Raw genomic sequence first — 52,810 nt, 5'->3', positions numbered from 1 at the left:
GCGAGCATGGGGGCACCCGAGATCAGCTCACAAAAAACCCGGCCAAGGCCGGGTTTCGGGTCATTGCATCCAGGGCGGAGGCGGTTCTTCGGTTTTGCCCGGGGGAGCGTCGTCCGCCGCGCGTACGGCCTGGCGACGTTCCTCGTCGAGGCGAGCAGCCTCGATCTCGCGCATGATCCCGCCGACATCCGCCAGTTCTTCCGGCTCGTCGAACTCGCCGGTCAATACGCTGCCCGGATGCAAGGTGCCCGACTCATACAGCGCCCACATCTCCTTCGCATACCGAGTGCGCTTGAGCTCCGGTGCAAAGCGGCCGAAGTAGGAGGCCATGTTGCCCACGTCCCGCTCCAGCATGCTGAAGGCATGGTTGTTACCGGCCGCATCCACGGCCTGTGGCAGGTCGATGATGACCGGCCCTGTCGGTGTGAGCAGCACGTTGAACTCCGACAGGTCTCCGTGCACCAGACCGGTACACAACATCAGCACGATCTGGGAGATCAGGAACGCGTGGTATTCACGGGCCTGGTCCGGCTCCAGCACCACATCGTTCAGGCGCGGCGCCGCATCGCCATATTCGTCGGCGACCAGTTCCATCAGCAGCACTCCTTCGAGGAAGTCGTACGGCTTGGGCACCCGCACACCGGCGTTGGCCAGGCGGAACAGCGCCGCCACTTCGGCGTTCTGCCAGGCATCCTCGGCTTCCTTGCGCCCGAATTTCGAGCCTTTCGCCATGGCGCGGGCCTGGCGACTGTTGCGGACCTTGCGGCCTTCCTGATACTCGGCCGCCTGACGAAAACTTCGCTTGTTCGCCTCCTTGTAGACCTTGGCGCAACGCAGCTCATTGCCGCTGCGCACCACATAAACAGCTGCTTCTTTACCACTCATGAGAGGGCGCAGCACTTCGTCGACCAGACCGTCTTCGATCAGGGGTTCAATGCGTTTTGGAGTCTTCATCAGCTTTTATTCTGGGTCCTTTATGACCAAACACGCGAATGACAGCCGTTATACGGCAATCCTTCCTCCACGGGGAGGGGTTACCGACCTATGAACCTTCGATGCACACACTGTGCCGATAATCGACCAAGCCGAATCATAGCTGACAGCCGCAACGCCGTCGGCGTTCGGATGCCTTTGCATTTGCGACAAAATTTACGTCGGAGTGAAATCCGGTGGGCGGGTTCAGGGCTTGAACAACTCTCCAGGCGTACACCCGAACATCCCCTTGAACGCCGCAATGAAAGCAGACGTGGAATCGTACCCACACGACAACGCCGCAGCGGTCACGCTCTCGCCGTCCTCCAGCAATCTCAATGATGACAGCAACCGCATGCGCTGACGCCAGGCACGAAAGCTCAGGCCGGTTTCGCGCTGGAACAGGCGCATCAGGGTTTTTTCCGATGTGCCCATTCGTTCGGCCCACATTTGCAAGGTAACGTTGCGCTCAGGTTGTTCGATCAGCTCGTTACACAACCCCAGCAGCCGGTCATGGCGTGGCAACGGCAGGGAGAAGCCGACTTCCGGCAGCACCGCCAACTGATCCAGCAATACCTGCACCAGCCGTGCCTCCTGCGTATCGCCCTGTGGATAATCGGCCGGCCACTGACAAAATACCTTGATCAACTCCCGGGCCAGCGGCGTGACCTCCAGCACCCGACAGCGATCATCAGCCCATGGGCAGCTGTCGCGGTGGATATAGAGGCTGCGCATTTCCGCTCGCATCGACGTCACGACCTGATGCTCCAGGTCGGCCGGGATCCAGATCCCCCACTGCGGCGGTGCGAAGAAACTGCCGGCGGCGGTGTGCACGCCGAGAACGCCGCTGATGGCGTAGGAAAACTGTACCCAGTCATGCCGATGGGCCTGGGTCCAAGAACCGGCGCTCAAGCTTTCGACACGGGCATACAGCGGCCTGGGCAATTGCGTCAGGTCGGGAATACGACGTTCGAGCTGTTGTTGTCCGTTAGTCGGCATTGATTGGCCTTATGTCGCAAGACGACTGTCAGGACCGACGTTAGGCTAACTCATCTTCCCTGACAACCTGCGGTGCCCTATGGCTATTTTCAGACACCTCAAGCGCATGGTGACCGACTGGTTCCTGTGCGGCATGTTGCTCGCCACGTTGCTGGCATATTTCTTCCCGGGCTTTGGCGCCACCGGCGGCGCGATGCATGCCGAGTGGGTCGTCAATATCGGCATCTTCGTGGTGTTTTTCCTGCACGGGGTCAACCTGTCCGGTGAGCAGATCCGGCACGGCCTGAAGAACACCCGGCTGCATTTGATGGTGCAGGTGTTTACCTTCGGCGTGTTCCCCCTGATCTGGCTCGCCAGCAACAAGCTGCTGGGCAGTCATGTGCCGTCTCTGCTGATGCTGGGGTTCTTTTACCTGTGCGCCCTGCCCTCGACCATTTCCTCCTCGGTAGCCCTCACCGGCAGTGCAGGGGGTAACGTGCCGGCGGCGATTCTCAACGCCAGCCTGTCCAGCGTGCTGGGGGTTTTCCTGACGCCGCTGCTGGTCAGTCTGGTAGTCGGTCGCGGCGATGGCGGTATCGACCTGGGCTCGACCCTGCTCGACCTGTGCCTGATGTTGCTGCTGCCGCTGGTACTCGGGCAGTTCCTGCGGCGCTGGCTGGCCGGTTTTTTCGGCCGCTACAAGCGCTACACCAGCATCATCGACAAGCTGGTGATCCTGCTGCTGGTCTACGCAGCGTTCTGCAATTCCATGGTGTCCGGCATCTGGCAACAGCAAGGCAACGGCGTGCTGCTCAGCGCGGTGTTCGGCAGTGCCGTGCTGCTGGCGATCATCCTCTGGCTGACCACCCGCACCGCCCGAACCCTGCGTTTCAACAACGCCGATGAAATCGCCGCGGTGTTCTGCGCCAGCAAGAAATCCCTGGCCGCCGGGGTGCCGATGGCGGCGCTGATCTTCGGCAACAACCCAGGCCTGGGGCTGATCCTGCTGCCGATCATGATCTACCACCCGATGCAGTTGATCGTCTGCTCGATCCTGGCCGAGCGTTACGCCAGCCGTCAGCGGGCATTGGTCAACCGGCAGAACGAGACGCTGCTCAACGCTCGATAATCGCCGTCACGCCCTGGCCGGCGGCCGCGCAGATGGAGATCAGCCCCCGGCCCCGCCCTGCGGCATCGAGCAACTTGGCGAGGTTGGCAACAATGCGTCCGCCCGTGGCGGCAAACGGGTGGCCGGCGGCCAGGGAGCTGCCCTTCACGTTCAATCGACTGCGATCTATGGCGCCCAGTGGCGCGTCGAGGCCCAGGCGGGTCTTGCAGTAGTCCGCATCCTCCCAGGCCTTGAGCGTGCATAGCACCTGGGCGGCAAATGCCTCGTGAATCTCGTAGTAATCGAAGTCCTGCAGCGTCAGCCCGTTGCGCGCCAGCAGCCGGGGCACGGCATAGACCGGCGCCATCAACAACCCTTCGGCGCCATTGACGAAATCCACCGCCGCGGTCTGGCCGTCGCGCAGGTACGCCAGGATCGGCAAACCCCGCGCCTTGGCCCACTCCTCACTGCCCAGCAACACCAACGAAGCGCCGTCGGTCAGTGGCGTGGAGTTGCCGGCGGTCATCGTGCCCTTGGCGCTTTTTTCGAAAGCCGGTTTGAGCGAGGCGAGCTTTTCCAGGGTCAGGTCCGGGCGCAGGTTGTTGTCCCGGGTCAGGCCGAGAAACGGGGTCATCAGATCGTTCTGCCAGCCTTCGGCGTAGGACGCTGCCATTTTCTGATGGCTTTCCAGGGCCAGTTGGTCCTGTTCCGCCCGGGGAATCTGCCAGGTCTGGGCCATCAACTCGCAGTGCTGCCCCATGTTCAGGCCAGTGCGCGGCTCGTTGATGCGCGGCAGTTCGGGGACCAGGTGTTGGGGGCGCAGTTGCAGGAATACCTTGAGTTTTTCGACGGTGGTCTTGGCACGATTGGCTTGCAGCAGGATCCGGCGCAGTCCTTCGTTGACGGCGATGGGCGCGTCCGAGGTGGTGTCCACGCCACCGGCAATCGCGCTGTCGATCTGGCCCAGGGCAATCTTGTTGGCCACCAGCAGCACGGTTTCCAACCCCGTGCCGCAGGCCTGTTGCACGTCATAGGCCGGGGTGGTGGGCGACAGCCGCGAGCCGAGCACGCACTCACGGCTCAGGTTCATCTCCCGGGAATGCTTGAGCACCGCGCCGGCGGCCACCTCGCCGATGTGCAGGCCATGCAGGTTGTAGCGCTCGATCAGGCCCTCGAGGGCAGCCGTCAGCATCGCCTGGTTGCTGGCGGTGGCATAAGGCCCGTTGGAGCGGGCGAAGGGAATGCGGTTACCACCGATGATCGCGACGCGGCGTAGCTGTGTCATGAAGAACTCCCCGAGTAGATTCGAATGCGCTGACGGACCCGAAAATAAATGCTGCTTGCGCACAAGCTTAGGCTTTATCTCGCCAATCGAACGACTGATTGCCGATCATGGTCCACACTTGGGAGCTCATCAGCCGGAGTACGTTCCATGTCTGACCGTTATATCGACTTCGCCAATTCGCCCATTGGCCTGCGCCTGGTCGGGGCCCTTGGCCTGCCCTCGCCGGTACGTCTGGAACGCTGGCAGGCCGGGCGGCTGCGGCCTATCGAGGGTGCGCTGCTGCTGGGCGGCGGGCCGCTGATCGAAGCGATCGGCACGTTCGCCAAACGTCTGACCGATGGGATTTTCGTCTATGGCGCCGAACCGACCCTGGCCACCGAGTGGATCCCCGGCCACGGCCCGAAAATCAAGGCCGTGGTGTATGACGCCAGCCATCTGGCCCAGGCCGACCAGCTCAAGCAACTGCGGGAGTTTTTCCAGCCACTGATGAAGAATCTCGACCGCAGCGCCCATGTGGTCATCCTCGGTCGCGCCCCGGAAAGCCTCAGCGATCCCTTCGCCGCCAGTGCCCAGCGAGCGTTGGAGGGGTTCAGTCGCTCGCTGGCCAAGGAACTGCGCCACGGCGGCACGCTGCAACTGTTGTATGTCGGTGACGGCGCCGAAACCCAGTTGGAAGGCCCGCTGCGGTTTTTCCTGTCGCCCAAGAGCGCGTTCATTTCCGGGCAGGTCATTCGCCTGAACGCCTGCCAGACCCAGGTCCAGGACTGGACGCGACCGCTCACCGGCCTCAAGGCGCTGGTCACCGGCGCGGCCCGCGGAATTGGCGCGTCCATCGCCGAAACCCTGGCCCGTGACGGCGCCAACGTGATCCTGCTGGACGTGCCCCAGGCCAAGGCCGATCTCGACGCCCTCGCCGCACGCCTGGGCGGGCGCGCCGTGACCCTGGACATCTGCGCCGAAGACGCCGCGAGCCAGTTGATCGAACACCTGCCAGACGGCGTCGACATCGTCGTGCATAACGCTGGCATCACCCGGGACAAGACCCTCGCCAACATGACACCGGAGTTCTGGGACGCGGTGCTGGCGGTCAACCTCAACGCACCGCAAGTGCTGACCAAGGCCCTGCTCGACAGCGGCACCCTGCGGGACAATGGCCGGGTGGTTCTATTGGCTTCGATCAGCGGCATCGCCGGCAATCGCGGCCAGACCAACTATGCCGCGAGCAAGGCCGGGTTGATCGGCCTGGCCCAGGCCTGGGCGCCGCTGTTGCAGGCGCGAGGCATCAGCATCAACGCCGTGGCCCCAGGCTTCATCGAGACCCGCATGACCGCCGAAATCCCCTTCGCCCTGCGCGAAGCCGGACGGCGCATGAGCTCCCTGGGCCAGGGCGGCTTGCCCCAGGACGTCGCCGAAGCCGTGGCCTGGCTCGCGCAGCCGGGCACGGGGGCGGTCACCGGGCAAGCGCTGCGGGTCTGCGGACAAAGCCTTCTGGGAGCCTGAGCATGACGATCCAATGGCATGAAGTCAGTAGCGCGCCGGGCATGTCCGGGCTCTATGCGAAGGCCGCGACGCGTCGCAAGATCACCGGCAAGACCTTGCCGGAGACCGGGTTGCGCCAGGTGCTCCAAGTGGATCAGCAGCGCCTGGCGGCTTATCGCAAGGTCTGTGGTTTTGTCGACAACGGCCTGCTGCCACCGACTTATCCCCACGTGCTGGCGTTCGCCCTGCAGATGCAATTGCTCACCGCCCGGGACTTCCCATTTCCGCTGCTGGGGTTGATCCACCTGAGCAACCGCATCCGTGTGCTCCGTCCCATGGGCGGCGTCAGCCAGGTACGGGCCAGTGTCAATGTCGAACAGCTGCAGGCCCACCCCAAGGGGGCGGTGTTCAACCTCGTGACCCGCATCGAGGATCAACTGGGACCGCTGTGGGAGGCCGAGAGCGAGATGCTTTGCAAGGGCGTGCAGCTTGACGGTGCGCTGGTGGAGCCGCCACCCCGGACCACTCCGGCGCTGACCGAAGTGACGCGCTGGACAGCCCCTGCCGACATCGGCCGGCAATACGCCAAGGTGTCCGGCGACTACAACCCGATCCACCTCAGTGCCATCAGTGCGCGAATGTTCGGCTTCCCCACTGCCATTGCCCATGGCCTGTGGAACAAAGCCCGGACCCTGGCCGCACTGGATGATCACCTGCCCGAAGCCAACCTCGAAATCGAGGTGGCCTTCAAGAAGCCGGTGCGCCTGCCCAGCGAAGTGACGCTGCTGGCGAGCGCGGCGGGGTCCAGTGGGGATTTGCAGTTGGTGGGATCGGGCGATCTGGAGCACATGACAGGGAGCTGGCGTCCGATTGCCTGAGCCAGGCGGTGGGTCAGCCTGCATCCATGTTTAATGGACTGCCGTCATCGCGAGCAAGCTCGCTCCCACATTGGATCTTCAGTGAACAACTCTCCGCGACTGGCACACCCCCCCTGTGGGAGCGAGCCTGCTCGCGATAGCGGCCTGTCAGTTACCCCGATACCGACAGGTGACGCACAGCCACTTCCCCCGGCTGGACGTCCCGAATTCCCCTGTCTAGAGTGAAATATCCGCGCCGGATACATTGGGAGGGATTCCTGTGAATCAGCTTAATGATTACACCAGCCTGACTGATCCATTGAATGTAAAAATCATGGAGCTGGCTCCCAAGGAAAAGCGCGATGGCAGGAAAACCAACCTGTTCTTCACCCCCGACACCGTATTCGACTCCAAGCCACTGACCCTGACGACCGGCAGCTATCCCTTCACGCCCATTGGCAGCCTGGGCATCACCCAGGTGGATACCGCCGGAAAAGAATGGAGGCATGTCGTCAATCAAATCGTCAACAGGCATGGCCTCACTTCGGATTACGGCAATCCTGACCGAGCCGACCAACTGGTCCTGCTGGACACCCTGGACGCCGTGAAGATCAAGGAGGCTGTCGCACGGGACAAGCAATTCACCAAAGGCAGCTACTATCACCCCGACGTCGAGCAGGTATTCGGGACAAGCAACCCTGTCACCACCTATGCCGCCCAACAGGTCGTCGAGCGCCGAGCCGCCCTGTGTCAGCCCGTGCCCGATCCGATTGCGCTCAATTACTGGAACCTGCTCAGCTCGGACCCCTCCGCGCAGGCGAAGTTATATAGCTGGTTGCTTACCCATGGTGGGATTTCCCACAAGTTCTCGGTCAATGACAGAAAATCAGGCAACAGAATCCAGAACCACTTCCAGAACCTGGAGAACTCCAACGCCATTCATTTCGCCAGCGAAACCCGTGGGGAATATGCCGCCGCCAAACTGCTGATTACCGTTCTCGGCAACGAGTACCAGATGAAGATCGGCAAAGCCTCTTCAGGCCGCACCAATGGGATCGACCAGATATGGGTCAAGCGCAACCTGATCAGTGGCGTGGTGGATGAGTACATCATCGTCGAGTGCAAAGGCAGCGTGGATGCGTCGCTCAACGAAGCCAAGTATGGCTGGCAAATGTCGCCGTGCTGGGTCTTCTACTGCCTGGTCGGTTTGCTGGGCACCAACGGCAATCTCGCCAGCACTTCGACCACGGACGTGTTCGCCAAGACCACCATGGTCAGGAAAATCCTGAACGCCTTGATCAACCCAGGCCCGCCTGTGGTGAGAGGCCTGGTCATCCAGCCCATGACCAAATCCATCACGGCGCCCAATAACATCGAAATGGTCGACTTGGGCACCTATGACCTGGTCGAGCAATACACGAATGCGGTGGCTGGACACTCGAAGTTCCACAACGCCCAGGTGTTTACCGGCACCTGGTTCTAGGACGCTAACACCATGAAAAAACAAGAACAGGACAACCTCCTGCACACCCTGCAATCCCGTTTCGAACAAAACCCTCATCGCCACCCGGATCTTCAATGGCCTGACGTCCAGGCCCGGCTCGAAAGCGACCCCGCGGCGCTGAAAGCCCTGCAAGCCATGGAAACCACCGGAGGCGAGCCGGACGTGATCGGCTACGACAAGCACACCGAGCGCGTGACCTTCTGCGATTGCGCCAGGGAAACCCCGACCGGCCGCAGAAGCCTCTGCTACGACCGTGCCGCCCTCGATGCACGCAAGGAAAACAAGCCTCGGGGCAGTGCGCTTGAGCTGGCCGCAGAGATGGGCGTCGCCCTGTTGACGGAAGAGCAGTACCGTGAGTTGCAGGCGCTGGAGGCGTTTGATCTGAAGACGTCCAGCTGGCTGGCAACACCCGCCGACGTTCGCTCGCTGGAGGGGGCGATCTTTGGTGATCGGCGTTATGGCCGGGTGTTCGTGTACCACAACGGCGTGCAGTCGTATTACGCGGCGAGAGGGTTTCGTGGGGTGCTGGAGGTGTGATGGGGCAAATGTGGGTTCACCTTATTCGCGGCGCGATAGCGATCTGGTTAGATACATCGAGGTAGAGACGCTTGTAAGCTGATGATCCAACTAACAGCCGCACCCCTGAGCCACGACACGCCGGCAATTGATGGACTCCCACATGCCCCAAGCAACCCTGAACTTGATCCTGAATACCTTGAACGAAACCGGACTGGGCCCTCTTGCCTCACGCCCATACGACTGCGCGTTCAACGTACTGGCAGCGCCGCCAGAGCAGAAAAGGCTGATCGTGATGGGGTTCAATGGCTCTGAGGCCGACAAGGGCTTCACCAATGTTTCCGCCATCGAAGGGGACTTCCAACAGCCCGAGGTCTGTAATGTAGGGCTTGGCGTAGAGGGGAAATGGGGAAGTACTCGCCTGGCGAACCAGCTCAGCACTCTGCCGGACAAACTGGGATTCACCAAGGCCGAGACCCTCTACACCAACGCCTTGCTGCTGTGCTCCAAGGATGCCGCCTCAATCGGCAGGGCGGCGAGGGCATCGGCGCTTGGCAGTCACCAGATGCTTGCCGAGCGATCCATGCGTTTTTTTGCCGAGGCGACCATGAGGCTGAGTCGCCCGGAGTTGATTGTTGCCTACAGCAACTCACTCCTGGCGCCTTCTGCTGCCAGCATTCTTTATGCAGCATTTGGCCAAGGCGAGGTCATCGACCACATCTGCACCGGCTCGCATACCGCAACGTTCGGCTTCACCGCGACCATTGCCGGTGTTCGAGTGCCGGTGGTTGGCATACGTCACATGTCACGCTTTACCGCCAGGCCGGAGCTCATTCATGAAGCCTGGAAGCGGCAGTTGGTCAGGGTGCAGGTTCATCCGTGGCGAGGGGCAAGCTCCCTCGTCACGGATTGAGAGTATCGGGGAACACCATAAATAGCGTGTTACCCGATGGCAGTTGAATACGACAGGATCAGAAGCTTATTAAGATGGATCTGTCGTTTCCAATTGGAATACCCAAAGTTGATCCTGGAAGTTTCCAGAATACAAACCAAATACTCCACCAGTGTCATAGTAAAGGTTGGGCATGCCTTTCTGGATACCCAGTTTGTTCTTGATATACACGCCGGCGAGCTCTGGGTCAGTGCTGAACTCCCATACCTGATCCGGGCTATGTTCGTAGGCGTTGTAGCTCATCGAGCAAGTGCCCAATCCGCTGCTGTTTTCAGTCCAGTAGAAGGTGAGGTACGAGTTGTACGCCACGTTGCATATCTTCAAGTCGCCATCAAGATTTTTTATATAGAACAGTTGGTTGTTTGCGTCGGTGTCGTCGAGTCGGGCGGTCCCTGCTTCAGTGATGGTGATGTACTTTCCTGTTTGTGCATGCATGATCCTGAAGGTCACACCATCAGGGATGTTTTCGGTGTGGACAGTGAATGTCTGTATGGTGAAGTGCTGATCGGCATAGTCCGGGTTGTAGACACCGATGCCTCCACTGCTATTGATAAACAGGTTCAGTCCGGTGGCGCTGTTTCTGATCGTGACCACTTCCGGATTCTTACCGATTTCCGTAATGTCCCAATGCTGATCCTCATAGTCCGCATAGCCCACCGGGTACAGACCGACCTTATTGTTGGCGGTCGAGTAGTCGGTCAGCCATTTTTGTGCGTAGACGTTAAGTATCTTGATTTCTCTGGTGTCGTTGCCGTGTTCTGGCTGGATTGACCAATAGGAAGGGTACTCCAATGGGTTATAGGGTTCGGAGTGGTCTAATACTTCTACGCCTTCTTTGTCGCGAGTCGCCGCCAGATACCCGGACGCATTGCAGGCACGAACAAACATGGTGTCTGCGTAGGCTGACAGATTCGGCTTGATATACATGGGTTCGGAATTATACGGAGGGGTGACTTGGCCTGTGTCATGCTCAAGGTGCAGGTACCAGATCTTATGGCTCTGATCCAATTTGTAGATTGGATCGAGGGTGGCATAGACAACCAGATTGGAACTGCCGTAGACCCCTTCTTTTTTAGCACCGAAATAGGCGTCGACATCGGGTTGCGTGTTCTTCACCTTGAAGATCCCCGATAACTGGGAAACGGCCCAGCCTAGAATCGAGCCTGCCGCAGCTCCGCTTCCTCCGTCCTCCCAATCCGAGGGGTCGATTCCATCGCCTTCGAGTTGTTGGATGTATTGGCCGGAAAACTGCTCCCAATCGCTGAGATTGATAGCATCGCCGGGACCTTTGACTCTCGTGGAAAACCAGATCAAACAAGCATGGGCCGTTTGTGTGTCATTGGCGGCCAGTTCAAGCGTAGGACCGGCAAGCGCATAAAAGGTTACCGGGAATGGACAGGCATTACGGACTTTCATTCTTCCCCAGGTCATCTTAACTACTCCATGTTGTGAAAAATTCCATGCAACCAGATTTACACCTACCCGTTCCTTTGGATAATGCGGCGCTATCTAACCCAGTGAGCTGTTGCGCGATGCCTGATCTAGATAAGCCTCGGGGTAAATGAATTGCTGTTCGGAGCGAATGATTTCTTCGATTTGAAACGTAGTTGAGGAGGCTTGTTTACGCAAATTCAACCTACGTTTGAATCCGCTTACCCTTCGGTCATGTGGCTCCAATCGAGGCGCACGGATTGAAGCGTTCCAGCCTCGCAGCTTTCGACTGCGCTTTCATGGCGCCGAGGCGGGCCCTCGTCTACTTTTGACAGAACCTTGTCGCCTTCCCCGGAGAAGCCCATGTTCACGTTCCCTCGAGCGCACCAGAGCACAAGATGGCAAGGGCAGGGTGCGCTGTTCGGCGGGGCGATCCCCTGGTTTGGTGGCGACGGCCTGGGCGTGTGCTTCGGTTTCAGTACGCTCTGGGTCAAGATCGGTGCGCCGTTTGACTGTTTCCAATCATTGCAGTCAAGGAAGGCCGCTATTGCCGAGACTCAGGAAGCACTGAGCGGTGCGATGCATATGTATGAGGTACGCATGGCGTTGGCTACCACCGCCGAGGACATTATCGGAAGCAATACTGTCAGCGAGACCGCCTACGTCGACGGCGTTGCCAGTCACATCGTCCTCGACATCCTCCAGAGAGCTGGCGCCCGCCACTTCGTCGTCTCGTTCTACTTCTCCGGGGGCCCGGAAGGCGCCGGTGGTCATGCGATTGGGGTGTCCTTCGACGCGGGCCAGACGGGGAGGCTTTTCGATCCCAATTACGGTATCGGCGCCTATCAGTCGAGAACCGACCTGTGCAACGACCTGCATGGGTTGTTGGCGAGCTACGTCGTGCCTAACGGGCATGTCAGTGCGAGCTACCTTCTGGAATTTGCGGTCGTCGACGATGACGATGGGTTTGGTGATTTCATGGGGGCAGCTGATTTTCACTGATTGGAAATGGACGAGAGTTGAGCTCAGGCGCGTGAGGCTTCAAGTCCTCAATCCAAGGACACACCTTCCAGCAACACCTGCTCCAACATCTCGAAGAAACATTTGATATGCGCCTGCTTCAGCGCCTGGGGCCGGCTCACCAGATAGACCTCCAAGTCTGGAATAGGCAGCTCTGGAAAGACCTCGATCAGATCCTGCGCCAACACCCGAGGCAATACCGCCACCCCCATGCCTCGCCGCACCGCCTCGAGCTGTGCGGTGAACGAGTTCACGCTGATCGGCACGCGCTCCAGGCCGCCGGCCTTTGCCGCGCGCAGTTGCGGCAACATGTCCAACGGGGGAAGCAAGGTGATATGGGCCGCCGTGGCCGGGGTGAGCGCCGGAGAGCGATTCAAATAGTCCGCATCGGCGAAGACGCCATAAGCGACTCGGCCTATGTGCTTGTAAATCAGTGATGGTTCACCCAGATGGGCGGTGCGCACCGCAATGTCTGCCACGCCCCGGACGACCTTGTGGAACTCGGCGGTGACCAGCAATTCCACCGAACAATTGGGGTGCAGGGCAGTGAAGCGGCTCGCGGCCTCCAATACGGAGGAGGAGAAGCCTTCCCCAGCACTGACCAGCACGCTGCCGCTGAGCACGGCTTGGCGCCCGGATGGGCCCGCAACGGTTTGTCGGCGCAAACCGGTTTCCGCGGCCAGGGCGACTTCCACCAGCGACTGGCCCCGCGAGGTCAGCCAACAGCCTTCGACGCCCCGCTCGACGAGGGGCTCGCCCAAGGCGCTTTCCAATTGCGTCAGGCGACGGGACACCGTGGACGCCGCGATTCCCAACAGTTGCCCCGCCTGAAGAAAACTGCCCCGCCGGGAAACGGCCAACAACAGTCGAAGATCGTCCCAATTTGCTTGCAATGCCATGCGTCCTGTCTTCCCTGGTTTGCATATGTGCAAAACCATTATGCAGCAGTCGCTGTTTTTCAAAAGTGGCGCCAACGGTATATCTACGGCCCTTCGAAACCCACGGAGTGGACTGTATGACCACCGGCCCCAACGACTACGCGGAACGCGCCTCAAGAGCCTTCAATTGCCGTGATGTGGAGGCGATGCTTGCATTGGTGAGTGAGGACTTCATCTTCCTCGATGGTTCGGGCGTTCAGATTGGTCGCGAGGCCATGCGCAAACGGGAAGTCGCGTTGTTCGAAGCGCTGCCCGACGCCGAAATAACCTTCAGCCCCTTCCTGGTCGCCGAGGACCGACTGGCGCTGGTCGCCGTACTGTCCGGCACCTTCACCGCCCCCCTGGTGCTGCCGGAACGGGTGATACCGCCCCATGGTCGGCACATCACTGTGCACTTTGCGGCGCACTTCATCTTCAAGGATGGGCTGGCCACCCATGAAGAAGTGTTCTTCGACAGCGCGGTGCTGCTGCCGTCCGCCGAACAGGCAGAGGGGTGAACCATGCGTAACGTGTTTGTAACCGGCGCAACCGGCTTGCTAGGCAACAACCTGGTACGTGAGCTGGTTGCGCGTGGCTACGCCGTCAAAGCCCTGGTGCGCTGCAGAAGCAAAGGCGAACGACAGTTCCGCGACCTGCCCGATGTGGACCTGATTGTCGGCGACATGGCCAATGTCGACACCTTCGCCGCCTCTCTGCAAGGCTGCGATACGGTGTTCCACACGGCGGCATTTTTTCGCGATAACTACAAAGGCGGCAGCCACTGGGCGGAGCTCGAAGCGATCAACGTCACCGGCACCCGAGACTTGCTTCATCAGGCCTATCAGGCGGGCATACGCCGGTTCATCCACACCTCTTCCATCGCCGTGCTCGACGGCGAGCCCGGCGCATCCATCGACGAAACCTGCCTGCGGGCCGAGGTCGATGCGGACGACTACTACCGCAGCAAGATCCTCGCCGACCGTGTCGTGCTGTCTTTCCTGGACGCCTATCCCGACATGCACGCTTGCATGGTTCTGCCCGGGTGGATGTGGGGCCCTGGCGACATGGGCCCGACGTCTTCGGGGCAACTGGTCAAGGACGTCGTAAATGGCAAGTTGCCCGGGTTGATCCCCGGCAGCTTTGCCGTGGTCGATGCTCGCGACGTGGCATGGGCCTTGATTGCCGCCGCCAAACTGGGACAGCGAGGCGAGCGTTACCTCGCGGCGGGCCGGCATATGACCATGGGGCAGTTGGTGCCTGTGCTGGGACGGATCGCGGGCGTCAAGACCCCTTCGCGGCAACTGCCGCTGCCCTTGCTATATGCCTTCGCGACGGTGCAGGAGATCTATGCCCGGCTGACCGGCAAGCCGGTCCTGTTGAGCTTGGCGACGTTGCGGCTGGTGATACGCGAGGAGCATCGCACCTGTTTCGACCCTCGCAAGAGCGAGCAGGCGCTGGGGCTGCGCTTCCGGGATCTGGAAGTGACCGTTGCGGATACGGTGGCGTGGTATCGGGAGCATGGTGGGTTTGCAAAGCACAATGCTGTAAACACTGCTTAACTGGGCCGCTCTGTGGAGAGGGGATTCATCCCCGCTGGGTTGCACAGCAGCCCCAACCCCAACTCCCCAAAAAAGCCACCCCCTTAGCCTAATGCCAGTCAGTTAAGCCACAAACCTGTGGGAGCAAAGCTTGCTCGCGATAACGACAGAGCAGTCAACATTGCTGCTGACTGACTTACCGCAATCGCGAGCAAGCTTTGCTCCCACAGGTTTTGCGCCGTTTGATTCTTAACTGACTGGATTACCCTCTTAGCCTCGCTGCGAGAGCGCTTCAGCACCGGTATCCAACGGGGAAAAGGGCACGGACGATCTGTCCTCTTCAAGTCTTCCCCGTACCTGCCGCTATTGGTATGACGATTTTTACCGACCCCTCGATTGTCTTTGCGTTACCTTTGCCTTTCGGCAATGACGTTGGCAAAAGCACGATAAGAGAACGCAGCGAATGGACGACGGACGAGACGAAAGGAGGGCGGCTGTGGCTGGGGGCGCGACGGTGTCTTCCGATTCGCTGCCGCATATTCTGCTGATCGACGATGTTCCGGAGGATCTCCGTGCGACGCTGATTCTGCTGAAGGCTCAACCCTGGCGTATTTCCCTGGCCAGCGATGCCCACCAGGGTTATCAGCGAGCCCTGGCATTGCGTCCCGACTTGATCGTGCTGGATGTACACATGCCGCACATGGACGGTTTCAGCCTGTGCCGGCTGCTGCGTGAGGCACCGTCGACTCGGCAGACGCCGATTCTCTTCTTGTCTTCAGCCAACAGCACCTTGGAACGCCTGGAAGGGTTGACCGTGGGCGCGGTCGATTACATCCCCAAATCCTGCGCCCCCGAGGAAGTGCTGGCGCGAATCAAGATCCACCTGCAATTGACCTGGCGTGCGCCGCCCCATCAGCACAGCCCGGCGGACCCGGAGCCGGAGGGTGACGAGATCGTGCTGCGCGCGGCGATGCGCTGGATTGAGCAACACCTCGACGAGGTGCCTTCCCTGGTGCAACTGGCGCAAAAAGTCGGCACCCATGAAAAACGCCTTTCCCGGATATTTCGCGAGCATCTTGGGCTGACCGTGTTCGCCTACATTCGCGATGCGCGGTTGCGTCGTGGCCAGGCCCTGCTGAGCGAAAGCGCCATGAGCGTGCAAGACGTCGCCGAATTGATCGGCTTTCGCAATGCCTGCAACTTCACCACGGCCTTCCGCCAACGCATTGGCATGACCCCCAGTCAGTTTCGCCAGCAAACCCTGGGCAGCGCCGATGCCGAGTCGGCCGGGCGCGCCTGATGCGGCTCCTGCAATTTCTGCTGCTGGCGATGACGCTGTTGTCCGCCGGCCTGTTGCGCGCGGCGCCCATGGACGTCTGCCAGACTGAACAGCTGGACGTGATGCCCGCGACGCAGGTTTTCGAAGATCCCCAGGCCAGGTTGAGTCTGGAGGACGTCACGCAACTGCCCGACGGGCGATTCAGCGCCGCGACCTCGAATTGGCCGGCGCAAGGCTATAGCCGCTCGGCATTCTGGTTGAAACTGCAACTCACCAACGCAAGCGCCAGGGCCTGTTCGCGTTTGCTGGTGATCGGCGCGCCGCGCCTGGAGGACATCCGCGTCTATCAACCCGTCGACGGACACTGGCGCGAGGCTCGGGCCGGTAGCGCCCATCCCCTGGCCGAATGGCCGCAACCGGCGGCGCGCCAACCGGCGTTCCCGGTCACGCTGGCGGCCGGGCAGAGCACTACGCTGTTCGTCCGGGTGACCAGCAACTTCCAGCTGTTGCTGGAGCCGCAGCTGTGGTCCGAACCGGCGCTGCTGCGCAGCCAGCAACAGACGTACCTGAGCGACGGTCTGACCCTGGGCATTGTCCTGCTGGTGGTCCCGTTCGGCCTGATTGTCGGCGGGATCCTACGGTCCCGATTGCTGAGCGTGAATGCGGGGGCGGTACTGAGCTATATCCTGCTGACCTGCATCGTGAACGGCTACCTGATCTACTGGCCCGCGGCCCTCGGTTGGACCCGTGAGTTGCTGGCGTGCATCAGCGTGATCTCGTTCGTCCTGTTTCTCGCGTACATGCGCGTGTTGCTACAGGTGGCCCGGCTGCCCAGGATCATTGGCTGGAGCTATTGGGTGCCGCTGTTGGGTTGCGCCTTTGGCCGAATCTGGTGGTTGAAGGTCGATCCGGTCCAGGGCGCGCAGATGATCCAGGCATCGCTCTTGAGTTTCTACGGTACGCTCCTCGCCACGCTATTCATGGCGTGGCGCAGACGACTCACTTACAACTGGATGGCGTGGCTGGTGCCGGGGCTGCTGCTGTCACAGTTGTTGATTCGGTGTTTCTTCCCCCAGGAACAGTTGCCCTGGCAGTCGCCGCAAAGCAAGCACAGCCTGTCGTCGACCCTGCCGGGCGTGGCGTTGCTGGTGTGCACGTTGATCATGGAAGTCAGCCGCAGCCGGTATCGGGAAAAGCACGCCCTGTTCAGCCTCGAACAGCAGCGCCAGGCCGAGCATGAGCGCCTGGAAAGCACCGTGGCGTTGCGCACGGCACAGTTGCGCGAATCCCTGGCGGCACGCAGTGCGTTGATGGCCCGCATCAGCCATGACCTGCGCTCGCCGCTGGTGCGCATCATCGATTATTCGCGTCTGCTGCACGCGGGGCCGAACCGCGAGTACCCGGCCCATATCGAACGCAACGCCCGTCAGCAACTGGAGCTGATCGACGAAATGCTCGAGTTCTCCCAGGGGGAGTTGGAGCAGATGCAACTGACCCTCGCGCCCGGCTATTTGTACGGCTTCCTGAAAGAGATCGAAGAGGAGGCGGGCTTCCTCGCCGCGCGTCAGGGCAACCGCTTCGAAGCCGCTCTGGCGCCGGATTTGCCGGCGCTGGTCGAGGCCGATTTCAAACGGCTGCGGCAGGTCCTGATGAACCTGTTGGCCAACGCGGCGAAATTCACCCGTAACGGCCGGATCCGTTTCGAAGTGGGCGCTGCTCCAGGGGCGACCGCTGACAGCGTGGAACTGCGTTTCAGCGTGATCGACAGCGGCATCGGCATCGATCCACAGGAATTCGAACAACTGCTGCAACCGTTCCGCCGCGGTCGCAATGCGCAACGCTACGAAGGCAGCGGGTTGGGTTTGTCCATCGTCACGCAACTGCTGGAGCGCATGGGCAGTCGGCTCGAACTCCAAGCCGGAGAGCAGGGCGGCAGCCGCTTCGGTTTTCGCCTGCAATTGAACTGCGCCCAGGAACACGAGCTGGAAAACGGCATCGTCGATAACCATGCCCAGCCGTTCGATGGCCAAGGCCAGCACGTCCTGCTGGTGGACGATGTCGAGCAGAACGGCGAATGGCTGTACGACCTGCTGGCCGGCTACGGGTTTGACGTGAGCCTCGCGGTAAACGGCGAAGACGCGCTGGCCTGCCTGGCCCAGCAGCCGGTCGACCTGTTGATCAGCGACCAGATGATGCCCGGCATGGATGGCTGGGCACTGCTGCGACACGTGCGCGAGCACGGGCACGATTGCCCGGTGCTGCTCTATTCGGCAGTGCCGCCCCGCAGGCCGGAGGGCTATCCCGAGGACCTGGCCTTCGATGCGGTCCTGCTCAAGCCCGCCGACAGCCGTGAATTGTTGGCGTGGGTCAAGGCACTGACTGACTCGGACAGGGTGCGTCCTTCGATGGCTCGGGAGCAATAGCATGCCCGGTCGGCGTTACCGGCTGCTCTTGCTCGGCAGCCTGACGGCATTGCCCTGGACGTGGGCCTGTGCCGAGCAAGCGCCATCGCCGACCACGCCTGCTGTGTCGCCCGGTCCCCTGATCCTTGAGGAAACCACGGTGACCGCTCGCCGCCGCGAGGAAGATCCGCAACACGTGCCGATCCCGATCAACGTCCTCTACGGCGAACAACTGGACGAGGCCGGCCTGCACACGCTGCAAGACATCCAGCAGCGTGTGCCCGGTCTGGTGGTGTCCGGGCATGACGCCCGCTATGCCGGCTTCGGCCTGCGCGGGTTCGGTGCGACGACCTACAACGACGGCCTGGAAGGCAGCGTCGGCACCTACGTCGACGGCGTCTATCAGGCGCGCCAGGGCATGGCTTTCACCGAGTTGATGGACATCGAGCGCATCGAAGTGCTGCGTGGGCCGCAAGGCACCTTGTTCGGCAAGAACACCACCGCGGGTGCGCTGAACATCATCACCCGCCAACCGACGTTCCAACCCGAGGCCAACCTGGAGGCCAGCTACGGGGAGCACGGTCTACGGGAATATCGCGGGACGGTTTCCGGGGTGCTGCACGATGACGTACTGGCCGGGCGGCTGAACGTCTTCGAGCGCTCGGTCGATGGGCAAGTGGAGAACCTGCAAGATGGCGCCCGCCTCGGTGACGCCGACAGCCAAGGGCTGCGCGGGCAATTGCTGTGGACGCCGAATGCGGTCTTCAGTGCGCGGCTGATCGCGGACCATGCCCGGCAGAACGAGGCCGGCAACGTGCTGTTGGTCAATCACTACAGCCAGCAGACGCGTCAGCGGGCCCGGTTCGTCGGCTATCCGCTGCCTGCCTCCGACCCTGACCAACGCGAAGTGCGCGTCGATGCGCCGGGGCACCCGCAAACCCTGCAGGACGGTATCTCCCTGGAGTTGAACTGGGACCTGGACGAGGCGATGCGCTTGACCAGCATCACCGCCTACCGCGACTGGGACTACCGCGCCACCCGCGACGGCGACAGCACAGCCTTGTCGGTGGCTCAGTCCGAGACCGAGCTGGGGCATCGGCAATTCAGCCAGGAGTGGCGCCTGTCCGGCACGGCCGGCTCGTCCATCGACTATGTCGCCGGGCTCTATTATCTGCACCAGCAGCTCGACCGCGAGATCGACGTCGAATTCGGCAAGGACGCCGCGCCCTGGTTTGTCGGCGACCAATTGACGCAGTTGCAGGAGCTCTATGGCATCACCTTCACCGATCCGCGACAGGTGCCGGCCCAGTTACTCGAAGGCGCCCGGCAACATTACGACGGCCAGCAGAAGGGCGACAGCCGGGCCGTGTTCGGCCAGGTGTCCTGGCGCCCCATCGACCCCCTCGAGCTCACCGGCGGCCTGCGCTACAGCCAGGATCGCAAGAGCGGCTGGGTCTCCCGCGACGTCAGTAATCTCGCCTCCTTGGGCGGCCTGCCGCCGACATTCCAGGCGGGTGGCCAGTTACTGCGGGACATCGCCCTCGGACGTGGCTATTACCGCCAGGACTCAATCGAGGAAGACAACGTCTCCGGCCTGCTCAGCGCCAGCTACCGCTTCAGCGATGCCGTGATGGCCTACGTCAGTTGGTCGCGCGGCTACAAGGCGGGCGGCATCAACTTCGACGTGGTCGGCCCGTTCGCCGAACCCACCTTTGAGCCGGAGCGCGCGACGTCGCTGGAGGTCGGCCTGAAAACACGCTTCTGGAATGAGCGTGCGCTGCTCGACGTCGCCGTCTACCAGACCGACGTCGACAACTACCAGGCGCTCACCTACAGCCCGGCGACGTCCGTGTTTGCGCCACCGCTGCGGGACAACCTGATCAACGTCGGCAAGGTGCGCATGCGTGGGATCGAGCTGGATTCGGCCTGGCAACTGGCCGCCGGGCTCACCGGACGCCTGGGCCTGGCCTGGAGCGACGCGCGCTATCGCAGCTTCCCCAACGCACCGTGCCCGCCGGCCTCGGGCCAGTGGACCTGTGACCTCAGCGGCGACCGCCTCTACAACGCGCCGGAATGGAACCTCAGCAGCGGCCTGGACCATACCCATCCGCTGCCGTACGGGCTGGAAGCCTACAGCGGCATCGACTACAGCTTTCGGACTGGCTATTACGGCACCCTTGAAGGTGGCGAAGGCAGTTATCAACCCAGCTATGGCCTCACCAACCTGCGCCTGGGGCTGCGCAGCCAGGACCGTGGGTGGGAAGTGGAAGGTTGGGTACGCAACGTCTTCGACCGTCGCTATATCACCGCCGTCTACTCACTGCTGGGCGCCGGTGACTACGGCGTGCAGCTCGGTAGCGAAAGAACCGTCGGCACCACCCTCAGGTTTCGTTATTGAAGGAAATGAAGCGGGTCGGACAAAACGCCAGGCGGTTGCCGCCGGCCTTTTTCGACAGGTACATCGCCTGGTCCGCCTTGCTGATCAGCGCGTCGATCTCCTGACCGTGCTCTGGGAAAAACGCCACGCCGATACTGGCGGAAATCTCCACTGTCTGTGCTCCGATCAGAAGAGGCGCGTTGGCCGCTTGCAGCATGCGCCTGAGCAATGGCTCGCTGTCTTCCACCTCCTGCAGCCCCACCAAGCCCGCGATGAATTCATCACCGCCGAGCCGCGCCAGCGTGTCGCTCTCACGCAGCGTCGCGTTGATCCGCGCCGCGACGATCTGCAGCACCCGATCGCCCCAGTCATGCCCATAACTGTCGTTCAAGGCCTTGAAACCGTCGAGGTCGATAAACGCAATCGCCACCTTCTGCTGAAGGAGACGCGCCTTGCCCAATGCCTGGCGCATCCGTTCGGCCAACAGCAACCGATTGGGCAATTGCGTGAGCGCGTCATACCGGGCGTCGCGCTCCAGCAATTGCAGGCGCTGCTTCATCTGCGTCATGTCGCTGAGCAGCGCCACGTAATGCCGGACATTACCGTGCCGGTCATGCACGGCACTGATGCTGATGCGCAACGTCATCTCCCGGCCGTCCTTGTGGCTGCTCTGGATTTCCCCGGACCAGTGCCCGTGGAAATCCAGCGCGTTCTTCATCGGCGCATAGAACGCCGCGAGCCGCCGCACCATGCGATGGGAATTCAAATCCCGGCCGTTGACCTCTTCTTGCCCGTAACCGGTCAGGCGCGTGAACGCCTCGTTCACACCGATGACCCGCCCGAAGGGATCGACCAGCATCGCCCCTTCCCGCGCATGGCTGAACACGGTAGCGGCCAGCTCCGGGCAAAGGGCATTGGCCTGTCTATCCGCGGCAGCCTCTTCACGAGGTACCGGCCACCGCTCGGAATCGAAGCCCAACCGCGCCAGATAACCGGCCATGAACGAAAGCGCCCGGTGCAGCCGGACCAGCGCATTCGTGGCGAGCCTGGACTTGAAGCAATAACTACGGATGAAGGTACGTAGGTTCATGGGGGTTACACGGTGTTGGCGGGTAAGGGGACTGCAAGCGAAGCGGGCATTATCGAGGGGGAGAGGGCGCGGCGACTTTGCTGGAGCGGATGGGAGCTTTGCGGGAGGGGATAAAGCGAAAGATTTTGCCGGGCGGCCAAAAGAAACAGCAGGATCAAACGCTGCAAAACCTGTGGGAGCAAAGCTTGCTCGCGATGGCGGCAGGCCGTTATTGCCGATTGACTACCGCCATCGCGAGCAAGCTTTGCTCCCACGGTTATTGCTTTTTTTGCAGATCACTCGCAACCAACTCATTAAAACGATCTTGTTAGCTGTTACTTCTGACAGTAGTCGATGGGTATATCTGATGCTTATATCCCTTTGCGCTGTCTTATTGGCGCCTTGAGTCACAGCACTGAGGGTTCAAACATGACAACCAACAAGAAAAAATCAGATGCCCGCATGGTAGGAACGATTATCGTCAATACGCCATCTTCGGTAACTTTTACAGAGGTCAATGCGACGTTGTTCAACAGTGATGGCAACAACGCCAGCGGCGGATTTCTGCAAGGAGGGCTGAAAGCGTGGAAGCGAGGAAAAAAAGACGACGCCGCGATTTTTATCGGCTTCCCGGCCGCACAAGCGGGTAGCGACATGAAAACGTTTCAATATCCCGGTGATTTTGATGGTCCCTCTATACGGTGGGTTTTCATCGACAAAGAGGGGAAGCATCATTCGGTCAACACCGGGACAATCACTATAGAGTTCGGCAGATTCTTCAGCTTTTTCAAAGGTGTCTATTCTTTCGCTGATACGGAAGGCCAAGTTGTCAGAGGGTCGTTTGATGTGAGGTATGTGGAGTAATAGGGTCAGCATTGCAGCATCAGGAGACAGCATTTGGCAGCTTGCTACGACCCGTTGCCCAATAAGTCTCCTCAATCTGTGGCGAGGGAATTTAGCGAATCGTCGCACCGCCCCGCTGGGGCTGCGTAGCGGCCCCAAATCGCGTAGCCAAAGCAGGGTGGCTTTACTGGTTACTCTCTCTGCCGCTACCAACTATCTCGATAATCGAAGGAAATCTGGTAGACATAGGTGGACCAATCAATTGAATGCTGGAAATAAGGTTGGAGAATTTTTATCCATTCTTGGGAAACATTGAAGCCACCATTATTTATATTGTTTTCGATTGGAATTCCTAGGGCCTCAATGACAGCGCCATTTTCGCCCAAATCTTTCGAGTACTCTTCTCCTTCGTAGTGTTCAGTTTGCTTGTCGAACCATTCCAGTCGTAGTTTGAGTCCCATTTAATCCTCACAAATACTTTTTGATATTACGGTTTTTTTGGGCGGCCTTTGTCTGCTCGCCGGTAACATGATCGAATGCCCCTAGGTGGCTTCCATCGCTTGAGCGATAGGCTTCCAATTCGCCGTGTGAGGAATCCCATTCATAGATTGTTCTGCCCTTAGCATCAAGCCAGCGATGTCGTAGGCCTCCACCTCCCTGTACGGGTGTCTTTTTGATTCCTCTCTTCAAGTCAGGAAAACCAACTATTTCTTGTGTTTTCGGGGCCGGATGATAGTCGTGGCCGGCCTCGGCCAGGCCCTTTCTACGAACACTCAGAACCGCATAAACCGGCCGAACCCCCGAATCTGCCGGAAACACCAGAATGAAATCTCTGTATTCCGGCGGATAGATCGGATCGACGATGATGCTGTCGGCCATCGGCGTCGGCGGGTAGATCCAGATGGGAGGTGCCTGCGGCGCCGCTTCCAGGGCAGGAATACCCAGGGTGTCGGACGGATCGACGGCTGGCGTCCAGATCAGCTCGATGCCGTCGCCCAAGTCGGCGACGTAGTGGTCGGCGCGAGGAACCAGGTGAACGACGTCGACCATTTCCCAATCGCGGTTCTGGCCGGTATAGAACCCATAACCCTTGAGGCTGCCATCGGTCTGTTGCTCGATTTGCAGACGCATGCGGCTGCGGGCCTGCTTCAGGTTGCGTAGCTGTTCTTCGGAGTAAAGCGAGCTATCACCGAGGCTGGAAGGCCAGAGCAAGGCAATCATGCCGGTTAACAATCCCGTGACGACGGTGCCACCGACCGTTGCCCCGGTTGCTTCAAGTGCGGTGCCGCCGAGAGCAAGCCTGCCCAATGACGCGGTTATCGTGCCGGCGCCAATCTGCTTGAGGGGCACAGTCCCCGATGCGTCAGCCCGTCTGCCGCCGAGCCAGACCAGGTCGCCGTACTGCCTGACCAAGTCAGCCGGCACATAGCCGTTGGGGTTGCTGTAATCAATGACACCGTCGGGCAACTTGCCGCTCTTNTAGCGTTTTATCGACCTTGGTCCAGCGTTCCTTTTCATAGGCGGCCTGTCGGGCAAGCATGGCTTCGTACTTCAATTGTCCGGCTTCACGCTCGGCCAGTTCGCTGGGTGTCATGTCCCGATAGGTGACGTAATGCCCGTCGCCGCCGGGCGGGTTCTTGACTTGGGGGATGTCTTTTTTGCGTGTCACAACCTAGAGAGTCTCGTCCAATAGAGGCAGGACAGACGCTAACGCGGGATCTATGGACAGAGTTGTAGGAGGTTTCTTGGAATGATTGTTCCGTTTTCCTAAATGCAGTAGATGCGGATGGTGTAGACCCGGAGGCTGTCAGATTTCTTGTGTGTGGGAATAACGTCGCCACCGCCCAAGTGGGCGAATGGGGTTTCGATGTGAGCTGGGTGATGATCTTGAACTCGTGGTTGTTACCTTGCATTGGTTGGCGTTGGAGCAGACCGGTGAGGTGATGCCGACCCAGGCATTCAAAAGCTGGATGGCCGCCAACAAACTTTCACTGACGACTGCCGCGCAGGAGCCGGGCTTTATCCGTCGCACCATCACTGCTTACAGCCGCGGGATCTCAATGATTCCTAAGCATGTGGCCCTGGCCTGTAAGGGGTGGGAGTTTGAGCACAAAGGCTAAGGGCCGAAAGACGTCTCAAATAGCTTGATGAGGCTGGACCTCTTTGACTACACAGCCCCGTCGGATAGCTAGACTGTCTTATCTTTGACCAGATAGGGTTTAGGGACGCTGATGCTGATTCGGCGTTACCAGCTAAGTACGAGTGGAGTAGCGACCATGGATTACGACGACAAATTGATAGAAGAAGCGGTGCTTGCCTTGTTGGCAGCCTTCAGTTCCGACACCGGCAACGCCTGGAAAGGTTTCGACTTCGAAGTCATGAACCGACTGCACGAACAAGGTCTCATCAGCGATCCGGTAAACAGGAATAAATCGATCTGGTTGACGGCTGAAGGGCTGGAGCGAGGTCGGCAGCTTGCCGACAAGTTGTTTGGGACAAAGCGTTGAGGGGCACGTCTGAACGGATTACCCAGTCGCCAGCACAACCCGGCCAAACCGGGCGTTGTGATCCTGCGGCGTAATCGCCAATAACTGATCGAGGCGAATCTCCAGGCGACCGTCCGCCGTGTCCACATCGAGAAACTCCTCCCGCGTGCGAGCGGTACGCGTGGTGATCGCGCGGGCTGTCAGGCGTTGGCCGTCAGTCAGTTCGATGTCCAGCGTGTAGCCGTACAGGCAGGCGATCTCCAGGTAGTCATGCAGGTCGCAGTTCAAGGGTTGATAGGTGTTCATCTCATTACCTCGGTGGCCATGGCGGCGCTCACCCATTAGGACGACAGCGACCGAACAGGATGGCCCGCCCGCCCGCCGGTCGCAATCGCACAGCGCGATTCAGCGCAGTTGATTCAACATCGTCTGCAATTGGCTAATACGCGCCTCGTCGAGTGGGAACACCGGCAAGCGCGGATCACCGACCTCCAGGCCAAGGCTGCATAGACCCGCCTTGATGGTAGCGGGCAAGCCGCCCTTGAGGATGAAGTCCAGCAGCGGCAGTTGACGATAGAACAGCGCCCGGGCCCGGTCCAGGTCGTTGGCCAGCACGGCGTCATACAGGTCGAGGTTGAGCTGCGGGATCAGGTTCGGCGCTGCGGTGCACCAGCCCTTGGCGCCGGCCGCGAAGGCTTCCAGGGCCAGTGGGTTGCAACCGTTGTAGAACGGCACCTGGCCCTCGCCCAATAGCTGCAGCTTGTGCATGCGCTGGATGTCGCCGGTGCTCTCCTTGACCATGGTGACGTTCGCCACCGCGTTGAAAATCCGCAAGATCAGCTCCACGGACATGTCGATGCCGCTGGTGGCCGGGTTGTTGTAGAGCATGATGGGCAGGTCGATGCTGGCGCCGATGGTCTGGTAATGGGCCAGGATTTCCGCCTCGCTCAGTTTCCAGTAAGAGGCCGGCAATACCATCACCGCGTCGGCGCCCTTCGCTTGGGCAAAGCGTGCGCGGCGTACCGCCTTGGCGGTGGTCAGGTCCGACACGCTGACCACCGTCGGCACCCGGCCGGCGACGCGGGCAATGCTGAATTCGCTGACCTGATCCCACTCCGCATCGCTCAGGTAAGCGCCCTCGCCGGTGCTGCCCAACGGCGCGATGGCGTGGACGCCGCTGTCGATCAGGCGGTCGATGGACTGGCCCAGTGCGTCCAGGTCCAAGCCTTGGCCGTCGGCGGAGAAGGGCGTGATGGTGTAACCGATGATGCCGTGGATATTGGGGGTAGACATGGCGTGGCTCCTAATGGGTTCAGTTCAGGCAATCGGCGTGTTGGCGCAGGTTCTGCCGGGCGTAGTAGTTGAAGGCGGCGGCGTGACGCTTGGGGCGGGCGATCCAGTCGTGGGCTTCGCGACCCAGGTGCGGCAGGATCGGTTTCACCTCGCCGGCCGCCATGGCGAGCAATTGCAGCTTCGCGGCGCGTTCGATCAGTTGGGCGATGTTGCAGGCCTCCTCCACGGTGGTGCCGGTGGACAACTGGCCGTGGTGGGAAAGCAGGATGGCGCGCTTGTCGCCCAGGGCGCCGGCGATCAATTCGCCTTCCTCGTTGCCCACCGGCACACCCGGCCAGCCCTCCAGGAACGCGCAGTCCTCGTAGAGCGGGCAGAGGTCCATGTGGGAAATCTGCAAGGGCACCTCCAGCATCGACAGCGCGGCGATGTGGGTCGGGTGGGTGTGGATAATGCAGTTCACGTCCGGCCGGGCGCGGTAAACCCAGGTGTGAAAGCGGTTGGCCGGGTTGGGAATGCCGTGGCCCTCCAGCACCTCCAGATCTTCATTGATCAGCAGCAGATTGCCGGCGGTGATTTCGTCGAAGCCCAGGCCCAATTGCTGGGTGTAGTAGGTGCCCGGCTGCGGCCCGCGCGCGGTAATCTGCCCGGCCAGGCCCGAGTCGTGACCGTTCTCGAACAGGATGCGGCAGGTCAATGCCAGCTTTTGTCGTACAGTCCACGTATTATCCGGCAGTGATTTTTGCATCTGGTTAACAGCGTGCTGGACCAGTTGGTCCTTGGGTGTCGCCAGTGTCTTGCTCATATCCGTTCTCCTGATTCGTTCTTTGACCGTTCTTGATCCGCGTCATGGAAGCTGTGAAAGGAAGGTGCTAATGACACAAAAAATACTATATGACACAAAGTGTCATTTGCAAACGTTGATTGTCCGTTTCCCAGGAAATGTTGGTTACCTATGTCCATTCGCTTGAAATTGCTCAGGAAAAAACTCGGGATGACACTGGACGTCCTGGCTGAAAAAACCGCGATGACCAAGAGCTATCTGTCCAAGGTGGAACGCGGGCTGAGCACGCCCTCCATCGCCACCGCGCTCAAGCTCGCCAAGGCGCTGAACGTCAACGTCGAAGAATTGTTCTCTGAGGAAAACGTCTCCCTCGACAGCTACAGCCTGGTGCGCAGCGAAGACCGACGCTCGCTGGCGTCGAGCAGCGGCAGCTCCGAATACGCGGTCCTGGCCCATCAGGTTTCCGAGCGCAGCCTGTTGCCCTTCATCCTCTACCCCGCAACCGAATTCACCGCGCACCACGCGTTCAAGGAACACACGGGGGAGGAGTTTCTATTCGTGCATGAGGGGCAGGTGGAAGTGGACTTCATGAACGAGCGCGTGCTGCTGAATCGCGGTGATGCCTTGCATTTCAATGCGCAAAAGCCCCATCGGCTGCGTTCGGTGGGGGATGTTCAGGCGCAGTTGTTGGTGGTGGTGCATAGCGATGAGGCGGCCGAAAAAGATGAGAACGCGTAGAGGCAACTGATCGTCATGCGGCTCAGGTAAGGACAACCATCAACCCGTGGCGAGGGAGCTTGCTCCCGCTGGGCTGCGCAGCAGCCCTGTAAAGCCCGATAGACGCCCCCAGGAACAAGGGCAAATCACTGGAAAAATTCAAGTTGTTGGACCAAACGCCGATAGGGGGCGGAAGAATCTAACCCGAGGGACCGGAGCATGTTTTACCCGCGTGAAGCTGAAAAGATCACCTCTACAACCGCATAGTCCTGCTGACGATTGCTTGCATCTTGCTGCTGTTTCTAGCCTCACTGGCACAACACTCAGGGACCATTTATGGCGCCATTCGCTGGACCCCTGTGGAGGTGAAGGGCACGGTGACGCATCTGGAAGGCATCCCGATGAATCCCAACGGTGTCATCATTCATTACCGGTATGTCGACAGTGATCAACAGGTTCATGAAGAGGAATACTTTGACCAGCGCTACAGCGAACATTATCAGTACAAAGTAGGTGAAGAGATTCCACTGCTTTACTCACGCTGGTTACCCCAAATCAGTAGCATCGCCACCGAGCTGCACACCAATCGCGCCAGCTTTATCGTCATGGCGGGCGGGGTATTGCTGACGTTGTTGTTCCTTTGGATCTCCTTCAGGACGTTCGGGCGCATTTATGGCATGAAGCAGGAAGACCGCTTCTACTAGAGCTGATAGAAGCAGTAACTGCGCAGACGAACCGGAGTGCTGCACGCCTCCTCATGGATTAGGAGCTATTAATGACCACTGTCTCGACACTTAAGCAGTACTCGGTAAAAAGCTGGGCCGCTCTTGTAGCAATTGTTGGCTTGATGGCGGGGTTCCCTGCCATCTCAACCTGGTTGGCCGACATGAGGGCTGACTACTACAAAAGCCAGTTCATTGGACGTTGGACCGAGGAGTTCAGCTATTCCGATGGCGGCGTTCAGTTCGAGTTCAAGGGCATGACCGAGTACTTCGCCAACAACCATTACAACGTGAGCGGCGTGATCGCGCTGGTTGGAACAGAGCCTTCGAAATCCTATCGGTTCGAGTACAGCGTTAACGGCGCGGGTAGCTGGAATGCGGATAGCGAGTACCTTTCGTTCACATTGGAGCAAATGAAGACGTTGCCCAAGACGTATAGGGTGGACGGCAAAGAGATCTCGCCTTTGACGGTGGCGCAGTTTGTTGGCTCTAGCATGCCCAACCTCAGTGATATCTACCCGGCAGGGGCGTCGGGGCAGGCGCGTGTCAAAGAGGTGGAGAAGGACAGGATTGTCCTGGAACAAAGAGCCCTGGACGGAAGGCCCTTCATGGTGACCACCCACCGTCAGGTCTCGCCCTAGAGCTCACATCGCCTTGCGCCTTTGCCTACAACTACGCCAGAATCCGCCGGCTTGTGCGCCTGGGGTGGCGTCGGTAGTTTGGCCCTGTCACTGATTGTCAGTGATCGGGTTTAGCAGCTCGCCGAGTTAAGTCGCACAACGTGTCATCAGTCAGGAGTTTCATCCCTGCGCTTGATGGTGGCTGTGCGCAGGGCGCCCTCGGGCGCGCCGATTTCTTAACTTGTCGGTCTGCTAACCTGCGTACAGCTGCCTCCCACTTCGTTTAGCAGCGAGCGGGTAGTGGCCTCAACCAGAGAGTTAAGACCATGGTCAAAATTACACCGAACCCTCCAGTTACTGACGAACACATCTCCCGCGCCCAGACTGCGCGCAACAAGAAAATCGACGACGCTGCCACCCGAGCGTTGGATTTCTACCTGAACCCCAAGCCTGAGAAAGAAACGTCCGACAATCCCAACACCATTTTCCGCATCGCTTCTGATGTTGATTCTGAATGCCTGCTTGCCAACCTCAGTGAGAACCTGGCTTCGGCCAATGCCATGATCAGTGATCTGGCGTTTGACCTGGATGGGTCTAGGCGGCATGTGGCGTTGGGGATTCAGCAGGTGATCGAGTTGAGTGAACTGTTGGCGAATCGGGCGTTGGATATTGTTGAGGTGAGATAGGTTCGCTGGAGAAAGTGCTACCCATCTCATTTGAGGGCTTTGCTAGCGCAAGGCCCTTTACTGTTGATTACCTATAAAAATACTCAGCCCCATTCGACCTATTAAGAAAATAAGTAGTATCAGGAAGAAAATTCTTATAAAGCCACTCCCATAACGCAGTGCCAAAAAAACACCGGTGAGAGAGCCCGCCATGTTACAAAGGGCAACCATGCCTCCAACAGCCCATAACACATTGCCGGATGGAACAAAAAACATAAGCGCTGCGCTAAATGTACCCAAATTAACCAGCTTTGCCGATGCTGATGCGTTTAGAAAGTCGAAGCCAAAGAATTTGACAAAAATAAAAAGCAAAAGACTGCCGCTGCCTGGGCCAAAGACACCGTCATAAAAACCAATCAAACCGCCAAAAAAAATCCCTGATGCGATCTCCTTTGTTCCGCAAGGTTTGTTGGAACTCACCAAGCCTAACTTTTTCTCCTTGAAAGTATAAATGGCCATGACTATCAGGATGAAAAAAACAACAACCTCCATTAGTTTCTTAGGCGCAGCAGATACTACAGCGGCCCCAAGGAAAGCGAAGACAAATGCCGAGCAGATGATGGGAAGCATCAGCTTCCACACGACGGTTATTCGCTTTAAATAGCTGAGTATGGAGCTCGCATTGCCCGCCAGAACAGCCAGTTTATTGGTACCGAAAACAGTGGCCAGGCTCTGTTGGGGCAGGGCATGTAAAAGTGCTGGCACTTGTACAAGCCCCCCGCCGCCTACCGCCGCATCTATCAAGCCGCCGCAGAAGGCAAAAAAACCTAGCGCGATCATGGCTTGGTCAATATCCATCTGGTCTCCTTCCGCAGTTTTAATACCCGCTTAAATTTTTCATCCAGTCAGAGGCTTGAAATTAACGGGTTGGAGTGCTCGCAACAAGTGACTTATACTCAGCAAATCATTCACTTTTAGTGAGTAATGGTATGGAGTTTGCCCAGCTAGCTATGTTCAAGGCAGTGGCCGATCAGGGCAGTATTGTTCGCGCGGCTGAACTGTTGCACTGCGTTCCGTCAAATATCACAAACCGAATCAAGCTTTTAGAAAGAGAGCTGGGTGTCTCATTATTTATCAGGAAGGGAAGGGGGCTAGTCATCAGTCCTTCGGGTAGATTATTTCTTGATTACACGAATAAAATATTGTCTCTATGTCAAGAGTCACAAAGAGCTCTTGATCCTGCGGCTGCACCATCGGGCAGTTTGAAGGTTGGCGCTATTGAGTCATCCGCAACAGGTAGATTGCCCAAGTTGTTGGCAAAATATCATCAACTCTATCCTCTGGTGCAAATGCAGTTCAGTACTGGCGATTGGTCACAGTTATTAAGCGATGTGGTTGGCCATAAGCTGGATGGAGCAATCATTGCTGTCAAACCTGAGCATCCGGATATTGCAAGCGCAGGGATTTACAAGGAGGAACTTGTATTGATTGCTTCTGCAACGGCAGGGCGAATAAGTGATCCGCAGGATTTAAGCGGCATGGATATATTCATGTGGCCAGAAGGATGCCCTTACAGGGGAACACTGGAAAATTGGCTGAGGATGCACGAGGTGTCGAGCCTCATAACCAACATAGCCAGTTATGGCACCATTCTTGGCTGCGTCAGCTCAGGTGCAGGCGCTTCGTTGGTTCCGAGGGGTATGTTTGAACAGTTCAAAAGCATCGGAGGTATCAGTGGATGTGTATTTGATGATCTGCTCCCTGTACAAAATTATTTTATCTGGAATAAAAATGTTGAGGGTCATGGTGCGAGGGACAAATTTGTTGAGTTATTGATGGAAGGATCTAAAGAAATGTGACCAACAAGGAGGCAAATTTTACTTATTTGACCTTAACCGGAAATAGATCCGTTTTTGATGGAGCGCAAGCACCAGCATTGCCATTGGGGCCGATTTTTTGCAGTTTATCCCTCTAATCCAACATTCCAAATCGATGGCTGCTACGGACCACCTAGTCACTGCTGCCCAGCCTCGCCCACACTAGCCACAACCCCAATTTTACACTTACCATCTCGCCACCTCGTATTACCGCGGCTGCTGAACCCGGTATTCACGAGGAAACAATCATGGAGAGAACCCGTAGCTGGAGACGTGCTCAGTCCCGCAAGCACAATGGGCGCGAAGCGATTAACCCGCAGGGCTTCAAGCCAGAAAAGAACTGGAAGCTGATCTACACCCGTGCCGACAAGCTGCACCGAGCGCGTCAGCTCGGTATGAGCTATCCCATCCGCACTACCCGCCAACTGTTGGATCAAGAGTGACTAATCTCCTGTTCGTTTGCAGTCGTAACCAATGGCGCAGCCCTACCGGGGAGGCGATCTGGCGTCGACGTTCTGGCTTCAGCACTCGTTCGGCCGGCACAAGCCCGAACGCACGCAAACCTATCGGCCCGGCGGATATCCGTTGGGCCGATGTCATTTTTGTGATGGAGCGTAAGCACGAGCATCGTCTACGGGCAGAGTACGCTCGGCTGCTTGAGCACAAGCGGCTGCATGTTCTGGATATTCCCGATGACTATCGCTACATGGACCCTGAGCTGGTGGACATGCTTGAGCGAGAGGTGACTTCGTACCTGTGTATTTGAACATTTAGGGCAATCTTCACGAGCAGCTCCGTTCCTCAATGGCTAGGCGAAACGATCACCGGTAGAAGGTTGATCCCGTCGTGCTATCCCCGTTTAAGCAGCTTGGATACGCGGGTCGCAGCGAACCATGCTAAGTGGCCGGAACCGACCAACAGGCGCTTCAGTACACGGAGACACTGGCCCAGCCGATACCGTGCAGCCCTAAGAACGCGACGCCTATCAACCGCAGGCCGTGCATCAATCAAGCACAGCTTGGTAGTCGCCAAAGCCACTTTCGCTCCGACCGCTACGGCGACAGCAAGGAAATACAGCCAACGGTGATTCTTGGCTTTGTCATGTTGGCTGACTAGCGCCGACAACTGCTTCAAGGAAGGCTTGGCACCGGCGAGCCAGGGAATGATGCATTCGCTGGCCAACGCCACGGTGTGACTGCTGATATTTTTATCCACAAGGCCGGGAGGGCCATCAGGATTGACCGAGCAATAGCCGTGGGGAACGTACTCGCAGGTGCTGGAGAGTGGCGAGGAGCGTGACATGCCATTGGAAAAGTATCTCACGGGGCACAACCGCTGGTTGTAGTCGTTGATTTCTTTGCGGATGGCGATCACATCCTCGTCGCTTATGGTTCTTCTTGTCGCGGCGTAAAACCCTTTGGATTCGTTCGGTGCGAAATCTATGAAGTAGTTGGCTTCACCTTCCTTGATGTAGGTAAAGGTCCACTGTGAAACGCTGCTCCACCGGCATGACTTCAGGCTATCCAGACCATTCGCTCTGCAGTAATCATCGTAGCGCTTGATCTGGCTCAGCAGGAACGCGCTGGCGTCCTGAATGCTCGCTGTCGCCTCCTTCAGCAATGCGGCGTCTTCATTGGCGCCGTTGTCCGCCACGAAAAACACCGCTGCAACCAATGCCAGCGGAAACCAGAAGTGATCATATATTTGGCGGAAACGGTCGGTGAGGTTGAGGTTGTCATAAATAAGAACCATGACACCCCATCCGGCGAGGGCGCAAAGCATCAACAGGGGAATCAGTCCGATTTCGCTGCCCAGTTTCCCGACGCCATTGATGCTGTAACGGATGGGCAAGTAATTGATGTTTGGGAGAAGGCCCAGGCAGTTCAACGCACCCGGTAGGAGCAAGAGTACAAAGAAGATGAGCACGCCTCGCTTCTTGCCCACTGTATAGGCCGCTGCTGCCAGCAAGGGAATCAGCAGCAGTGACCGCATCACCGGGTAGCCGAGCGTGAACATTAGCACTGCTTCATCGGGCGACCAGTAAGTTCCGGTGATTTGCCCGGCGTCGTTACGCCCGGTGAAGTTCGATGATACGACGCCAAGGCCTTCTAGGATCTGGTGCAGGTTGTAGGCAGCGCCGTGGAGAAATTTTACGTAAGGATAGAAAAAATCCCCTGTTGAAATTGACATCAATTTGAATCCTTCAATTCGTTTGCCAATCCGTGGTTACGTAAAAGAGAGCGTGAAAAGCGGCCAGATAATTTGCGAGTCTATCCGAGGCGGATCGCTCGCTCGATCTTAAGCTGCAAGTGCTCTTATCATCGCGAGTGAGTAAACGTTTCCCTCTCCAGATCCCCATAATAGAGGGGATAGTCGATCGTCGGCGGTGAATATTAAATGAGTGGATGACAGCTCTATTAGCTTGGAGTCAGTCAAGCCAAATTGCGGGAGATAGGGGTTTTGTAAATCGTCGTTGAGATTGGAATCTATCTCTTTGAATGTTTCAAAAATGGTTCTGGCAATTTCAAAGGCTTTCTCTTGAGCATAACCCTTTAAATCTAGAAGGTTGGAGACCTCTGTGGCAATGTATTTCGTTGTACAGCCCTCTCCAAATGGTTTGATGGCTTTAAGCAACAGATTATAGTCGCCAACGCTAAAGTCTTTCAGTCGCTTCGAGCTGGAGATGAACCTACCTTCTTCTACGCTGCCAATTATTAGCAGTAGCAAAAGATTGGTGTCGATGATGATGTCTCTTTTATGACTGGGTACCGATCTATTCTTGTTTTTGACCATGTTATTGGCCTTTGTAACGCTTGAAGCCTTTGAGTGCTCCGTTTTCAGATGAAACCAAAAAAGTCTTGTACTCTTTCCGCTTGCCCAGAACAGTGGCCAATTCAAAAAGCGGCGATCTGGTGCGAGTTTCTGAGAACGATGAAGGGGTTCGGTCGACATCGTAACTAAATGTCACCTCATACCGCGAGCTGTCATCTGAAATGACAATCTCCTCCAGAACTATGTTGCTTGCTCCCGTTACAAAATCATCGAAGCCATTACGGGCGGCCGCTTCAGCCTCTTTAAAACTGATCATGATTTCCTCCTGCCGGGTCAACCAGCGTAAATAAATGTGTCATGTCCTGATCAAAGAACATCCCGCAGATAATCCCTCAAAATGATAGCTGGAGCATAAAGCCCTTCCATCATCTGCGCAGCACCAAAATTCTTTGCCAAACGATGCAGCTCACAACCCAGTACCGTATCCATCCCGCCCACCGCCGCTAACGCCAGATCCAAGCACCGACCAATCTCACTCTGAATCCCTGCCACCTCCCCTCGCCGGACCAACAATCCAAAGACTTCCCGATCACAACTCCCCATCAACGGATCATCCCGCAAAATCGGACTATGCCCCTCCGTCTCGTAAGCCAGCTTCAGCGAGTAAAGAGCGACCGTTTCCAGCAGCAATTCCATGGGGTGAAATCCTTTGTCAGCGGGTGAGGAGGGGCGGTGGGTCAACTGGGTGCCGCAAGGCGGAGCATCGGTGGGCTGTGACTTTTTTGTGAGCGCTTTGCGCTCAAGCGGGAGCAAGCTCCCTCGCCACCGGTGCTTACTGGCCACAGGTTCCTACTGGCCACAGATTTTTCCTCGCCACAGGTTTGGTGGTTGGGGCCGCTTTGCGGCCCAGCGGGGATGAATCCCCTCGCCACAATGGATTGGGTGATGGGTGGATCACGGCAAGTCCACTTTCCTGCAGACGAAAAAAAAGACCTTGAATTTCAAGGTCTTTCTTTAAGATGGTGCCCCGAGGGAGACTCGAACTCCCACTCCTTTCGAAAACGGATTTTGAATCCGCCGCGTCTACCAATTCCGCCATCAGGGCTCAATGGCGGCGAAGTATAGAGAGGTGCCTACCGTTGGTCAATCACGTTTCATGGTGAATTTTTGATATTTCCGCTAGACTTTCCGGCCCTGCTAGACGAACCCCATCATGCGTGTTGCTGACTTTACCTTCGAACTCCCGGATTCGCTGATCGCTCGCCACCCTCTGGCCGAGCGTCGCGCCAGTCGACTGTTGACCCTGGACGGGGTCAGCGGTGCCATGGCTCACCGTCAATTCACTGATTTGCTTGAGCATTTGCGCCCGGGCGACTTGATGGTGTTCAACAATACCCGGGTGATTCCGGCGCGGTTGTTTGGCCAGAAGGCCTCCGGCGGCAAGCTGGAGATTCTGGTGGAGCGGGTGCTGGACAGCCACCGGGTGCTGGCCCATGTGCGCTCCAGCAAGTCGCCCAAGCCGGGTTCGTCGATCCTCATCGACGGTGGTGGCGAGGCGGTGATGGTGGCGCGGCATGATGCGTTGTTCGAGCTCAAATTTGCCGAAGAAGTATTGCCGCTGCTCGACCGTGTCGGGCACATGCCGTTGCCTCCTTATATAGATCGCCCGGACGAAGGTTCGGACCGCGAGCGCTATCAGACCGTTTACGCCGAGCGCCTGGGAGCGGTGGCAGCGCCGACGGCGGGGCTGCATTTCGATCAGCCGTTGCTGGAGGCGATTGCCGCCAAGGGCGTCGAGACCACGTTCGTGACGCTGCACGTCGGTGCCGGTACGTTCCAGCCGGTGCGGGTGGAGCGCATCGAAGACCACCACATGCACAGCGAATGGCTCGAAGTCAGCCAGGACGTGGTCGATGCCGTGGCGGCCTGTCGCGCCCGCGGCGGTCGGGTGGTGGCGGTGGGGACCACCAGCGTGCGGTCCCTGGAAAGCGCTGCCCGCGATGGCGTGCTCAAGCCGTTCAGTGGCGACACCGATATCTTCATCTACCCGGGCCGGCCGTTTCATGTGGTCGATGCCCTGGTCACCAATTTCCATTTGCCCGAATCCACGCTGTTGATGCTGGTTTCGGCGTTCGCCGGTTATCCCGAAGCCATGGCCGCCTACAAGGCCGCCGTCGAGCATGGTTACCGCTTTTTCAGCTACGGTGATGCGATGTTCATCACCCGCAACCCCGCGCCACGCGGGCCCGAGGAAACAGTATGAGTCGCACCTGTCGCATGTCCTTCGAGTTGCTCGCCACCGATGGCAAGGCTCGTCGCGGTCGCCTGACCTTCCCCCGCGGTACGGTGGAAACCCCGGCGTTCATGCCGGTGGGCACCTACGGCACGGTCAAGGGCATGCTGCCTCGGGACATCGAGGCCATCGGTGCGGAGATCATCCTGGGCAACACCTTCCACCTGTGGCTGCGCCCGGGCATGGAAGTGATCAAGGCCCACGGCGACCTGCACGATTTCATGCAGTGGAAAGGCCCGATCCTGACCGACTCAGGCGGTTTCCAGGTGTTCAGCCTGGGTGCCATGCGCAAGATCAAGGAGGAGGGCGTGACCTTCGCCTCGCCGGTGGATGGTTCCAAGGTGTTCATGGGCCCGGAAGAGTCGATGCAGGTCCAGCGCGACCTGGGCTCGGATATCGTGATGATCTTCGACGAATGCACTCCGTACCCGGCCGATGAAGACGTCGCACGGGTGTCCATGGAACTGTCGTTGCGCTGGGCCCAGCGCTCCAAGAACGCCCATGGCGACAACACGGCGGCGCTGTTCGGTATCGTTCAGGGCGGCATGCACCAGGACCTGCGCATGCGCTCCCTCGAAGGCCTGGACAAGATCGGTTTCGACGGCCTGGCCATTGGCGGCCTGTCGGTGGGAGAACCCAAGCACGAAATGATCAAAGTGCTGGATTACCTGCCGGGCCAGATGCCTGCTGACAAACCTCGTTACCTTATGGGCGTTGGCAAACCGGAAGATCTGGTTGAGGGTGTGCGCCGCGGGGTGGACATGTTCGATTGCGTGATGCCAACCCGTAATGCCCGCAATGGGCATCTGTTCATCGACACGGGCGTGCTGAAGATCCGTAACGCGTTTCATCGCCATGATGATTCGCCGCTGGATCCGACCTGCGACTGCTACACGTGCAAGAACTTCTCCCGCGCTTATCTGCACCATTTGGACAAGTGCGGCGAAATGCTCGGTAGCATGCTGAATACGATCCACAATTTGCGCCATTACCAGGTGCTTATGGCTGGTTTGCGCGAGGCTATTCAACAGGGTACATTGGCCGCCTTCGTCGAGGCCTTCTATGCCAAGCGCGGGTTGCCTGTGCCGCCCTTGGACTGAGTTTTCCGATCCTAAGATTCAATACTTGCAACTGGAGTGCTAAATGAGCTTTTTTATCTCTAACGCCATGGCCGATGCCGCTGCTCCCGCAGCCGCGCCTATGGGTGGCGGTTTCGAGTGGATTTTCCTGGTCGGCTTCCTGGTCATCTTCTACCTGATGATCTGGCGTCCACAGGCCAAGCGCGCCAAAGAGCAGAAGAACCTGCTCGGCAGCCTGCAGAAGGGCGACGAAGTGGTGACCACTGGCGGTATCGCCGGCAAGATCACCAAAGTGGCCGACGATTTCGTGGTGCTGGAAGTGTCCGACACCGTTGAAATGAAGTTCCAGAAGGGCGCTATCGCGGCCACGCTGCCAAAAGGCACGCTGAAAGCGATCTAAGGTTTCAAACATCTCTTCAATCGACGGGGCGCGCAAGGCGCCCCGCGTCATAAGCGGGCGGCGTGATGCTGAACAAATACCCTCTGTGGAAATATGTACTGATCCTGGCGGTGCTGGCGGTCGGTCTGATTTATTCCGCTCCCAACCTCTACCCGGATGACCCGGCCATTCAGGTCAGTGGCGCAAGCACTGCCTTGCAGGTCACCCAGGCGGATCTGGACCGTGCGAGCGCGGCCCTCAAGACCTCCGGTATCGAAGTCAAGGCTGCGTCCGTTGCCGAAAACGGCAAGGGCGGCCTGTTGCGCCTGGTCAAGGCTGAAGACCAGTTGCCGGCCAAGGACGTGGTGCGCAAGGCATTGGGCGACGAATACGTCGTGGCCCTGAACCTGGCCCAGACCACCCCGCAATGGCTGCGCAAATTCGGCGCGCATCCGATGAAGCTGGGCCTGGACTTGTCCGGCGGTGTGCACTTCCTGCTGGAAGTGGACATGGACAAAGCCCTCGACGCGCGGATGAAAGTCTACGAAGGCGACGTCAAGAGCCTGTTGCGTAAGGAGCGCGTGCGCTATCGCAGCCTGCCGGCCTTCAACGGTGCCATTCAGCTGGGCTTCAGCGATGAAGATACCCGCGAACAGGCCCGTGCGCTGGTCCGCAAGACCTTCAACGATTTCGACATTGTGCCGGCCGACCTCAATGGTCAACCGGTGCTGCGTCTGGCGATGACCCCGGCCAAGCTGGCGGAAATCCGCGAATACTCCATCAAGCAGAACTTGACCACCGTGCGTAACCGGGTCAACGAGCTGGGTGTGGCCGAACCGATCGTGCAGCGCCAGGGCGCCAACCGCATCGTGGTCGAGCTGCCGGGTGTGCAGGACACCGCCGAAGCCAAGCGTATCCTCGGCAAGACCGCCAACCTGGAGTTCCGCCTCGCGGCCGAGCCGGGTGCGTCCAAGGCCACTTCCGAGAGCTTCGAGTTCCGTGAGGGCAACCGCCCGGCGGCGCAGATCGAGCGCGGCCTGATCATCACCGGTGACCAGGTCACCGATGCCAAGGCGAGCTTCGACGAGCACGGTCGTCCACAGGTGAACATCCACCTCGACGGCCACGGCGGCGAACTGATGAGCCGCGCCACGCGCAGCAACGTCGGTCGGAGCATGGCGGTGATCTTCATCGAGCAGAAGCCGGTCACCACCTATACCAAGCAAGTGGTCGACGGCGTCGAGAAAGACGTCGCGGTGCAGGCGTTCAAGGAAGAGAAGAAGATCATCAGCCTGGCGACCATCCAGTCGCCATTGGGCAGCCAGTTCCGCATCACCGGTCTGAACGGCCAGGGTGAGTCCTCCGAGCTGGCCCTGCTGCTGCGCGCCGGTGGCCTGGCCGCACCGATGTACTTCGCTGAAGAGCGCACCATTGGCCCGAGCCTGGGTGCGGACAACATCACCAAGGGTATCGATGCGTCGCTGTGGGGCATGCTGTTCGTGTCCCTGTTCATCATCGCCATCTACCGCTTCTTCGGCATCATCGCCACCGTCGCGCTGGCGGTGAACATGGTGATGCTGCTGGCCCTGATGTCGCTGCTGGGCGCTACGCTGACCCTGCCGGGTATCGCCGGTATCGTGTTGACCATGGGTATGGCGGTGGACGCCAACGTGCTGATCTTCTCGCGGATACGTGAAGAGATCGCCGCGGGCATGTCGATCCAGCGGGCAATCAACGAAGGCTTCGGCCGGGCATTCACCGCGATCCTCGACGCCAACCTGACCACGTTGCTGGTCGGCGGGATTCTCTTCGCCATGGGCACCGGCCCGGTCAAGGGCTTCGCAGTGACCATGTCCCTCGGGATCTTTACCTCGATGTTCACAGCCATCATGGTGACCCGCGCAATGGTCAACCTGATCTTTGGCGGTCGTGACTTCAAGAAGTTGTGGATTTAAGGGGCTGCCATGTTACGTACAATCAACTTCATGGGCGTTCGCAACGTTGCGTTCGGCGTCACATTGTTCCTCACCGTGCTGGCGTTGTTCAGCTGGGCCACCAAGGGCCTGAACTACGGCCTGGACTTCACCGGCGGTACGCTCATCGAGCTGACCTACGAGCGTCCGGCCGACGTGACCAAGGTGCGTGAGCAGCTGGCAACGTCCGGCTACCACGAAGCCATCGTGCAGAGCTTCGGTGCAACTACCGACCTGCTTGTGCGCATGCCGGGTGAAGACCCGCAACTGGGTCACCAGGTTGCCGATGCCTTGCAGAAGGCCGGTGGCGACAACCCGGCGAAGGTCAAGCGCGTCGAGTTCGTGGGTCCGCAAGTGGGTGAAGAGCTGCGCGACCAGGGCGGCCTTGGCATGCTGATGGCGCTGGGCGGCATCCTGCTCTATCTGGCTTTCCGCTTTCAGTGGAAGTTCGCGGTGGGCGCCATTGTCTCGCTGATCCACGACGTGGCCGTGACGGTGGGTATCCTGTCGTTCTTCCAGATCACCTTCGACCTGACGGTGCTGGCGGCGGTACTGGCGATCATCGGTTACTCGCTCAACGACACCATCGTGGTGTTCGACCGGGTGCGTGAGAACTTCCGCGTGCTGCGCAAGGCCTCGTTGATCGAGAACATCAACATCTCGACCACCCAGACCCTGCTGCGGACCATGGCGACGTCGATCTCCACCTTGCTGGCGATTGCCGCGCTGCTGTTCTTTGGTGGCGACAACCTGTTCGGTTTCTCCATTGCGCTGTTTGTCGGTGTATTGGCGGGTACCTACTCGTCGATTTACATCGCCAACGTGGTGCTGATCTGGCTGAACCTGAGCTCCGAGGACCTTATTCCTCCGGCGGCCACCGAGACACAGGTGGACGACCGCCCGTAAGGCTCGTTGCCCCGCCCGTCACCGCTGAAAAGGCGCGAGTTGAACTCGCGCCTTTTTTTTTGCTCCAAGGCTGGGAGAAGCGCGGATTATTCCGCTGGTGATACCCAGGAGGTTCAAGTGAACAAATCGATGCTGGTTGGTGCGGTATTGGGTGCTGTCGGTGTAACTGCCGGTGGTGCGGTCGCCACCTACAGCTTGGTGAAAAGTGGTCCTGAGTATGCGCAAGTACTGGCAGTGGAGCCGGTCAAGACTCAGATCAAAACCCCGCGTGAGGTCTGCAAGGACGTCACCGTGACCCGGCAGCGGCCGGTCCAGGATCAACATCAGATCGCCGGTACTGTGTTGGGCGCCGTGGCGGGTGGCCTGTTGGGTAACCAGATCGGCGGCGGCACCGGCAAGAAAATCGCCACCGTGGCGGGTGCAGCCGGTGGCGGTTATGCCGGTAACAAGATTCAGGAAGGCATGCAGGAGCGTGACACCTACACCACCACTCAAACGCGCTGCAACACTGTCAATGACATCAGCGACAAAGTGGTCGGCTACGACGTGCGCTACATGCTCGACGGCAAGGAAGGCAAAGTCCGCATGGATCGCGACCCGGGCAACCAGATCCCGGTGAACAAGGAAGGTCAACTGATCCTGGGCCAGAACCAACCGGCCCAGTAATTCGAATGAATTGAAAAAGCACCCTTCGGGGTGCTTTTTTTATGCCCGCGTTCCTGGCTCACCCCAATCCCCTGTGGGAGCGAGCCTGCTCGCGATAGCGCAGTGTCGGCTTGCCTCTATGTCGCCTGTGCCGCCGCCATCGCGAGCAGGCTCGCTCCCACATTGGATTTTCAGCAGTCAAAGATGCCGCGGCCCGGCGCAGTTCTCCTGTGGGAGCGAGCCTGCTCGCGATAGCGTCGTGTCAGCTTGCCTGTATGTCGCCTGCGCCGCCGCCATCGCGAGCAGGCTCGCTCCCACACGGCATAAAAAAAGCACCCCGTAGGGTGCTTTTCTATGGCCGGGGCGCTTAGCGCTTCAGCGAGTGTGGCAGGTGTGGCTGGATGGCGGTCAACACAGCCTTGAAGCACTTGGTGTTGCCGGCAACGATGTGGCCTTTTTCAAGGAAGTCGTGGCCACCGGTAAAGTCGCTGACCAAACCACCTGCTTCCTGGATCAGCAGGGCGCCCGCTGCCATGTCCCATTCGGACAGGCCCGACTCCCAGAACGCATCGAAACGACCGGCCGCCACATAAGCCAGGTCCAGGCTCGCGGCGCCGGCGCGGCGGATGCCGGCGGTCTGGCCGACCAGGGCGCGGAACATGCCCAGGTAGTTGTCCAGGTTGTCCATCTGGTCATCGCGGAACGGGAAGCCGGTACCCAGCAGGGCGCCGTCCAGGCTGGTGCGGCCGCTGACGCGCAGGCGGCGACCGTTCAGTTGGGCGCCACGGCCACGGCTGGCGGTGAATTCTTCCTGGCGAACCGGATCCAGCACGACGGCGTGCTCCAGGCGGCCACGGTATTTGCAGGCGATGCTGACGGCGAAGTGAGGAATGCCGCGCAGGAAGTTGGTGGTGCCGTCCAGCGGATCGATGATCCACAGGTACTCTTCACCCTCGATGCCGGTGCCGGCGTGCATACCGGTCTCTTCACCCATGATCGAGTGGTTCGGGTAAGCCTTGCGCAGGGCATCGACGATTTTCTGTTCGGCGGCACGATCAACCTCGGACACGTAGTCCTTGGCGTCTTTTTCATCGACCTTGATGGTATCCAGGCGCTCGATGGAGCGGAAGATCAGTTCACTGGCGCTGCGGGCGGCGCGCAGCGCGATATTCAGCATGGGCTGCATGGATGTGTCACCTAAGGTTGTTAAAGAAAGCCGGGCATTCTATCAGAAACTTTTCCGAGGAGAAGGTTGGCGTTCGCTTTCATAGCTTAACGGTAGGTGCTTAGGTAAGATTTGCTCCCTTTGTCGTGTTCGAGAGCGCCTCCCTTGTTGCAGAACATTCGTGTCGTCCTGGTCAATACCAGCCATCCGGGCAATATCGGCGGAGCTGCGCGGGCCATGAAGAACATGGGCCTGTCGCGGCTGGTGCTGGTCGAGCCTCGCTTGTTCCCCCATCACGAAGCCGACGCCCGGGCCTCCGGCGCCGGTGACATCCTGGCCGGTGCGCAGGTCGTCGCCACCCTGGAAGACGCCCTGGCGGGCTGCAATCTGGTGCTCGGCACCAGTGCTCGCGACCGCCGCATCCCTTGGCCGTTGCTCGATCCCCGCGAATGCGGGACGAAAGTGGTCGAGGAAGCCGCGCAGGGTATCGAAATCGCACTGGTGTTCGGTCGTGAAGACTCCGGCCTGACCAATGACGAGCTGCAGCGATGTCACTTTCACGTGCATATCCCTTCCGACCCGGAGTTCAGTTCCTTGAACCTCGGGGCGGCGGTGCAGGTGTTGAGCTATGAAGTGCGCATGGCCTGGCTGGCGGCCGAAGGCAAGCCGAGCAAGGTCGAAAAATATGAGGCGACGTCGCCGCGCAGTGAGACACTGGCGACCATGGACGAACTGGAGCGATTCTATGAACACCTGGAACAGACCCTGGTGGACATCGAGTTCCTCGACCCGGACAAACCTCGGCATTTGATGGCGCGCCTGCGTCGGTTGTACGGACGAAGCTCGGTCAGCCGGGCGGAGATGAATATATTGCGCGGCATCCTCACGGAAACCCAGAAAGCGGCCCGTGGCGAGCTGATTAAGCGGAAGGATTAAAATGTTCGATCGTTTGCGTGAAGATATCCAAAGCGTTTTCCATCGTGACCCGGCGGCGCGCAACGCCTTTGAAGTGCTGACCTGCTATCCGGGGATGCACGCCATCTGGATCCATCGTCTGTCCGGCGCCCTGTGGAACCTGGGCTGGAAGTGGCTGGCACGGTTGGTATCCAACTTCGGTCGCTGGCTCACCGGGATCGAGATCCATCCGGGAGCCAAGGTCGGGCGCCGGTTCTTCATCGACCACGGCATGGGCATTGTCATCGGCGAAACCGCCGAGATCGGCGATGACGTGACCCTGTATCAGGGCGTGACCCTGGGTGGTACCAGTTGGAACAAGGGCAAGCGCCACCCGACCCTGGGCGATGGCGTGGTGGTCGGCGCGGGCGCCAAGGTGCTCGGCCCGTTCACCGTCGGGGCGGGGGCGAAGGTCGGCTCCAACGCCGTGGTCACCAAGGCTGTGCCGCCCGGCGCGACCGTGGTGGGTATTCCTGGGCGGATCATCGTCAAGTCCGATGACGAACAGGACGCCCGGCGCAAGGCCATGGCCGAGAAGATCGGTTTCGACGCCTACGGTGTCGGCGAAGACATGCCCGACCCGGTCGCCCGTGCTATCAATCAGCTGCTCGATCATCTGCAGGCCGTCGACGGACGCCTGGAGGGGATGTGCGGCGCCCTGAAGGACCTGGGCAGTAATTATTGTGCCAAGGACCTGCCTGAGCTGCGCGAGGAAGATTTCGCGTGCGTTAAGGACAAGGATCAGAGCCAGGTCGGCTAGCCCGGCCGGCCTCATCGCGAGCAGGCTCGCTCCCACATAGGATCGGTGGTGCTCACAATTGAGTGCTCACTAGGGATCCCTTGTGGGAGCGAGCCTGCTCGCGATAAACGATAACGCGGTATCGCTGGTCCCCGGCAATCACCCTTTGCTATCATGCGCGCGCTCTTTCGCGGGTAAACCCGAGTGCTCCACTAGGTCTTATAGTTGACTTAATTACTCGGGAATTGCATACTCGCCCCATTCCGAACTCCGTGGTAATTGTCCATGCGACTGACTACAAAAGGCCGATACGCCGTGACCGCGATGCTGGACCTGGCATTGCATGCGCAGCACGGGCCGGTGTCCCTGGCCGATATCTCCGAGCGCCAGGGCATTTCCCTGTCTTACCTTGAACAGCTGTTCGCCAAGCTGCGCCGCAGCAACCTAGTGTCCAGCGTGCGTGGTCCCGGTGGCGGCTATCAGCTGTCGCGCGACATGCAAGGCATCCAGGTCGCCCAGGTGATCGATGCGGTGAACGAATCGGTCGATGCGACCAAATGTCAGGGGTTGGGCGACTGCCATGGCGGTGATACTTGCCTGACCCATCATCTGTGGTGCGACTTGAGCCTGCAGATCCACGAGTTTCTGAGCGGTATCAGCTTGGCTGACCTTGTTACCCGCCGTGAGGTGCAAGAAGTAGCCCAGCGTCAGGACCAGCGCCGTTGCAATGGCAAGGCGCCGCACCTGGACAAGATTGAAGCGTCCGCCGTCGAATGACTGCCGCAGAGCACGCGGAACGCCAGCCAGCCTGATTTAGGAGAGAGTCCATGAAATTGCCGATTTACCTTGATTACTCTGCGACCACCCCGGTTGACCCACGTGTCGCGCAGAAAATGAGTGAATGCCTGCTGGTCGACGGAAACTTCGGTAACCCGGCCTCCCGCTCCCACGTGTTCGGCTGGAAGGCCGAGGAGTCGGTCGAGAACGCCCGTCGCCAGGTCGCCGACCTGGTCAACGCCGACCCGCGTGAAATCGTCTGGACCTCCGGTGCCACCGAGTCCGACAACCTGGCAATCAAGGGTGTCGCGCACTTCTATCACACCAAGGGCAAGCACCTGATCACCTCCAAGATCGAGCACAAGGCTGTCCTGGACACTACGCGCCAACTGGAGCGTGAAGGTTTCGAAGTCACCTACATCGAGCCTGGCGAAGACGGCCTGATCACCCCGGCCATGGTCGAAGCCGCGCTGCGCGAAGACACCATCCTGGTTTCGATCATGCACGTGAACAACGAGATCGGCACCGTCAACGACATCGAAGCCATCGGCGAGCTGACCCGCTCCCGCGGCGTCCTGTTCCACGTCGACGCGGCCCAGTCCACCGGCAAGGTCGACATCGACCTGTCGAAGCTCAAAGTCGACCTGATGTCGTTCTCCGCCCACAAGACCTACGGCCCTAAAGGCATCGGCGCGCTGTACGTGAGCCGCAAGCCGCGTGTTCGCCTCGAAGCGACCATGCACGGCGGCGGTCACGAGCGTGGCATGCGTTCCGGCACCCTGGCGACTCACCAGATCGTCGGCATGGGCGAAGCCTTCCGTGTGGCCAAGGAAGACATGGCCGCCGAGAACGTGCGCATCAAGGCCCTGAGCGACCGCTTCTACAAGCAGGTCGAGCATCTGGAAGAGCTCTACGTCAACGGCAGCATGACCGCTCGCGTACCGCACAACCTGAACCTGAGCTTCAACTACGTTGAAGGCGAGTCGCTGATCATGGCGCTCAAGGACCTGGCCGTGTCGTCCGGTTCGGCATGCACCTCGGCGTCCCTCGAGCCTTCGTATGTACTGCGTGCCCTGGGCCGCAACGACGAACTGGCCCACAGCTCGATCCGCTTCACCTTCGGCCGCTTCACCACCGAAGAAGAAATCGATTACGCCGCGCAGAAAGTCTGCGAGGCCGTCACCAAGCTGCGCGCATTGTCGCCGCTGTGGGACATGTACAAAGACGGCGTCGACATCTCGAAAATCGAATGGGCGGCGCACTGAGAAGTCGCCACCAGAGCGGCTCCACTGATGAGGATTGAAGCAAATGGCATATAGCGAAAAGGTCATCGACCACTACGAGAACCCGCGCAACGTCGGCAAGATGGATGCGCAGGATCCTGATGTTGGCACCGGCATGGTCGGCGCCCCTGCGTGCGGCGACGTGATGCGCCTGCAGATCAAGGTCAACGAGCAAGGCATCATCGAAGATGCCAAGTTCAAGACCTACGGCTGCGGCTCGGCCATCGCGTCCAGCTCCCTGGCCACCGAGTGGATGAAGGGCAAGACCCTTGATGAAGCCGAAACCATCAAAAACACCCAGCTGGCCGAAGAACTGGCCTTGCCGCCAGTGAAAATCCACTGCTCGGTACTCGCTGAAGACGCCATCAAGGCCGCCGTTCGCGACTACAAGCAGAAGAAAGGCTTGATCTGAACCGCGACAGGTAAGGAGTTTCCATGGCTATCCAGATGACAGAAGCAGCCGCCAGGCACGTACAGCGCTCCCTTGCAGGGCGCGGCAAGGGCGAGGGCATCCGCCTGGGTGTTCGCACCACGGGTTGTTCCGGCCTTGCCTATGTACTGGAATTCGTCGATGAAGTCGGCGAAGACGATCAGGTGTTCGAAAGTCATGGTCAGAAAGTGATCATCGACCCCAAGAGCCTGACGTACCTGGACGGCACTGAGCTGGATTTCGTCAAGGAAGGGTTGAACGAAGGCTTCAAGTTCAACAACCCCAACGTTCGCGGTGAATGTGGCTGCGGCGAAAGCTTCAACATCTGAGGCGGCTCGTGGGTACTCCTTGTCATTTTGCTTTGTTCCAGATGCAGCCGGGTTTCAGCCTGGATCTCGATGAGCTGTCGGCGCGTTACCTCGAGCTGGCCCGTGGCGTCCATCCGGACCGCTTCGCGGACGCCTCCGAGGCCGAGCAGCGGCGGGCGCTCGAGCAGTCCGCGAACCTCAACGAGGCCTACCAGACGCTCAAGAGCCCGGCCAAGCGCGCGCGCTACCTGCTTGCCATCAGCGGTCATGAGCTGCCCCTGGAAGTCACGGTGCACGATCCCGAGTTTCTTCTGCAGCAGATGCAGTGGCGCGAAGAGCTCGAAGACCTGCAGGACAGTGCCGACCTGGCGGGTGTCGCCGCGTTCAAGCGCCGCTTGAAGGACGCCCAGCAAACCCTGAACGAAAGCTTCGCAGCCTGCTGGAACGATGCCGCGCAACGCGAACAGGCCGAACGCCTGATGCGGCGCATGCAGTTCCTCGACAAGCTCACCTACGAAGTGCGCCAGCTAGAAGAGCGCCTCGACGATTAACCCAGTGCCGCTCCGGTCGCACGCCTGATTACAGATAAGTCCTGATTACGATGGCCCTACTGCAGATCGCCGAACCCGGCCAAAGTCCTCAACCGCACCAGCGTCGCCTGGCTGTGGGAATCGACTTGGGTACCACCAATTCCCTGGTCGCTGCGTTGCGCAGCGGTCTTTCCGAGCCGCTGGCCGATGAGCAGGGTCGGGTGATCCTGCCGTCCGCCGTGCGCTACCACGCCGACCGCGTCGAAGTGGGCGAGTCGGCCAAGCTGGCCGCCGCGACCGATCCGCTGAACACCATCGTCTCGGTCAAGCGCCTGATGGGGCGTGGCCTGTCCGACGTCAAGCAATTGGGCGATCAACTGCCGTACCGCTTCGTCGACGGCGAGTCCCACATGCCGTTCATCGAAACCGTGCAGGGCCCGAAAAGCCCGGTGGAAGTGTCGGCCGACATCCTCAAGGTCCTGCGTCAACGCGCCGAAGCCGCGTTGGGCGGTGAGCTGGTGGGTGCGGTCATCACCGTCCCGGCCTATTTCGACGATGCCCAGCGCCAGGCCACCAAGGACGCGGCCAAACTGGCCGGCCTCAACGTGTTGCGCCTGCTCAACGAGCCGACCGCCGCTGCGGTGGCGTACGGCCTGGACCAGCACGCCGAAGGCCTGGTTGCCATCTACGACCTGGGTGGCGGCACTTTCGATATCTCGATTCTGCGCCTGACCGGCGGTGTTTTCGAAGTCCTGGCCACCGGTGGCGACAGTGCCCTGGGCGGCGATGATTTCGACCACGCCATCGCCGGCTGGATCATCGAGCAGGCGGGCCTGTCCGCCGACCTCGATCCGGGTGCGCAACGTCACCTGCTGCAAACTGCCTGCGCCGCCAAGGAAGCCCTGACCGACGCCGCGAATGTCGAGGTCGTCTACGGCGACTGGAAAGCCTCCTTGAGCCGCGAAGCCTTCGATGCGCTGATCGAACCCATGGTCGCCCGCAGCCTCAAGGCTTGCCGCCGCGCCGTGCGCGATTCCGGTGTCGAACTCGAAGACGTCAAGGCCGTGGTCATGGTCGGCGGTTCGACCCGCGTGCCACGGGTTCGCGAAGCCGTTGCCGAAGCCTTTGGCCGCCAGCCGTTGACCGAAATCGATCCGGACCAGGTAGTCGCCATCGGCGCCGCGATCCAGGCCGATACCCTGGCCGGCAACAAGCGCGACGGCGGCGAACTGCTGTTGCTCGACGTGATTCCACTGTCCCTGGGCCTGGAAACCATGGGCGGCCTGATGGAGAAGGTGATCCCACGCAACACCACCATCCCTGTCGCCCGCGCCCAGGATTTCACCACCTATAAAGACGGCCAGTCGGCCATGATGATCCACGTGCTGCAAGGCGAGCGGGAACTCATCAGCGACTGCCGTTCCCTGGCGCGCTTCGAATTGCGTGGCATCCCGGCCATGGTCGCTGGCGCGGCGAAGATCCGCGTGACCTTCCAGGTCGATGCCGACGGCCTGCTCAATGTTTCCGCCCGCGAGCTGGGTTCGGGCGTCGAGGCCAGCATTCAGGTCAAGCCGTCCTACGGCCTGACCGACGGCGAAATCGCCCGGATGCTCAAGGATTCGTTCCAGTACGCCGGCGACGACAAGGTGGCTCGCGTACTGCGCGAGCAGCAGGTCGACGCCCAGCGCCTGATAGAAGCCGTGCAAGGCGCCCTCGAAGCCGATGGCGAGCGTCTGCTGGACGCCGAAGAGCGCATGGTCATCGAATTGCAGATGCAGGAATTATCCGAATTGATCAAAGGCACCGATGGTCATGCCATCGAGCAGCAGACCAAGCGTCTGTCGCAAGTCACCGATGCCTTTGCCGCCCGCCGCCTGGATTCGACGGTCAAAGCCGCCCTGGCGGGGCGTAACCTGAATGAGATCGAGGAGTAATAGATGCCGCAGGTGATTTTTTTACCCCACGAGAAGTTCTGCCCCGAGGGCATGGTTGTGGAGGCTGAACCTGGGATTTCCATCCTCGAGCTCGCCCATGAACACCATATCGAGATGGAAAGTGCCTGCGGCGGCGTCTGTGCCTGCACCACTTGTCATTGCATCATCCGTGAAGGGTTCGATTCGCTGGAAGAGGCGGACGAGCTGGAAGAGGACTACCTTGATAAGGCTTGGGGCCTGGAAGCGCAATCGCGCCTGGGTTGCCAGGCCATCGTCGGTACGGAAGACCTGACCGTCGAGATCCCGAAATACTCGCTCAACCACGCCGCCGAAGCGCCGCACTGATCCGGGAACCAACATGAGTCTGAAATGGGTTGATGTGCTGGAGATCGCGATCCAGCTGACCGAGGCCAAGCCTGATGTAGACCCGCGATACGTGAACTTCGTCGATCTGCACCGATGGGTGTTGGCATTGCCGGAGTTCAGCGACGATCCGGCTCGCGGGGGCGAGAAAGTGCTTGAAGCCATTCAAGCCGCATGGATAGAAGAAGCAGACTGAGTCTGCGCTGTACGCAGTTAGGCAATACCCGATAACCCGCGTATAATTCGCGGGTTTAATTTTTCGCACATTACCGTTTCTGGAGTTACACCCATGGCTGTTCAACGTACTTTCTCCATCATCAAGCCTGACGCCGTTGCTAAAAACGTGATCGGCAAGATCGTTACCCGCTTCGAAGACGCCGGCCTGCGAGTCGTCGCTTCGAAAATGAAGCAACTGTCCAAGGCCGAAGCCGAAGGCTTCTACGCTGAGCACAGCGAGCGCGGTTTCTTCGGTGAGCTGGTTGCGTTCATGACTTCCGGTCCGGTTGTCGTTCAGGTGCTGGAAGGCGAAAACGCCATCGCTCGCAACCGTGAGCTGATGGGCGCTACCAACCCTAAAGAAGCTGCTGCCGGTACCATCCGCGCCGACTTCGCGTCGTCCATCGACGCCAACGCCGTTCACGGTTCGGACTCCGAAGCCGCTGCTGCCCGCGAAATCGCTTACTTTTTCGCCGCTACTGAAGTAACCGCTCGCTAAGTAAAGCTTGTGAGTGAGGGTGAGACCATGACTGCATCGATCGGCAAGATTAACCTGTTGGGCTTGACCCAGCCGGAAATGGAGAAATTCTTCGACTCAATCGGGGAGAAGCGTTTCCGTGCCGGTCAGGTAATGAAATGGATTCACCACTTTGGCGTCGACGATTTCGACGCCATGACGAATGTCGGCAAGGCCTTGCGTGAAAAACTCAAGGCCGTTGCCGAGATTCGCGGCCCCGAAGTGGTCAGCCAGGACATTTCCAGCGACGGCACCCGCAAATGGGTGGTGCGCGTGGCGTCCGGCAGCTGCGTCGAGACCGTCTACATTCCCCAGGGCAAGCGCGGCACCTTGTGCGTTTCGTCCCAGGCAGGCTGTGCCCTGGATTGCAGTTTCTGCTCCACCGGCAAGCAAGGCTTCAACAGCAACCTCACCGCCGCCGAAGTGATCGGCCAGGTGTGGATTGCCAACAAATCCTTTGGCAGCGTCCCGGCGACCGTCGACCGTGCCATCACCAACGTGGTGATGATGGGCATGGGTGAGCCGCTGCTGAACTTCGATAACGTCGTGTCCGCCATGCACCTGATGATGGATGACCTGGGCTACGGCATTTCCAAGCGCCGCGTGACCCTGTCCACGTCCGGCGTGGTGCCGATGATCGATGAGCTGGCCAAGCACATCGACGTCTCCCTGGCGTTGTCGCTGCACGCACCCAATGACGCATTGCGTAACCAATTGGTGCCGATCAACAAGAAGTATCCGCTTAAGATGCTGCTGGACTCGTGCCAGCGCTACATGTCGGCCCTGGGCGAAAAACGCGTCCTGACCATCGAGTACACCCTGCTCAAGGATGTGAACGACAAGGTCGAGCATGCGGTCGAGATGATCGAGCTGCTCAAGAACATCCCGTGCAAGATCAACCTGATCCCGTTCAACCCGTTCCCGCATTCCGGTTACGAGCGTCCGAGCAACAACGCGATCCGTCGCTTCCAGGATCAGCTTCATCATGCGGGTTTCAACGTCACCGTGCGTACCACCCGCGGCGAAGACATCGATGCTGCCTGTGGTCAATTGGTCGGGCAGGTGCTGGATCGCACCCGTCGCAGCGAACGCTACATTGCCGTGCGCGAGTTGAACGCCACCGACGATGTGCAGAACGCTTCGAACGGTCACTAAGAGAGGAACTCTATGTCCCTGCGCTTCGCGCTGCTGTTGCTGTTCGCCGGTCTGTGCGCCGGTTGTGTTCTGTCGGGCGACTACAACCCGATGAAAACCAGCAAGGGGCGTGACGAAGCGCGTGTGGCCTATGTGCAACTGGGCATCGGCTACCTGCAGCAGGGCATGACCGAGCGGGCCAAGGTACCGCTCAAGAAGGCCCTGGAGCTGGACAGCTCCGATGCCGACGCCAACGCGGCCCTGGCCCTGGTGTTCCAGGCCGAACTGGAACCGGAGCTGGCCGACGAGCATTTTCGCAAGGCGCTGTCCAGCCGGCCGCAGGATGCACGGATCCTGAACAACTACGGCAGCTTTCTCTACGAGCAACAGCGTTACAAGGAAGCCTACGACCGCTTCGAACAGGCCGCCGCAGATACCCTTTACCCTGAGCGTTCGCGGGTTTTCGAGAACCTCGGCATGACCGCCGCGAAACTCGGCCAGCGTGACATGGCCCGCCAGCAACTGGAAAAGGCGCTGCGGCTCAACCGCCAGCAACCGCGAGCTTTGCTGGAAATGGCTGAGTTGTCCTACGAAGACAGGCAATATGTCCCCGCGCGCGACTATTACGAACGTTTTAGTCTGCTGAGCGAGCAAAATGCACGTAGTCTATTGCTCGGCGTTCGGCTGGCACATGTATTCGAAGATCGTGACAAGGCCGCCAGTTA

The 52,810-nt window shown here is 59.4% G+C and carries 57 protein-coding genes, 1 tRNA gene and 2 pseudogenes (1 of these 60 cut by a window edge); 41 read left to right on the top strand and 19 right to left on the bottom strand.

Translation table 11 applies throughout. The features are described from left to right. Positions 1-60 precede the first annotated feature (60 nt). Entirely contained in the window at positions 61-954 is an 894-nt protein-coding gene (locus N005_RS16875) for a PA4780 family RIO1-like protein kinase (RefSeq protein ID WP_047702207.1), read from the bottom strand. 225 nt (positions 955-1,179) lie between these two features. Continuing rightward, the gene (locus N005_RS16870) at positions 1,180-1,971 is read right to left on the bottom strand and encodes an AraC family transcriptional regulator (RefSeq protein ID WP_047702206.1); all 792 of its coding nucleotides are present in this window, start codon (positions 1,969-1,971) and stop codon (positions 1,180-1,182) included. A 79-nt stretch (positions 1,972-2,050) separates the two neighbouring features. On the opposite strand from N005_RS16870, the gene N005_RS16865 reads away from it, so the two are divergent. Further along, on the top strand, positions 2,051-3,079 hold the full coding sequence (locus N005_RS16865; RefSeq protein ID WP_047702205.1) for a bile acid:sodium symporter family protein: 1,029 nt from the start codon (positions 2,051-2,053) through the stop codon (positions 3,077-3,079). On the opposite strand, the gene N005_RS16860 is transcribed toward N005_RS16865, so the two are convergent. Then, on the bottom strand, positions 3,066-4,343 hold the full coding sequence (locus N005_RS16860) for an acetyl-CoA C-acetyltransferase (protein WP_047702204.1): 1,278 nt from the start codon (positions 4,341-4,343) through the stop codon (positions 3,066-3,068). The genes N005_RS16865 and N005_RS16860 overlap by 14 nt on opposite strands. A 147-nt stretch (positions 4,344-4,490) precedes the next feature. Here N005_RS16860 and N005_RS16855 point away from each other — a divergent pair, with 147 nt between their 5' ends. The 5 genes from N005_RS16855 to N005_RS16835 all read left to right on the top strand — a co-directional run bounded on the left by N005_RS16855 (position 4,491) and on the right by N005_RS16835 (position 9,612). Further along, positions 4,491-5,843: a 3-oxoacyl-ACP reductase gene (locus tag N005_RS16855; RefSeq protein WP_047702203.1), complete on the top strand. Its 1,353-nt coding sequence runs from the start codon at positions 4,491-4,493 to the stop codon at positions 5,841-5,843. Between the two features lie 2 nt (positions 5,844-5,845). Further along, a complete protein-coding gene (locus N005_RS16850; RefSeq protein WP_047702202.1) occupies positions 5,846-6,700 on the top strand; it encodes a MaoC family dehydratase in 855 nt (284 codons plus the stop codon). Between the two features lie 259 nt (positions 6,701-6,959). Next, the gene (locus N005_RS16845; RefSeq protein ID WP_144402692.1) at positions 6,960-8,162 is read left to right on the top strand and encodes a hypothetical protein; all 1,203 of its coding nucleotides are present in this window, start codon (positions 6,960-6,962) and stop codon (positions 8,160-8,162) included. A gap of 12 nt (positions 8,163-8,174) precedes the next feature. Continuing rightward, positions 8,175-8,720, top strand: a complete 546-nt coding sequence (locus N005_RS16840; RefSeq protein ID WP_047702200.1) for a DUF4256 domain-containing protein — start codon at positions 8,175-8,177, stop codon at positions 8,718-8,720. A 142-nt stretch (positions 8,721-8,862) separates the two neighbouring features. Next, complete coding sequence (locus N005_RS16835; RefSeq protein ID WP_052126406.1) at positions 8,863-9,612, top strand: hypothetical protein; 750 nt, start codon at positions 8,863-8,865, stop codon at positions 9,610-9,612. Positions 9,613-9,681: 69 nt separating this feature from the next. Here the strand turns inward: N005_RS16835 and N005_RS16830 are convergent, their stop codons facing one another. Beyond that, positions 9,682-11,082 carry an RICIN domain-containing protein gene (locus tag N005_RS16830; RefSeq protein WP_047702199.1) on the bottom strand — a complete coding sequence of 467 codons (1,401 nt, stop codon included), beginning with the start codon at positions 11,080-11,082 and terminating at the stop codon, positions 9,682-9,684. 363 nt (positions 11,083-11,445) lie between these two features. On the opposite strand from N005_RS16830, the gene N005_RS16825 reads away from it, so the two are divergent. Further along, positions 11,446-12,084, top strand: coding sequence for a YopT-type cysteine protease domain-containing protein (locus tag N005_RS16825; RefSeq protein ID WP_047702198.1), 639 nt, complete (start codon positions 11,446-11,448; stop codon positions 12,082-12,084). A gap of 47 nt (positions 12,085-12,131) precedes the next feature. Here N005_RS16825 and N005_RS16820 read toward each other — a convergent pair whose 3' ends face one another. Further along, a complete protein-coding gene (locus tag N005_RS16820) occupies positions 12,132-13,001 on the bottom strand; it encodes a LysR family transcriptional regulator (protein WP_047702197.1) in 870 nt (289 codons plus the stop codon). Between the two features lie 116 nt (positions 13,002-13,117). Here N005_RS16820 and N005_RS16815 point away from each other — a divergent pair, with 116 nt between their 5' ends. The 5 genes from N005_RS16815 (at position 13,118) to N005_RS16795 (ending at position 20,636) form a co-directional block, all read left to right on the top strand. Beyond that, complete coding sequence (locus tag N005_RS16815) at positions 13,118-13,537, top strand: ester cyclase (protein ID WP_047702196.1); 420 nt, start codon at positions 13,118-13,120, stop codon at positions 13,535-13,537. A gap of 3 nt (positions 13,538-13,540) precedes the next feature. Further along, a complete protein-coding gene (locus N005_RS16810) occupies positions 13,541-14,578 on the top strand; it encodes an SDR family oxidoreductase (RefSeq protein WP_047702195.1) in 1,038 nt (345 codons plus the stop codon). Between the two features lie 442 nt (positions 14,579-15,020). After that, positions 15,021-15,857 (top strand): response regulator transcription factor, encoded by an 837-nt coding sequence (locus N005_RS16805; protein WP_197678630.1) that lies wholly within the window; start codon positions 15,021-15,023, stop codon positions 15,855-15,857. Then, complete coding sequence (locus N005_RS16800; protein ID WP_052126405.1) at positions 15,857-18,259, top strand: hybrid sensor histidine kinase/response regulator; 2,403 nt, start codon at positions 15,857-15,859, stop codon at positions 18,257-18,259. Before N005_RS16805 ends, N005_RS16800 begins: the two co-directional genes overlap by 1 nt. 1 nt (position 18,260) lies before the next feature. Beyond that, entirely contained in the window at positions 18,261-20,636 is a 2,376-nt protein-coding gene (locus tag N005_RS16795) for a TonB-dependent receptor (RefSeq protein ID WP_047702194.1), read from the top strand. Here the strand turns inward: N005_RS16795 and N005_RS16790 are convergent. After that, positions 20,620-21,705, bottom strand: coding sequence for a sensor domain-containing diguanylate cyclase (locus N005_RS16790; protein WP_047702193.1), 1,086 nt, complete (start codon positions 21,703-21,705; stop codon positions 20,620-20,622). The genes N005_RS16795 and N005_RS16790 overlap by 17 nt on opposite strands. Before the next feature lie 408 nt (positions 21,706-22,113). On the opposite strand from N005_RS16790, the gene N005_RS16785 reads away from it, so the two are divergent. Beyond that, a complete protein-coding gene (locus N005_RS16785; RefSeq protein ID WP_047702192.1) occupies positions 22,114-22,548 on the top strand; it encodes a hypothetical protein in 435 nt (144 codons plus the stop codon). Between the two features lie 185 nt (positions 22,549-22,733). Here the strand turns inward: N005_RS16785 and N005_RS16780 are convergent, their stop codons facing one another. The 3 genes and pseudogenes from N005_RS16780 to N005_RS29705 all read right to left on the bottom strand — a co-directional run. Continuing rightward, the gene (locus N005_RS16780; protein ID WP_047702191.1) at positions 22,734-22,988 is read right to left on the bottom strand and encodes a colicin E3-like toxin immunity protein; all 255 of its coding nucleotides are present in this window, start codon (positions 22,986-22,988) and stop codon (positions 22,734-22,736) included. Positions 22,989-22,995: 7 nt separating this feature from the next. Then, positions 22,996-24,006, bottom strand: a pseudogene (locus tag N005_RS16775) (colicin E3/pyocin S6 family cytotoxin); the annotation flags it as partial. A 1-nt stretch (position 24,007) separates the two neighbouring features. Next, positions 24,008-24,196, bottom strand: a pseudogene (locus N005_RS29705) (toxin); the annotation flags it as partial. A 187-nt stretch (positions 24,197-24,383) separates the two neighbouring features. Between N005_RS29705 and N005_RS16770 the strand changes: the two are divergent. Both N005_RS16770 and N005_RS16765 read left to right on the top strand, forming a co-directional pair. Further along, positions 24,384-24,647 carry a hypothetical protein gene (locus N005_RS16770; protein ID WP_052126404.1) on the top strand — a complete coding sequence of 88 codons (264 nt, stop codon included), beginning with the start codon at positions 24,384-24,386 and terminating at the stop codon, positions 24,645-24,647. 156 nt (positions 24,648-24,803) lie between these two features. Then, positions 24,804-25,034, top strand: coding sequence for a DUF6429 family protein (locus N005_RS16765; RefSeq protein WP_047702190.1), 231 nt, complete (start codon positions 24,804-24,806; stop codon positions 25,032-25,034). 18 nt (positions 25,035-25,052) lie between these two features. Here the strand turns inward: N005_RS16765 and N005_RS16760 are convergent, their stop codons facing one another. The 3 genes from N005_RS16760 to N005_RS16750 all read right to left on the bottom strand — a co-directional run bounded on the left by N005_RS16760 (position 25,053) and on the right by N005_RS16750 (position 27,108). Further along, the gene (locus tag N005_RS16760) at positions 25,053-25,319 is read right to left on the bottom strand and encodes a Rho-binding antiterminator (protein WP_047702189.1); all 267 of its coding nucleotides are present in this window, start codon (positions 25,317-25,319) and stop codon (positions 25,053-25,055) included. Positions 25,320-25,418: 99 nt separating this feature from the next. Further along, complete coding sequence (locus N005_RS16755) at positions 25,419-26,306, bottom strand: dihydrodipicolinate synthase family protein (protein ID WP_047702188.1); 888 nt, start codon at positions 26,304-26,306, stop codon at positions 25,419-25,421. Between the two features lie 19 nt (positions 26,307-26,325). Beyond that, a complete protein-coding gene (locus N005_RS16750) occupies positions 26,326-27,108 on the bottom strand; it encodes an aldolase (protein ID WP_047702187.1) in 783 nt (260 codons plus the stop codon). A gap of 150 nt (positions 27,109-27,258) precedes the next feature. Here N005_RS16750 and N005_RS16745 point away from each other — a divergent pair, with 150 nt between their 5' ends. The 4 genes from N005_RS16745 (at position 27,259) to N005_RS16730 (ending at position 29,832) form a co-directional block, all read left to right on the top strand. Then, positions 27,259-27,825, top strand: coding sequence for a helix-turn-helix domain-containing protein (locus N005_RS16745; RefSeq protein WP_047702186.1), 567 nt, complete (start codon positions 27,259-27,261; stop codon positions 27,823-27,825). Between the two features lie 269 nt (positions 27,826-28,094). Beyond that, positions 28,095-28,508, top strand: coding sequence for a hypothetical protein (locus tag N005_RS16740; protein ID WP_230166575.1), 414 nt, complete (start codon positions 28,095-28,097; stop codon positions 28,506-28,508). A 71-nt stretch (positions 28,509-28,579) separates the two neighbouring features. Further along, on the top strand, positions 28,580-29,167 hold the full coding sequence (locus N005_RS16735) for a hypothetical protein (protein ID WP_047702185.1): 588 nt from the start codon (positions 28,580-28,582) through the stop codon (positions 29,165-29,167). 305 nt (positions 29,168-29,472) lie between these two features. After that, positions 29,473-29,832 carry a DUF6124 family protein gene (locus N005_RS16730; protein WP_047702184.1) on the top strand — a complete coding sequence of 120 codons (360 nt, stop codon included), beginning with the start codon at positions 29,473-29,475 and terminating at the stop codon, positions 29,830-29,832. A gap of 57 nt (positions 29,833-29,889) precedes the next feature. Here N005_RS16730 and N005_RS16725 read toward each other — a convergent pair whose 3' ends face one another. After that, the gene (locus N005_RS16725) at positions 29,890-30,669 is read right to left on the bottom strand and encodes a sulfite exporter TauE/SafE family protein (RefSeq protein ID WP_047702183.1); all 780 of its coding nucleotides are present in this window, start codon (positions 30,667-30,669) and stop codon (positions 29,890-29,892) included. A gap of 131 nt (positions 30,670-30,800) precedes the next feature. Here N005_RS16725 and N005_RS16720 point away from each other — a divergent pair, with 131 nt between their 5' ends. From N005_RS16720 to N005_RS16710, 3 genes are all read left to right on the top strand, one after another. Further along, positions 30,801-31,670, top strand: a complete 870-nt coding sequence (locus N005_RS16720; RefSeq protein ID WP_047702182.1) for a LysR family transcriptional regulator — start codon at positions 30,801-30,803, stop codon at positions 31,668-31,670. A 266-nt stretch (positions 31,671-31,936) separates the two neighbouring features. Beyond that, positions 31,937-32,131 (top strand): hypothetical protein, encoded by a 195-nt coding sequence (locus N005_RS16715; RefSeq protein WP_047702181.1) that lies wholly within the window; start codon positions 31,937-31,939, stop codon positions 32,129-32,131. Next, positions 32,128-32,454 carry a low molecular weight protein tyrosine phosphatase family protein gene (locus N005_RS16710; protein ID WP_047702180.1) on the top strand — a complete coding sequence of 109 codons (327 nt, stop codon included), beginning with the start codon at positions 32,128-32,130 and terminating at the stop codon, positions 32,452-32,454. The genes N005_RS16715 and N005_RS16710 overlap by 4 nt, the downstream gene beginning before the upstream one ends. Positions 32,455-32,537: 83 nt before the next feature. Here the strand turns inward: N005_RS16710 and N005_RS27810 are convergent, their stop codons facing one another. From N005_RS27810 to N005_RS16685, 5 genes are all read right to left on the bottom strand, one after another. Then, the gene (locus tag N005_RS27810) at positions 32,538-33,878 is read right to left on the bottom strand and encodes a hypothetical protein (RefSeq protein WP_052126403.1); all 1,341 of its coding nucleotides are present in this window, start codon (positions 33,876-33,878) and stop codon (positions 32,538-32,540) included. 108 nt (positions 33,879-33,986) lie between these two features. Then, positions 33,987-34,481, bottom strand: a complete 495-nt coding sequence (locus N005_RS27805; RefSeq protein ID WP_052126402.1) for a PIN domain-containing protein — start codon at positions 34,479-34,481, stop codon at positions 33,987-33,989. Between the two features lies 1 nt (position 34,482). Beyond that, positions 34,483-34,776, bottom strand: a complete 294-nt coding sequence (locus tag N005_RS16695; RefSeq protein WP_047702179.1) for a hypothetical protein — start codon at positions 34,774-34,776, stop codon at positions 34,483-34,485. Positions 34,777-34,826: 50 nt separating this feature from the next. Next, positions 34,827-35,156, bottom strand: a complete 330-nt coding sequence (locus N005_RS16690) for a hypothetical protein (RefSeq protein WP_047702178.1) — start codon at positions 35,154-35,156, stop codon at positions 34,827-34,829. A 324-nt stretch (positions 35,157-35,480) separates the two neighbouring features. Continuing rightward, positions 35,481-35,565 (bottom strand) — tRNA-Leu (locus N005_RS16685). Between the two features lie 108 nt (positions 35,566-35,673). On the opposite strand from N005_RS16685, the gene queA reads away from it, so the two are divergent. The 6 genes from queA (at position 35,674) to N005_RS16655 (ending at position 41,756) form a co-directional block, all read left to right on the top strand. Then, positions 35,674-36,723 carry a tRNA preQ1(34) S-adenosylmethionine ribosyltransferase-isomerase QueA gene (queA, locus tag N005_RS16680; RefSeq protein WP_024777035.1) on the top strand — a complete coding sequence of 350 codons (1,050 nt, stop codon included), beginning with the start codon at positions 35,674-35,676 and terminating at the stop codon, positions 36,721-36,723. Positions 36,724-36,737: 14 nt separating this feature from the next. Next, positions 36,738-37,853 carry a tRNA guanosine(34) transglycosylase Tgt gene (tgt, locus tag N005_RS16675; protein ID WP_162843649.1) on the top strand — a complete coding sequence of 372 codons (1,116 nt, stop codon included), beginning with the start codon at positions 36,738-36,740 and terminating at the stop codon, positions 37,851-37,853. Between the two features lie 43 nt (positions 37,854-37,896). Then, positions 37,897-38,232, top strand: a complete 336-nt coding sequence (yajC, locus tag N005_RS16670) for a preprotein translocase subunit YajC (protein WP_024777037.1) — start codon at positions 37,897-37,899, stop codon at positions 38,230-38,232. Positions 38,233-38,297: 65 nt separating this feature from the next. Then, a complete protein-coding gene (gene secD / locus N005_RS16665; protein WP_041023396.1) occupies positions 38,298-40,166 on the top strand; it encodes a protein translocase subunit SecD in 1,869 nt (622 codons plus the stop codon). Between the two features lie 9 nt (positions 40,167-40,175). After that, a complete protein-coding gene (gene secF, locus N005_RS16660; RefSeq protein ID WP_047702177.1) occupies positions 40,176-41,090 on the top strand; it encodes a protein translocase subunit SecF in 915 nt (304 codons plus the stop codon). 117 nt (positions 41,091-41,207) lie between these two features. Beyond that, entirely contained in the window at positions 41,208-41,756 is a 549-nt protein-coding gene (locus N005_RS16655) for a glycine zipper 2TM domain-containing protein (protein WP_047702176.1), read from the top strand. 346 nt (positions 41,757-42,102) lie between these two features. Here the strand turns inward: N005_RS16655 and suhB are convergent, their stop codons facing one another. Then, positions 42,103-42,921: a type III secretion system regulator SuhB gene (gene suhB / locus N005_RS16650; RefSeq protein WP_041023393.1), complete on the bottom strand. Its 819-nt coding sequence runs from the start codon at positions 42,919-42,921 to the stop codon at positions 42,103-42,105. Between the two features lie 144 nt (positions 42,922-43,065). On the opposite strand from suhB, the gene trmJ reads away from it, so the two are divergent. The 13 genes from trmJ to pilW all read left to right on the top strand — a co-directional run. Beyond that, positions 43,066-43,836 (top strand): tRNA (cytosine(32)/uridine(32)-2'-O)-methyltransferase TrmJ, encoded by a 771-nt coding sequence (gene trmJ, locus N005_RS16645; RefSeq protein ID WP_047702175.1) that lies wholly within the window; start codon positions 43,066-43,068, stop codon positions 43,834-43,836. Position 43,837: 1 nt separating this feature from the next. Next, positions 43,838-44,614, top strand: coding sequence for a serine O-acetyltransferase (cysE, locus tag N005_RS16640; RefSeq protein WP_047702174.1), 777 nt, complete (start codon positions 43,838-43,840; stop codon positions 44,612-44,614). A gap of 264 nt (positions 44,615-44,878) precedes the next feature. After that, the gene (gene iscR, locus N005_RS16635) at positions 44,879-45,370 is read left to right on the top strand and encodes a Fe-S cluster assembly transcriptional regulator IscR (protein ID WP_024777044.1); all 492 of its coding nucleotides are present in this window, start codon (positions 44,879-44,881) and stop codon (positions 45,368-45,370) included. Between the two features lie 50 nt (positions 45,371-45,420). After that, complete coding sequence (locus tag N005_RS16630; protein ID WP_047702173.1) at positions 45,421-46,635, top strand: IscS subfamily cysteine desulfurase; 1,215 nt, start codon at positions 45,421-45,423, stop codon at positions 46,633-46,635. A 43-nt stretch (positions 46,636-46,678) separates the two neighbouring features. Then, the gene (gene iscU, locus N005_RS16625) at positions 46,679-47,065 is read left to right on the top strand and encodes a Fe-S cluster assembly scaffold IscU (RefSeq protein WP_003185157.1); all 387 of its coding nucleotides are present in this window, start codon (positions 46,679-46,681) and stop codon (positions 47,063-47,065) included. 23 nt (positions 47,066-47,088) lie between these two features. Continuing rightward, complete coding sequence (iscA, locus tag N005_RS16620) at positions 47,089-47,412, top strand: iron-sulfur cluster assembly protein IscA (RefSeq protein WP_047702172.1); 324 nt, start codon at positions 47,089-47,091, stop codon at positions 47,410-47,412. An 8-nt stretch (positions 47,413-47,420) separates the two neighbouring features. Continuing rightward, complete coding sequence (gene hscB, locus N005_RS16615; protein WP_047702171.1) at positions 47,421-47,942, top strand: co-chaperone HscB; 522 nt, start codon at positions 47,421-47,423, stop codon at positions 47,940-47,942. A gap of 50 nt (positions 47,943-47,992) precedes the next feature. Then, positions 47,993-49,855 carry a Fe-S protein assembly chaperone HscA gene (gene hscA / locus N005_RS16610; RefSeq protein ID WP_047702170.1) on the top strand — a complete coding sequence of 621 codons (1,863 nt, stop codon included), beginning with the start codon at positions 47,993-47,995 and terminating at the stop codon, positions 49,853-49,855. A gap of 3 nt (positions 49,856-49,858) precedes the next feature. After that, entirely contained in the window at positions 49,859-50,200 is a 342-nt protein-coding gene (gene fdx, locus N005_RS16605; RefSeq protein ID WP_047702169.1) for an ISC system 2Fe-2S type ferredoxin, read from the top strand. A gap of 13 nt (positions 50,201-50,213) precedes the next feature. Then, positions 50,214-50,414, top strand: coding sequence for a Fe-S cluster assembly protein IscX (gene iscX / locus N005_RS16600; RefSeq protein ID WP_047702168.1), 201 nt, complete (start codon positions 50,214-50,216; stop codon positions 50,412-50,414). 93 nt (positions 50,415-50,507) lie between these two features. Further along, positions 50,508-50,933, top strand: a complete 426-nt coding sequence (gene ndk / locus N005_RS16595) for a nucleoside-diphosphate kinase (protein WP_047702167.1) — start codon at positions 50,508-50,510, stop codon at positions 50,931-50,933. 27 nt (positions 50,934-50,960) lie between these two features. Beyond that, entirely contained in the window at positions 50,961-52,106 is a 1,146-nt protein-coding gene (gene rlmN / locus N005_RS16590) for a dual-specificity RNA methyltransferase RlmN (RefSeq protein ID WP_047702166.1), read from the top strand. A 12-nt stretch (positions 52,107-52,118) separates the two neighbouring features. Then, a protein-coding gene (gene pilW / locus N005_RS16585; protein WP_047702165.1) for a type IV pilus biogenesis/stability protein PilW crosses the window boundary here: on the top strand, positions 52,119-52,810 show its 5' portion. The gene runs 67 nt beyond the window's last position; the window shows 692 of its 759 coding nt (coding positions 1-692); its start codon is at positions 52,119-52,121; its stop codon lies beyond the right edge, outside the window.

Source organism: Pseudomonas mediterranea CFBP 5447 (genome assembly GCF_000774145.1).
Taxonomy (GTDB): domain Bacteria; phylum Pseudomonadota; class Gammaproteobacteria; order Pseudomonadales; family Pseudomonadaceae; genus Aquipseudomonas; species Aquipseudomonas mediterranea.
This window is presented reverse-complemented; position numbering and strand designations above follow the sequence as displayed.

Excerpts from the sequence above, each read along its gene's own strand:
- N005_RS16630 (WP_047702173.1), top strand. The coding sequence starts at position 45,421 with ATGAAATTGCCGATTTACCTTGATTACTCTGCGACCACCCCGGTTGAC.
- N005_RS27805 (WP_052126402.1), bottom strand. The coding sequence starts at position 34,481 with ATGGTCAAAAACAAGAATAGATCGGTACCCAGTCATAAAAGAGACATC.
- iscX (WP_047702168.1), top strand. The coding sequence starts at position 50,214 with ATGAGTCTGAAATGGGTTGATGTGCTGGAGATCGCGATCCAGCTGACC.
- N005_RS16810 (WP_047702195.1), top strand. The coding sequence starts at position 13,541 with ATGCGTAACGTGTTTGTAACCGGCGCAACCGGCTTGCTAGGCAACAAC.
- N005_RS16780 (WP_047702191.1), bottom strand. The coding sequence starts at position 22,988 with ATGGGACTCAAACTACGACTGGAATGGTTCGACAAGCAAACTGAACAC.
- N005_RS16730 (WP_047702184.1), top strand. The coding sequence starts at position 29,473 with ATGGTCAAAATTACACCGAACCCTCCAGTTACTGACGAACACATCTCC.
- rlmN (WP_047702166.1), top strand. The coding sequence starts at position 50,961 with ATGACTGCATCGATCGGCAAGATTAACCTGTTGGGCTTGACCCAGCCG.
- N005_RS16760 (WP_047702189.1), bottom strand. The coding sequence starts at position 25,319 with ATGAACACCTATCAACCCTTGAACTGCGACCTGCATGACTACCTGGAG.
- N005_RS16860 (WP_047702204.1), bottom strand. The coding sequence starts at position 4,343 with ATGACACAGCTACGCCGCGTCGCGATCATCGGTGGTAACCGCATTCCC.
- N005_RS16850 (WP_047702202.1), top strand. The coding sequence starts at position 5,846 with ATGACGATCCAATGGCATGAAGTCAGTAGCGCGCCGGGCATGTCCGGG.
- cysE (WP_047702174.1), top strand. The coding sequence starts at position 43,838 with ATGTTCGATCGTTTGCGTGAAGATATCCAAAGCGTTTTCCATCGTGAC.
- ndk (WP_047702167.1), top strand. The coding sequence starts at position 50,508 with ATGGCTGTTCAACGTACTTTCTCCATCATCAAGCCTGACGCCGTTGCT.
- N005_RS16755 (WP_047702188.1), bottom strand. The coding sequence starts at position 26,306 with ATGTCTACCCCCAATATCCACGGCATCATCGGTTACACCATCACGCCC.
- N005_RS16830 (WP_047702199.1), bottom strand. The coding sequence starts at position 11,082 with ATGACCTGGGGAAGAATGAAAGTCCGTAATGCCTGTCCATTCCCGGTA.
- N005_RS16785 (WP_047702192.1), top strand. The coding sequence starts at position 22,114 with ATGACAACCAACAAGAAAAAATCAGATGCCCGCATGGTAGGAACGATT.
- iscR (WP_024777044.1), top strand. The coding sequence starts at position 44,879 with ATGCGACTGACTACAAAAGGCCGATACGCCGTGACCGCGATGCTGGAC.
- N005_RS16750 (WP_047702187.1), bottom strand. The coding sequence starts at position 27,108 with ATGAGCAAGACACTGGCGACACCCAAGGACCAACTGGTCCAGCACGCT.
- N005_RS16835 (WP_052126406.1), top strand. The coding sequence starts at position 8,863 with ATGCCCCAAGCAACCCTGAACTTGATCCTGAATACCTTGAACGAAACC.
- N005_RS16795 (WP_047702194.1), top strand. The coding sequence starts at position 18,261 with ATGCCCGGTCGGCGTTACCGGCTGCTCTTGCTCGGCAGCCTGACGGCA.
- secF (WP_047702177.1), top strand. The coding sequence starts at position 40,176 with ATGTTACGTACAATCAACTTCATGGGCGTTCGCAACGTTGCGTTCGGC.
- N005_RS16790 (WP_047702193.1), bottom strand. The coding sequence starts at position 21,705 with ATGAACCTACGTACCTTCATCCGTAGTTATTGCTTCAAGTCCAGGCTC.
- yajC (WP_024777037.1), top strand. The coding sequence starts at position 37,897 with ATGAGCTTTTTTATCTCTAACGCCATGGCCGATGCCGCTGCTCCCGCA.
- N005_RS16840 (WP_047702200.1), top strand. The coding sequence starts at position 8,175 with ATGAAAAAACAAGAACAGGACAACCTCCTGCACACCCTGCAATCCCGT.
- N005_RS16820 (WP_047702197.1), bottom strand. The coding sequence starts at position 13,001 with ATGGCATTGCAAGCAAATTGGGACGATCTTCGACTGTTGTTGGCCGTT.
- N005_RS16720 (WP_047702182.1), top strand. The coding sequence starts at position 30,801 with ATGGAGTTTGCCCAGCTAGCTATGTTCAAGGCAGTGGCCGATCAGGGC.
- N005_RS16825 (WP_047702198.1), top strand. The coding sequence starts at position 11,446 with ATGTTCACGTTCCCTCGAGCGCACCAGAGCACAAGATGGCAAGGGCAG.
- iscA (WP_047702172.1), top strand. The coding sequence starts at position 47,089 with ATGGCTATCCAGATGACAGAAGCAGCCGCCAGGCACGTACAGCGCTCC.
- N005_RS16745 (WP_047702186.1), top strand. The coding sequence starts at position 27,259 with ATGTCCATTCGCTTGAAATTGCTCAGGAAAAAACTCGGGATGACACTG.
- hscA (WP_047702170.1), top strand. The coding sequence starts at position 47,993 with ATGGCCCTACTGCAGATCGCCGAACCCGGCCAAAGTCCTCAACCGCAC.
- N005_RS16725 (WP_047702183.1), bottom strand. The coding sequence starts at position 30,669 with ATGGATATTGACCAAGCCATGATCGCGCTAGGTTTTTTTGCCTTCTGC.
- N005_RS16690 (WP_047702178.1), bottom strand. The coding sequence starts at position 35,156 with ATGGAATTGCTGCTGGAAACGGTCGCTCTTTACTCGCTGAAGCTGGCT.
- queA (WP_024777035.1), top strand. The coding sequence starts at position 35,674 with ATGCGTGTTGCTGACTTTACCTTCGAACTCCCGGATTCGCTGATCGCT.
- N005_RS16875 (WP_047702207.1), bottom strand. The coding sequence starts at position 954 with ATGAAGACTCCAAAACGCATTGAACCCCTGATCGAAGACGGTCTGGTC.
- N005_RS16815 (WP_047702196.1), top strand. The coding sequence starts at position 13,118 with ATGACCACCGGCCCCAACGACTACGCGGAACGCGCCTCAAGAGCCTTC.
- suhB (WP_041023393.1), bottom strand. The coding sequence starts at position 42,921 with ATGCAGCCCATGCTGAATATCGCGCTGCGCGCCGCCCGCAGCGCCAGT.
- N005_RS27810 (WP_052126403.1), bottom strand. The coding sequence starts at position 33,878 with ATGTCAATTTCAACAGGGGATTTTTTCTATCCTTACGTAAAATTTCTC.
- fdx (WP_047702169.1), top strand. The coding sequence starts at position 49,859 with ATGCCGCAGGTGATTTTTTTACCCCACGAGAAGTTCTGCCCCGAGGGC.
- tgt (WP_162843649.1), top strand. The coding sequence starts at position 36,738 with ATGTCCTTCGAGTTGCTCGCCACCGATGGCAAGGCTCGTCGCGGTCGC.
- N005_RS16715 (WP_047702181.1), top strand. The coding sequence starts at position 31,937 with ATGGAGAGAACCCGTAGCTGGAGACGTGCTCAGTCCCGCAAGCACAAT.
- iscU (WP_003185157.1), top strand. The coding sequence starts at position 46,679 with ATGGCATATAGCGAAAAGGTCATCGACCACTACGAGAACCCGCGCAAC.
- N005_RS16805 (WP_197678630.1), top strand. The coding sequence starts at position 15,021 with ATGGACGACGGACGAGACGAAAGGAGGGCGGCTGTGGCTGGGGGCGCG.
- N005_RS16770 (WP_052126404.1), top strand. The coding sequence starts at position 24,384 with ATGGGGTTTCGATGTGAGCTGGGTGATGATCTTGAACTCGTGGTTGTT.
- N005_RS16800 (WP_052126405.1), top strand. The coding sequence starts at position 15,857 with ATGCGGCTCCTGCAATTTCTGCTGCTGGCGATGACGCTGTTGTCCGCC.
- N005_RS16765 (WP_047702190.1), top strand. The coding sequence starts at position 24,804 with ATGGATTACGACGACAAATTGATAGAAGAAGCGGTGCTTGCCTTGTTG.
- secD (WP_041023396.1), top strand. The coding sequence starts at position 38,298 with ATGCTGAACAAATACCCTCTGTGGAAATATGTACTGATCCTGGCGGTG.
- N005_RS16865 (WP_047702205.1), top strand. The coding sequence starts at position 2,051 with ATGGCTATTTTCAGACACCTCAAGCGCATGGTGACCGACTGGTTCCTG.
- N005_RS16695 (WP_047702179.1), bottom strand. The coding sequence starts at position 34,776 with ATGATCAGTTTTAAAGAGGCTGAAGCGGCCGCCCGTAATGGCTTCGAT.
- N005_RS16870 (WP_047702206.1), bottom strand. The coding sequence starts at position 1,971 with ATGCCGACTAACGGACAACAACAGCTCGAACGTCGTATTCCCGACCTG.
- N005_RS16735 (WP_047702185.1), top strand. The coding sequence starts at position 28,580 with ATGACCACTGTCTCGACACTTAAGCAGTACTCGGTAAAAAGCTGGGCC.
- N005_RS16855 (WP_047702203.1), top strand. The coding sequence starts at position 4,491 with ATGTCTGACCGTTATATCGACTTCGCCAATTCGCCCATTGGCCTGCGC.